Here is a 45,834-nt window from a genome sequence, read left to right on the forward strand (position 1 = left end):
GCGCTGTACTACTAGCCGACGAACCGTTGAATAAAGGGGCCGCGAGGCCCCTTTTTTTGCCCGCCCCCCGTTTTGAGTTGACAGCTTCTGTCAGGGGGGTATATTATAATAGATAAGGCGCTTTACGCGCCCGGAGGGAAGATGGCGGCGCCCGATACAATAAAAAAACTCGTCGACGACTTCGAACGCCTGAAGGGAGGGCCCGCGCCGGATAGCTTCGACGAGGCCCAGCTCGGCACGACGTACGTCGAGCCCTTCTGGGAAGCGCTCGGGTGGGCGGTTCGCGACCCGCGCGAGGTCGTGAAGGAAAAACGCGTACACCTCCGCGCCTCGACCAGGAGCGCCGACTACTGCTTTCAACTCGCGCGCAAGCCGCAGTTCATCGTCGAGGCCAAAGACTACCGCAAACGCCTCGACGACGCAGATTTCATTTTCCAAACCAAACGTTACGGTTATAACTTGCCGGTGGATTTCGGCGTCCTCACCAACTTCGCCGGGTTCCGCCTCTTCGACACCGGCCTGGAGCCCGTATACGAGAACCGGGCCCGCGGCCTGTTTAAAAAGTTCGACCTACCGTATACCGAATACGAGGAACGGTGGGACGAGCTCGCCGCGGTGTTCTCGCGGGAGGCCGTCGCCGCCGGCGCCCTGCGCGAGCTACTCCCCAAGGCCCGCCGCACCCGCAATAAGGAAGCCCTCGACCGGAAGTTCTTCGAACGGCTTAACGAGTGGCGCGCGGAGCTCGCCCGCAACGTCGCCCTCCGCAATAAGGACCTCGGCGTTCACGACATCAACGAGGCCGTTCAGCGCATCCTCGACCGCGCGATCTTCATGCGCGTAATCGAGGACCGCGGCATCGAGGCCACCGAGCTCCTCCTCGACGCGTTGAACCGGTGGAAGGTGGAAAAAGAAAAAGACCTCTACCGCTACGTCGTAGACAAGTTCCGGTACCTCGAGCCGCAGTACAACGGCGAGTTGTTCTACAAGCATTTCTCCGAGGACTTAATGGTAGACGACAAGCAGCTTCGCGATTTCATAGAATCCCTCTACTACCCCAAGTGCCCGTACCAGTTCAACGTCGTCGGCGTCGAGATGCTGGGGACGGTCTACGAGCGGTTCCTCGGCTCCGAGATAAGACTTACGCCTTCGCACCGTGCGGTCGTTGAACCCAAGCCGGAGGTCCGCAAGGCCGGCGGCGTCTACTACACCCCCAGGTACATAGTCGACTACATCGTCGAGAACACCGTCGGCGAGTTGCTCAAGAAGTGCAAGACGCCGGCGGCGGCCGCGAAGCTCAAGATACTGGACCCGGCCTGCGGCTCCGGCTCGTTCCTGCTGGGCGCCTTCCGGCGCCTCATCGACTGGCACGAGGATTACTTCACCGCGAACCCGGAAAAAATCGGCAAGGGTTTGGCGGCGGCGTGTTGGCGCGACGCCGACGAGGAGAAATATCGCCTTACGGCCAGGTTCAAGGGGCAAATCCTCGTCAACAACATCTTCGGCGTGGACATAGACGACCAGGCGTGCGAGGTCACGCGGATGTCGCTGTACCTCAAGTTATTGGAGGACGTCGACGCCCAGTTCCTGATGAAGACGGCGCTCCTGCCGCCGCTCGACGCCAACGTCAAGTGCGGCAACTCGCTGATAGGGTCCGACTATTTCGACGTGGGACAGACATTCCTGTCTGTCGACGAGGACGAGCGCCGCTGCGTCAACCCGTTCGACTGGGAAGTGGAGTTCGAGGAGATAATGAAGGCCGGCGGTTTCGACGCGGTGATCGGGAACCCGCCGTATTTGAATTTAACCGTTGGTACGTGTAGACACGACATATTGACTTACTACGATAAAAACTACGGGAGTTACCGCGCGGCCCAATCGAAAAATTTATTCGGGCTATTTATAGAAAGGATGCTTGGTTTACTTAATAGAAGTGGTTTATTTTCGTTTATTGTACCAGAAGGCTTAGCGAGAACACGTAGTTATAAAAAAGTAAGGGAGATTATTCATTCCGAAGGGTCGCTTAAAAACATATTAATATTCGATAAGTTCGTATTCGAAGAAGCCTATATAGGTAGTTTGGTTTTCGTTGTTACGAAAAACGATAAAAAAGAAACTTATATCGTAGAAAGATTAAATAGCGATTTCGAAATAGATAAATCTTTTAGGATGGACTATTCATATTTAAAAGCGTCCCCGGACCTTATGTGGAATACGGAACCTGAAACCGGAGGTTCGTTACTAGTAAAAAGAATTGGGGGTGTTTTTCCCCCCGCCGAAAACCTATTTAATTTTTACAAGGGTATGGTTGTTAAAGACCGCCGGAACCACCTCCGCAAAGTACCTAAAGAAAGAGACCTCCCTTTTTTACTCGGGAATTCGTTAAAGAGATACTATTTAGAATATAAGGATTATACGTCGTACGACGAGTTAACTATCGTAGGCGGTACTAAGGTTTTATCCAAGCACATGGAGTGTCCTAGGCTACTGGTTAGGAGAACGGGCGATTTTTTATGCGTAAGCTATACGGAAGACCCACAATTAGTAGAAAGTACGATATATATTGTTGCGGGGCCGAAGCGAAGGGAATTGCTTTATTATCTAGGGCTTTTTAATTCGAGGCTCCTTACCTTCGTAGTAAGGCAAAGGATGATCACGAACCCCCAAGCTTTCCCCCAAATACTGATGACGGATTTAAAGGAATTGCCGTTCAAGGTGATAAACCCTTCCGTCCCCGCCGACGTCGCGCGGCACGACAAGATGGTGGCGTTGGTGGAGGAGATGCTCGAGCTGCACAAGCGCCTCGCCGCCGCCAAATCGGACGCCGACAAGCAGCGCCTCCAGCGCGCCATCGCCGCCACCGACCGCAAGATCGACGCGCTGGTCTACGTGCTGTACGGCCTGACGGAGGAAGAGATAAGGGTCGTTGAAACCGGCAAGTAATCACGTGAACATATCGGAGGTTAATTATGATCGGTAAAATAGAGAGGGTTCCCCTCCGCGAAATTTGGCGGCGAGAAGCGAAGGATTTCACTTCTTGGCTTAGGAATAATATTGACGTTTTAAACGAAGTAGTAGATATTACGCTAACCAGCTTAGAAACCGAAAAATCGGCGGGTGCTTTCAGCGTCGACCTTGTCGCCGAGGATGAAGAAAAAAATACGGTTATCATCGAAAACCAATTAGGGAAAAGCGACCACGACCACCTGGGGAAGCTCGTAACTTATTTAACGGCGCTAGAAGCTAGTTACGGTATCTGGATCGTTGCCGACCCTCGGCCGGAACATATAACGGCCGTTACTTGGCTTAACGAATCGACGTCCGCCTCGTTTTATTTAATAAAGATTGAAGCCGTCCGCATAGGTGATTCTGAGCCGGCGCCTTTATTAACAATAATCGTTGGGCCGAGCGAAGAAAGCCGCGAGATAGGGGAGATTAAAAAAGAAAAAGCCGAGAGGTACAAAATAAGGAAGCGCTTTTGGACAGGGCTGTTAGAGAAAGCTAAAGCAAAGACTCAATTACACGCTAACATAGCACCAAGTGAATATAGTTGGGTTGGAACCGGGGCAGGGAAAACCGGTTTGGGTTTCAATTATACTATAAAAAAGAACGAAGGTAACGTTGAACTATATATCGATAGAGGTAGAGACGCCGAAGAAGAAAATAAAAAGATTTTCGATGAGCTTTACCGAAATAAGGAAAAAATTGAAGAAGATTTCGGTCCCCCGTTAGATTGGGAACGCCTCGACGATAGACGCGCGAGTAGGATTAAAAAAGGGGTAAAAACCGGCGGTTATGCTAACGAGGATAAATGGCCAGAAATCCAGGAAACGCTAATCGATTATATGGTCAGGTTCGAAAAAGCGTTAAGGCCTTATATTAATAGATTGAGTATATAATTAAAACGCGTTCAAAAATCCCCTCGACGGCGTCATCGCCGCCACCGACCGCAAGATCGACGCGCTGGTCTACGAGCTGTACGGCCTGACGGCCGAGGAGATAAAGATCGTGGAGGGAGGTTAGACAGTGGGCTTAAGCCCACTGTCTCAACCACGCCGCCGACGCAGCGCGGCACGACAAGATGGTGGCGTTGGTGGAGGAGATGCTCGAGCTGCACAAGCGCCTCGCCGCCGCCAAATCGGACGCCGACAAGCAGCGCCTCCAGCGCGCCATCGCCGCCACGGATAAAAAGATCGACGCCCTGGTCTGCGAATTGTACGGCCTGACGGACGAGGAGATAAAGATAGTGGAAGAACCACTTTAGAAGGGACACTAGCTGCTATTTAAGGAGGGAGACAGGAGGAATAGATGGCGTTCAGAGCCGGCGACGTAAGCCCCGAGGCCGGCGTATACCGCTGCAAAAACTGCGGCGCCGAGGTCAAACTCACCACCGGCGAGACCTTCCCACCCTGCGACTGCGGCCAGGCCGACTGGTCTCTCGTTTGGCGGAACTCGCCCGGTGCGCCGCGGCGTTAAAGCGGGGTAGCTAAGCTTGGGGGGTACGAACCACGCGAAGGGTAGTCCCTTTGCGTACGGGGCGGTTTATACCGCGGGCGGGCGAGGTATAACGTTCCTCTCGAGCCGGCGTCGTCCGGGTCGGCGTTTCTCGCTCGAGTATTAATATGTTCGGGGGTTTTTGGGTAAATAACCCTTGACTTCGCTTCGTAAAATTGTTATATTTATGCCTCTCGCGGCGCGAGCCGCGAGCGCTTAATAATTATGGAGCTACGAGCGGTGAACGAGCGAACCTATATCCCGAAGGAAGACGACATCGAGCGGCGCTGGTTCGTCGTCGACGCCGACGGCAAGGTCCTGGGGCGGTTGGCGACGCGCATCGCGCAGATAGTACGCGGCAAGGAGAAGGTGTACTTCACGCCCCACCTCGACGCCGGCGACTTCGTCGTGGTCGTGAACGCCGAGAAGGTCCGCGTAACGGGCAACAAGCTGCGCGACAAGATCTACTACCGGCACTCGGGCTACGTAGGCAACCTCAAGGAAGAGCCGCTCGCCCGTTTGATGGCGCGTAAGCCGGAGTGGGTAATCATGCACGCGGTGCGCGGTATGCTCCCCAAGAACCGGCTGGGCCGCAAGCTGCTGAAGAAGGTCAAGGTCTACCGCGGCCCGAGTCACCCCCACGCCGCCCAGAAGCCGCTGCCGCTCGAGGTTTAGGCCAGGTTGGAGGATTTCGGTTGGAAGTGAAGAAACATTACGCCACGGGCCGACGCAAGTCGTCGGTAGCGCGCGTCTGGCTTTGGCCCGGCGAGGGCAACCTGGTCGTCAACCGCAAGCCGCTCGAGCAGTACTTCACGCTCGAGAGCTGGCGGGCGGACATTGCGAAGCCGTTCGAGGTCACGGCCACCACAGGCAAATTCGACGTCTTCTCGACGGTGAAGGGCGGCGGCATCACCGGCCAGCGCGGCGCGCTGCGGCACGGCATCGCCCGGGCGCTGGAGCAGGTGGACGGCTCCTACCGCTCGGCGCTCAAGAAGGCGGGCCTGCTTACCCGCGACCCGCGGGTGAAGGAACGCAAGAAGTACGGCCAGCCGGGCGCTCGCAAGCGGTTCCAATTCTCGAAGCGCTAACGTAAACGCCGCAACCGCGGAGGACGCGTTTTAGAGACCAATAAAATCCAGGGCTATCGCTCCAAAGGGGCGGCGACCGACGCGCCCCTTGCCTAAAAGCGAACCGGGTAACGGAGGTTTAGATAGTCATGTTCGACGTTTCGATGAAGCAACTGCTGGAGGCCGGCGTACACTTCGGCCACCAAACGCGCCGTTGGAACCCGAAGATGCGTAAGTACATCTTCGCGGAGCGCAACGGCATTTATATTATAGATTTACAGAAGACGCTGCGTCTGTTGGAGGAAGCGTACGAATTCGCCAGCGATACGGCGCGCGGCGGCGGCCGGGCGCTGTTCGTGGGGACGAAGAAGCAGGCTCAGGCCGCGGTAGAGGAGGAGGCGACGCGCGCCGGCGCCTTCTACGTAACCACTCGCTGGCTCGGCGGTACGCTCACCAATTTCGAGACCATAAAGATGAACATCGAACGCCTCAAGACGATCGAGGCCATGGGCGAGGACGGTTCGCTGGCGAAGTACAATAAAAAGGAGCGCCTCGGGTTCCAGAAGGAGAAGGACCGCCTTACCAGGTTGTACGAAGGCATCCGCGACATGCGACGCCTGCCGCAGATAGTTTTCCTGATCGACCCCCGGCGGGAAGCCATAGCGTTGCGGGAGGCCAACCGCCTCGGCATACCGGTGGTGGCGCTGGTGGATACCAACTGCGACCCGGACCCGGTGGACCACGTCATCCCCGGCAACGACGACGCCATACGTTCTATCCGCATCATGGCCTCCACCATCGCGACCGGCGTCGTCGACGGCCGCGCCGAGGCCACCGAGGGCGCGGAGGGCGCCGAGGGCGGGGGAGTCGTGGCGGAAGAAGCGCCCGGCGCCGGGGCGTACGTAAGCCCCGAGAAGTAGACGAGAGGATACCCTATGGCGATCGATGCGAACGAGGTAAAGAAACTCCGCGACCGGACCGGCGCCGGCATGATGGACTGCAAACGCGCCCTGCAGGAGTGCGGCGGCGACCACGACCGGGCGACGGAGTACCTCCGCGTCAAGGGCCTGGCCGCGGCCAAGAAGAAGGCCGGCCGGGTCACCGGCGAGGGTGTCGTCGTCTCCTACGTCCACCCCGGCGACAAGCTGGGCGTGCTGGTGGAGGTCAACTGCGAGACCGACTTCGTGGCGCGCAACGACGAGTTCCGCGCCTTCGTCAAGGATATCGCGATGCACATCGCCGCCTCCGACCCTATGGGCGTGACGTCGGACGACGTGCCCGCGGAGACATTGGGAGAGGAACGAAAGATAGCCGCCGAGCAGGCCCGCGAGCAGGGCAAGCCGGATAACATAGTCGAGAAGATCGTCGAAGGCCGCTTAAAGAAGTTCATAACCGAGAACACGCTTCTCGAGCAGCCGTTCGTCAAGGACCCCGACAAGACGGTGCGGGAGTTCGTCGAGGAGGCCGTCGCGAAGTTCGGCGAAAACGTCGTCATCGCGAGGTTCTCCCGCTTCAAGTTGGGCGAGTGAGCGTCGTGGGCGCGGCCCCGAAATATAAGCGGGTTGTGTTGAAGCTGTCGGGCGGCGCGTTCGCCGGCGAGGGGGGCGGGGGGCTCGAGCCGTCGCGGGTGTCCTTCGTCGCGGCCGAGGTGGCCGACGCCCGGGCCGCGGGCGCCCAGGTGGCCGTGGTGGTGGGCGGCGGCAACGTCGTGCGGGGGCGCGAGGCCGCGGCGCTGGGGTGGCCCCGGGCGGCCGTGGACTACATGGGCATGCTCGCCACCGGCGTTAATGCGCTGGCGCTCAAAGAGGGCCTGACGCAGCTCGGCGTGCCGGCGGCGGTGCTGAGCGCCTTCGACGTCGGCGAATGCTGCGAGCGCTACCGGCGCGAACGCGCGCTCGAGCTGCTGGAAGAGGGCGCGACGGTCATATTCGCCGGCGGGACCGGCCGGCCGTTCTTCACGACGGACACCGCCGCGGCGCTGCGTGCCTGCGAGCTGGGCGCCGACGCGGTGCTGAAGGCCACCGACGTGGCCGGCGTCTACGACCGCGACCCGAAGGACCGCGGCGACGCGAGCTTGCTAACGTCGCTCACGTACGACGAGGTGATAGCGCGAAATATGGCGGTGATGGACGCCGCGGCCGCGGCGCTGTGCCGGGACCACGGCATCCCCCTCGTCGTTTTCTATTTGTATGACGCCGGCAATATTGGTAAAATAATAAAAGGAGAAAAACTCGGTACCCGCGTGGGGTGAGGAACCGTGGTAGCGGACGAGATACTTAAGAAAACGGAAAGCAAGATGGAGAGCTCGGCGGCCGCGACCGGCCGCGAGCTCGGGTCCATCCGGACCGGCCGCGCGTCGGTCGCCTTGCTCGACCGCATCTACGTCGATTCGTACGGCCAGCGCATGCCCCTCAAGCAGGTGGCCACGGTCTCGGTACCGGACGCCCGCACCATCGTCGTCCAACCGTGGGACAAGTCCATAATCAAGGACGTGGAGCGGGCGATATACCAGTCCGGCCTCGGCCTCACTCCCACCAACGACGGCAACATAATCCGGATACACATCCCGCCGTTGACGGAGGAGCGCCGCCAGGAACTAGTGAAACTCGTGAAGAAGCTGGCCGAGGAGGGCAAGGTCTCCGTCCGGCGGGTACGCGGCGACGCCAACAAGAACATCAAGGCCGCCGAGAAAGAAGGCGAAATTTCCGAAGACGACGCGCAGCGTCTTATGGATAAGATACAGGAGTTAACGGATAGTTATATCGAGCGGGTTGACGCCCTCTTTGAAGCGAAGGAAGAAGAGATCCTGGAGATATAGTTATGGCCTGACTCTTCTCCAACTGAATAGCTTCTTGCGAGGGACCCGCCGTTCAGTTTGGGGTAGGCGAGAGTCCCTTTTTAAATTTGCGCGAACCGGGGCGGCTTGGGGCGGGAAGGCCGAGAAGTGGTTAATACGCACGCCCATGGAAATAATTAACCCGTTGGAGGAGCTCGACGAGGAGGAGCTCCGCGCCCGCTTGGAGGGCGCCGCGCTGCCCGCCCACGTCGCCGTCATTATGGACGGCAACGGCCGCTGGGCGAGGGGCCGCGGCCTGGCTCGCATCCGCGGCCACCAGGCCGGCGTGAAGGCGGTGCGGGAGGCCGTGACCGCGTGCCGCGAGGCGGGAGTCAAGTACCTCACGCTGTACGCCTTCTCCAGCGAGAACTGGGAGCGGCCGGAGCTCGAGGTCCGCGCGCTGATGCGCCTTCTCAAGAACTACCTGGTCGGCGAACGCGAAGAGCTTACCGAGAAGCATATCCGGCTCGAGGCCATGGGTCGATTGGACCGTTTACCGGAGGACGTCCGCGCGGAGTTGGATAAGACGATGGCCTTGACGGCGCCGTACGACGAGCTGACGCTCACGCTCGCGCTCTCCTACGGCGGCCGGGCCGAGCTGGCGGACGCCGTGCGCGCGTTGGTCACCGCCGGCGAAAACGACGTCGACGAGGCGACGATTAGCCGGTACCTTTACGCGCCGGGCCACCCCGACCCGGACTTGCTGGTGCGGACGAGCGGCGAGTTGCGCGTTTCCAACTTCATGCTGTGGGAGATAGCGTACGCCGAGATCTACGTCACCAACGTTCTGTGGCCCGACTTCCGCGCCCGGCACATGTACGCGGCCTTGCTCGATTACGCGAGCCGCGAGCGACGGTACGGCCGGGTATCGGCGGCCGGGGGGGGCGGCGGCTAATGTTGGCGGTCCGCATCTTGACGGCGGCGCTGTGGGTACCGGTGCACCTGGTGATCTTGATATGGGGTCGGCCTTACCACTTCTTGATTTATCTGGAGGCTATAGCGCTGGTAGCGCTTGTCGAGACGTTTCAGCTACTGGAGGCCGGGGGCCGGCGGCCCCACCGCCTAGCCGCGGTCGCGGCCGGCGTCGCGTTCCTGGCGGCCGTAGCGTACCGGCCGGCGATATCGCTCTGGGCCGCGGCGGCGCTGGTGGTGGCGGTGCTTTTGGTCCCGGTGTTCCGGCGCGGCACCGCGGGCGCGCTGGCCGACGCCGGCGCCACGCTCTTCGCCTTCGCGTACGTGCCGGCGCTGCTCGCGTTTTTGATGCTGGTGCGGGTCCTTCCCGCCGGCGTGGAGCTGTTGTTGATTTTCTTTATAACGATATGGGCGGTAGACGTCGCGGCGTACTTCGTAGGCCGGGCGGTGGGGCGCCGTCGCCTCGCGCCCAACATAAGCCCGGGCAAGACCGTGGCCGGGGCCGTGGGCGGCGCCGTCGTGGGCTTGGTGATGCCGCTCGCGCTGGCCAAGCTCTTCTTCGCCGGCGCGGGCCTGGGTTGGCTCGGCGCGCTGGCGGCGGGCGCGGCCCTCGCGGCCGGCGACCTCGTCGGCGACCTGGCCGAGTCGGCGCTCAAGCGTGACGCCGGCGTCAAGGACAGCGGCGGCGTCCTGCCGGGGCACGGCGGCGTGCTGGACCGCTTCGACGCCGTGTTATTCTGCGCGCCGCTCTTCTTCGGCGTCCTGGTGCTGGTGGGGCGGGTCGGTTAAGACGATATGGTTAAACGCGTAGCCATACTGGGGTCCACCGGTTCCATAGGGCGGAACGCGCTCGACGTCGTCGCCTCGCTGGGCGACGAGGTCGAGGTGGTGGGGCTCGCCGCGGGGCACAACGCCGAGCTGTTGGCCCGCCAGGCGCGCTCCTTTCACGTCGCCGCCGTGGGGATGAACGACGAGCGGCAGGCGCGCGTGCTCGAGCCGCTGGCCGCGGAGGGCGTGGAGGTGTTCGCGGGCGACGGCGCCGCGGCCAACGTCGCGACGACGCCGACGGCGGACCTGGTCCTGGTCTCGGTCGCCGGGTTCGCCGGCCTCGCTCCCACCCTCGCCGCGTTGAACGCGGGCAAGGACGTGGCGCTCGCCAACAAGGAGTCGCTGGTCGCGGGCGGAAAGCTGGTGCGGGAGGCGCAGCGGGCCGCCGGCGTGCGCATCTTCCCGGTGGACAGCGAGCACGCGGCCCTGGCCCAGTGCCTCGAGATCTGCCGCCCCGACGCCGTCCGGCGGTTGATACTCACGGCCTCCGGCGGCCCGTTCCTGGGGAAGAGCCGGGAAGAAGTGGCGAACGCGACGCCGGAGCAGGCCGTGGCGCACCCGGTGTGGGATATGGGCGCCAAGATTTCGGTGGACTCCGCGACGCTTATGAACAAGGGTTTAGAGGTCATCGAGGCGTACTGGCTCTTCGACATGCCGTGGGACCGCATCGACGTCTTGATACATCCGCAGTCGGTGGTCCACTCGCTGGTCGAGCTGGCGGACGGCTCGTTCGTGGCGCAGTTCGCCACCGCGGACATGCGTCTGCCCATCCAGTACGCGCTTACGTACCCGGAGCGGCGCGCGGCGCGTTTCCCCACCGTGGCGCTCGAGCTCGCGACCATAGGCCGGCTCGACTTCGCCCGGCCGGACCCGGCGCGGTTTCCGTGCTTCGGCCTGGCCCTCGCCGCGGGGCGCGCCGGCGGCCTGAAACCCGCGGTAATGAACGCCGCCGACGAGGTGGCGGTCGAGAAATTCCTGGCGGGCGAAATCCCCTTCGGCGCGCTGCCGGAGATCATCGAGACCACGCTGGCCGGCGCCCCGGACGGCGACGTAGGCGGCTACGATGACGTCGCCCGGGCGGACCGGTGGGCGCGGCGCCGGGCGGAGGAGGTCGCCGCGGCGGTCGTGGGTCGTACTTAGGCGTGAGGTAAGGTCGATGTTTGCGAATAAAATTTTTCGGGCGAGGTACTTCTTAGCGGCGGCGGCTTTCGCGGCCGCGGCGTACGGCGACGTTATCGAGGACATCGAAGCCGACATCGCCGCCGACCCGGATAACGCCGACCTGTACGTCGAGCTCGCGATGGAATATGAGTACGCGAACGATTGGCGGGAGGCCGTGGACGCGTACCTGATGGCGCTGGCGCTCGTGCCCAACGACGCCGACGTACACTTCCGGCTGGCGGAGGTATACTTCGCCGTCGACAAGCTCGAGCCGGCGATAGACGAGTACCGTAAGGCCGTCGCCCTCGACGAAGGCCTCAAGAAGGCCTACTATCAGATGGGGCGCGCGTACCTCGGCTCGAGAAGGTACGACGAGGCCGTAACCGCGCTCGAGAAATACGTGGAGGTTTCTCCCTACGATTTCAACGGCCTGTGGTTTCTGGGACGCGCGTTGGAGAAGGTGGGGCGAAAAAAGGACGCGCTGGAGCGATACGAGGAGATATTGGACTACAGCACGGGTGCGTACGCCGCCGTGGGCAAGATAGGCGTCTTCGGAACCAGCGACGACCTCGCCGCGTACGTGCGCAAACTGGAGAAGGAAGTCTACGGAGAATAAGAATGCCGACGGAAAAACCGGCGCGAATGGTGGCTTTGATATACCCGCACGGCGGCGGCTTCATGGCCCGCATCTTCCCGGCGGGGATAGTCTGCTTCAGCGAGAGCATCGCCGGCCTGAAGGAAGAAATCGAGGCCGCGCTGGCCGACTACCGGGCCGACGCCGAGGAGTTCTCGGACGCGCTCGAGGATTTCGCCCTGTCGTTATCGCAGGCGGAGTGGGACTGGGCCGAGGGCTCGTCCACCCTCTTCTACGTCGAGCTCGAGGAGGATTACACCCAATAGGCGGGGACGCGTGACTACGATATTGGCATTCATAGTCGTTCTTGGGATTCTGGTCTTCGTGCACGAGGCCGGCCACTTCGCCGCGGCCAAGCTCGCGCGCATCCGCGTTCTGCGATTTTCGTTCGGCTTCGGCAAGGTCCTCCTAAGCTTCACGTGGCGCGGCACCGAGTACGCCCTATCGCTCTTGCCGCTGGGCGGCTACGTCAAAATGGCGGGCGGCGACGAGCGCGAGCGCGAGGGCACGCCCGACGAGTTCCTGTCCAAGCCGCCGTGGGCGCGGATGCTGGTGGCCTTCGCCGGCCCGGCGATGAACTTCGTCCTGGCGATAGTACTCTTCGCGGTGGTGGCCAAGGCCGGGTACACGCTCTACACTTTCCCGAACCGGGTCGGCGGCATACTGGAAACCGTGGCCGTCGACGGCGAACGGGTGCCGGCGCCGGCCAATCTGGCGGGCTTCGAAGAAGGCGACGTAATCGTGGCGGTGGACGGCCGGCCCACGACCTGTTGGTTCGACCTCCAGCGCGTCGTGAGCGCGAACGCCGGCCGCAAGCTTACGTTCGACGTCCTACGCGGCGGCCGTAAGTTGACGCTCGAGGCCGCGCCGGCGCTGGAGCCCGAGACCGGCCGCGGCCTGGTGGGGTTGATGCCCTACCAGACGAACGACGTCTACGGTGTAGCCGAGGGGACGTCCGCCGCCGCGGCGGGCGTGACGAAGGGCGACCGCGTCGTATCGATGGACGGCCGACCGGTGGCCACGTTCAACGACTTGTTGGCGCTGACCGTGGACCTGCCGGCGGGCGGCCACGACGTCACCTTTGAAACGGCCGCCGGGCCGGTAACGGCGACCGTCGATTACAAAGGGGAAGGCGCCGAGGAATTCGTCGAGAAGCTCGGCGTGGTGTGCGGCCTGCTCGAGGTCCGAAGGTCCGAGGACTGGCTCGGCGCCGTTCCCGCCGGTTGGGACCGGACGTGGGAGATAATGGCCGGCACCGCCCGCGGCATGGCGCTGGTGTTCAAGGGCCGCGTCAAGGTTACCAAAGCGCTGGGCGGCCCCATCACCATCGCGCGCTTCGCCGGCGAAACGGCGCGCGCGGGCTTCGTGCCCTACGTGGAGTACATAGGTTTTCTCTCGGTAATGTTGGCGATGCTCAACCTCTTGCCGGTGCCGGTGTTGGACGGCGGCCACATTGTGATCGGCCTTTTCGAGACGGTGCGGCGCAAGAACCTGTCGGCTCGCGCCCGGGAGCTGGTCAACGTCGTCGGCTTCGCCTTGATGGTCGGCATCGTCGCGCTGGCGCTTATCGCCGACTTCACGAGGGTCTTTCAGGGTTAAATTAAAAAAGCGATGTTTACGCGAGACGAAACGAAGAAAGTCATGGTGGGCGGCGTCGCGGTAGGCGGCGGCGAGCCGGTGCGCGTCGAGTCCATGACCAAGACCGACACCCGGGACGTGGCGGCGACGCTGGCGCAGCTCGAGCGGCTGGCCGCCGCGGGGTGCGAGCTGGCGCGCGCGGCGGTTCCCGACGTCGACGCCGCGGCGGCTTTCGGCGAATTGGCGCGCCGGTCGCCGGTGCCGCTTATGGCGGATATACACTTCGACCGCCGCCTGGCTTTGGCCTGTCTCGACGCCGGCGCCGCGGCCGTTCGTCTCAACCCGGGCAATATAACGCGGCGCGAGGAATGGCTCGAGCTCGGCCGCGAGATGGCGGCGCGCGGCGCGGCGGCCCGCGTAGGCGTGAACGCCGGCTCGCTCGCGCGGGACGTGGTCGCCCGACACGGCGGCCGCACCGCCGCGGCCATGGCGGCGAGCGCCGTCGAGGGCGTGCGGCGGCTGGAGGACGCGGGCGTCGAAGACGTCATCGTCTCGGCCAAGGCTACATCGCCGGCGGTTACGCTCCAGGCCAACCGCCTCATAGCCGAGGAGCTCCCGTACCCGCTCCACGTCGGCGTCACCGAGGCCGGCCTGGGCGACGCGGGCGTCGTGCGCTCGGCGGCGGGGCTGGCCCTTATCCTAGCCGCGGGTTTGGGCAATACCCTCAGGGTATCGCTCACCGACGCGCCGGAGCGCGAGGTGGCCGTCGGCTACGAGGTCTTGCGGGCGCTCGAGCTGAGGCGGCGGGGCCCCACGCTCATCTCCTGTCCCGGTTGCGGCCGCGCCCAGGTGGACGTGGCGGCTCTGGCCCGCCGCGTGGCGCAGAGCCTGAACGGCGACGCGCGCGACGTCGTGGTGGCCGTTATGGGGTGCGCCGTTAACGGCCCGGGCGAGGCGAGCGAGGCCGACGTCGGCGTGGCCGGCGGCAAAGGCCGCGGCGTCGTCTACCGCAAGGGCGAGATCGTGCGGTCGACGGACGAGGGCGAGCTCGTGGCCGCGCTGCTCGAGGAACTGGATAGGTTGGGGTCGTAGCTTTATGTTGCTGGAAGACGCGCGGGAGAAAGTAGCCGAACTCGCGGCCGCGGTGGCCGCGGCGCGGGGCGTCGACGTGTGGGACGTCTCGCTCAAACGCGGCCCCAAGGGTTGGGTGGTGAAGGTTATCCTCGACCGGGCCGAAGAGTTCGTAAGCGTGGAGGATTGCGCCGACGTGAACGTTAGGCTGCGTGCCCGGCTCGAAATTGAGAACGCACTGGCCGGCGCGTTCGACCTCGAAGTGTCGTCGCCCGGGTTGGACCGGTCGCTGCGGGGCCGGCGCGATTTCGAGCGCTTCCGCGGCATGCTGGCCCGTTTGAAGGTCAAGCGCGGTACGCGGCCGGAGACGGTCGTGGGACGCATCGTGAAGGTCGACGCCGACGGCCTCGAGCTCGATATCGACGAGGGCCGCCGGACTTTCGAATTCGGCTCGGTGGCGGAAGCCAGGCTCGAGCCGGAACTACCGGGCTTCGGGAAGAGCGAGCCCTCGGGTAAGAAGGGTCGCGGTAGGACGTGGCCTCGGCGCTAGGAGAGAGATTGACCATGGCGGACGAGATTCAATTGAAAGAAATGGTGGACCAGCTGGCGCGCGCCAAGGACATCGAGCGCGAGGTCGTCATCGAGGCTTTGGAGGCGGCGCTGAATTCGGCGTCGCGGCGCAGCCACCTCAACATCCCGGAGATGGACATACACCTCCTGGAGGAGGACGACGACGTAATCATCGTGTCGCGCCGCACCGTCGTAGACGAGGTGACCAAGCCGGGGATGGAGATAAGCCTAGAGGAGGCGCGTGCGATGGACCCGGAGGCCGAACTGGGCGACGAGCTGGACGTCGAAATTTCTCCCTCCATCTTCGGCCGCAACGCCGCCCAGATCGCCAAGCAGGTCGTAATCCAAAGGCTGCGCGAGGCGGAACGGGTCGTCATCCTCGACGAGTATCAGAAGCGCGTCGGCGAGGTGGTGAGCGGCGTCGTCAAACGCGAGTCTAAAGGGACCGTCGTCGTCGACCTTGGCCGTACCGAGGCCGTCATGCCGTACCGGGAACGGCTCCCCGGCGAGGAGTACCGCGTCGGCGACCGCGTCCGGGCGTACCTCATCGAGGTCCGCGAGACTACTAAGGGTGCGCAGATTATCATTTCGCGCGCCCACCCCGACTTCTTGACGAAATTGTTCGAGCTCGAAGTCCCTGAAGTATACGAGGGGTTGGTGAAAATACAGGCCGTCGCCCGCGAACCGGGTTCGCGCTCCAAGATCGCGGTCTCGAGCCGGGATAAGAACATCGACCCGGTAGGCACCTGCGTCGGCATGCGCGGTTATCGCGTGCAAGCGGTCGTCCGTGAGTTGTCGGGCGAGAAGATCGACATCGTGCGGTTCGCGCCGTCGGTGGAGGAGTTTACCCGCAACGCCCTGGCGCCGGCGCAGATTACGGCCATCGACGTTGACGAGGGAGCCTACCACGTCGTCGTGGTGGTGCCCGAGAACCAGCTCTCGCTGGCCATAGGCCGCGGCGGCCAGAACGTCCGGTTGGCCGCGAAGTTGATCGGGTGGCACCTAGACATTATAAGCGAACGCGAGCGCGAGGAGTTGGCCGTTCGCGAGGAAGCCGAGGCCGCGGCCTCTTTCGACTTTCTTACTACTCTCCCCGGCGTCGGCGAGAAGACTGCCCTGACGTTGTACGAACAAGGTTTCGGGGCGGCCGACGAAATACTGGCCGCGACGCCGGAGGAGCTGGCGACGGTACCGGGTATCGGGCCCAAGACCGCGGTCGAGCTTCAGGAAAAAGTTGCGGCGCGCCTAGCGGAATTAGCCGAGCAGGGCCTCGAACCCCCTAAGCCCGAGGATTACATCGAGCCCGAACTCGTTGCCGCTTCCGCGGAGGAAAAGCCCGACGAGGAAGGCGCCGCACCCGAAGGTGACGCGCCGCCCGCGGCCGAGGAAGCCGCCGCGGCTGTCGAAGCAGACGAGGAAGCGGGGGCCGTGGCCGGGGGAGTTGATGAAACTCCCGAAGCCGCGCCGGCGGAAGAAGAACCGGCGGCGGCCGAGGAAGAGGCCGTCGAGCGCGGCGCCCCGGGCGAGGAGACGCGACCGGGTGAGGAGGGCGAAGCCCCTGAGCAGGACTGATTTCCCACTAGCACGGGATTTGCGTCCGCTAGTGCGACTAAGCGAGGTGTTAAACTTTGGCCGCCAAAAGAAGGGTCCACGAAATAGCCAAATCGTTGGACCGGACCAGTAAAGAGCTGATCGAAGTACTGCGGCAGATCGGCGTCGAAGTTAAAGCCGCCAACAGCGTAGTCCCGCCGGAAGACGAGGCTAAGTTGCGCGCGTACTTATTCGGCATAAAGGACCGTGATCCCGAGGAACAACCGCTCGTTATTCCCGAAATGGCGAAACCCGCGTCGGGGAAAGTGCGCCTCCGTAAAAAAGCGCCGCGTAAGAAGGAAGAAGAACCGGTGGCCGTAGAAGCCCAGGCGGAGGCGGTCGGAGTCGTGGAGGCGCCGGAGGCCGGGGTAGCCGAAGTTGCCGCGGAAGAACCGGTTGAAAAGGAAGTTAAGGCTGCAGCGGCGGTCGAAGAGCCATCGGCCCAAGGCCCCGCGGAGGAGAAACCGGCGGCCACAGCCGTCGCGGAGGGCGAGGCCGGCGTCGACGAAAAGGCTAAGGCCGCCAAGGTTAAGAAAGCTCCCCGTCCGGAGAAAGCCGACGCCGTGGTAAAAGTCCAGGAGGAGATATTGGATGACCGCGGCGCGGCGGTGTCGCCGGAAGCGTTGCGGCGGCTCGCGAAGGCGGAACGGATGGTGCGCCCCCCCGCGCGCCGGGGCCCCCGCGGCCGTACCGACAGGGGAGGCCGGGTGAAGAGAGGCGTGCCGGAACGCTCGCGCGCGTACGGCCGTAGGGGTACGGCCGCATCGAAGGCGGCGCCTAAAGTCGCTCCTAAAAAGAAGGTGTGCCTACGAGAAGAAAAGACGCTGGGCGAGCTGGCGTTCGCGCTCGACGTCTCCACGGAGAAGGTCGGAGAGTCCTTCCGCGCTAAAGGCCGCCGTGACCTTAACCCGTTGAGTATTTTGAGCGTCGACGAACAAGCGGAGGTCGCGCGCGAATCGGGGTTCGACGTCGACGCCCAGGCCGTGGAGCCGAAGCTCGTGCCGCGCCGGCCCGTCGTGGCCGTATTGGGCCACGTCGACCACGGCAAGACGACGCTCCTAGACGCCATCCGGAAGACCAACGTAGTAGCCACGGAGTCGGGCGGCATCACTCAGCACGTCGGCGCTTCCATAGTGGACAGCCGCTTCGGCGACGTCGTCTTCATAGATACCCCGGGCCACGAAATATTCACCCAGATGCGTGCGCGCGGCGCCCGGGTTACGGACGTCGCCGTCTTGGTGGTCGCAGCCGACGACGGCGTCATGCCCCAGACGCTGGAGTCTATAAGCCACGCCAAGGCCGCCCACGTCCCCGTCGTCGTTGCCATTACCAAGATGGACAAGGCGGAGGCGGACCCGCTTCGCGTTAAACGCGGCCTGGCCGACCATGGCGTCACAACGGAGGACTGGGGGGGAGAAGTGCTCTCGGTCGAGGTCTCCTCGCTTCGGGGCGAGGGTTTGGAAAAGCTGTTGGAAGCCATTTCGCTTCAATCGGAGATCATGGAGCTTAAGGGCGACCTCAACGCCCGGACGAGGGGTGTAGTCATCGAGTCGACGCTCGACCGGGGCCGCGGCGTCGTCATTACCGTCCTGGTCCAGCAGGGAATCCTCAAGGTGGGCGACGCGTTCGTCGTGGGCCGTTGGGCGGGCCGCGTGCGGGCGATGTTCGACGCCGTCGGCAAGAAGGTCAAGGAGACCGGCCCCTCCACGCCGGTTTCGATACTCGGCGCGGAGGGCGTTCCGGAAGCCGGGGACGTACTGGTCGGCATGCCGGACGACAAGGTAGCGCGCAGCCTGGCCGCGCTCCTGGCCGCCGAGGCCGAGCCCGAAGTAGCGCCCGAGCCGGCGTTCTCTTTAGATGAATGGTATCGCCAGCTCGAAGGCGGCGGCAAGTCGGAGTTGAACCTGGTCGTTAAGGCGGACGTGGCCGGCTCGGCGGAGGCGCTGGTGGAGCACCTGAGCGGGTTGGGGAACGAAGAAGTAAGCCCCAAAATCCTGCACTCCGGCGTGGGGGCCGTGAACGAAACCGACGTGTTGTTGGCGAGTACTTCGCAAGCGGTGTTGGTGGCGTACCGCGTCGGCGTGGAGGCGAAGGCGAGAAAACTAGCCCAACGCGAGGGCGTCGAGGTCCGCCGTTACGACGTCATCTACGAGACCATCGAGGACGTGCGGGCGGCGCTGGAGGGTTTGCTCGAGCCCGATATTGTTACCGAGGTCGTGGGCAACGCGGAGGTACGTCAGGTGTTCGACGTCTCGAGCTCGGTACGCGTCGCCGGCAGCATGGTAACCAGTGGCCGCGTCTTCCGCGGCGCCCGGGCCCGCGTATTACGCGAGGGCGAAGTCGTGCACGAGGGGACCGTCTTGTCGTTGCGTCGTTTCCGCGACGACACTAAAGAGGTTCAGCAAGGTTTGGAGTGCGGCATCGTAGTGAGCGGTTTTGCGGAGGTGGCCGAGGGCGACATCATCGAGGTACTGGAGGAGCGTAAGATAACGCGTCGCCTCGACGCCAAATGACAAAAGAGAAGCGGCCTTATCTGGCGTTGTTGACCGTTACCGTCCGCCTGGAAGGTACTAGGAGCTTGAAGGAAAAGCGGATGGTAGTCCGTAGCCTGAAGGACGTCATGCGTGCGCGCTTCGGTGCCGCCGTGGCCGAAGTAGACGGCCTGGACGATAAGACGCGGGCCGTCGTCGCGTTGGCCGGCCTGGCGACGGCGCGCCGCCGGGCGGACGCCTTGCTCGCCAAATTCGAGAACCACCTTGAGCGCCGGTTCGGCGACCTTGACCTGACGCTCGAGGGGCGAGTAGTGGAGCTTTAGCGCGGCCCCGGAACCGCCGTCGGAGCAGTGGTTTGAATGCAAGAAGGATTCCGCATAGCCCGGGTGGAGCGTTTGGTCAAGAAAGAGGTCGCCGACGTTCTGGCCTCCCAGGTCGTGGAACCCGCGGCGCGAGACGTGACCGTGCTCTGGGCCAAGGTTTCGAGAGACCTGCAATTCGCCGACGTTTACGTCAGCGTCTACGGCGACGAGGAACAGGTGTCGCGAGGTCTGGAAGCGCTGGCGCGGTGTCGCGCGTTCGTGCAGAAGCAGATCGGCGGCCGCGTCCGGTTGCGGCGCACCCCCCACATCCGCTTCCGACTCGATGAAGAGTATCGGGCGGCGGCGCGCGTCTTCGAGATCCTCAAGGAATTGGAAGCCGATGAATTTCCCGGCGGCGGCGAAGATAGCGGCGGCGGTTAAGGCCGCGCCGCGGCTCGTGCTCGCCACCCACGCCGAGCCCGACGGCGACGCCGTGGCCAGCGTATTGGCGTTCGCCCACACGCTGCGTTCCCTCGGCGGCGACGCGACCCCCTGGCCTTTGGAGGCCGTTCCCCGCCGCTACGCCTTTCTCCCCGGATTCGACGAGCTGACATCGACCGCGCCGCCCGTCTGGCGCGACGGCGACGTAGTCGTCGCGCTCGACAGCGCCGACGTAACCCGCCTGCCGGAACCGGTGGCGGCGTTCGGCCGCGACGGCGGCGTCGTTATCAATATCGACCATCACGCTTCCAACCCTGGCTTCGGCGCGGTGAACTGGGTCGAGCCCGCGGCCCCCGCGGCCGCGGCGCAGGTGTGGGTCGTCCTCCGCGAGCTGACGGCGGAGCTCCCCGACGCCGCGGCGCTGTGTCTGTACGTCGGCCTCGTCACCGACACCGGCAACTTCACCTATACCAACACCAACGCCTGGGCGTTCGACATGGCGGCGGACCTCGTAGCCCGCGGCGTCTCGCCCGCCGACGTAGAGGGCGAGCTCTATCGGCGGTACCCGGCGGCCTATATGAACCTCCTGGGCGCGGCGCTGGCCGGAATGAAGCGCCGGAACGGCATCGTGTACGTAACGGTAACGCGCGAGGCGCTGGCCCGCGCCGGCGCGAAGGTCGAGAACACCGAGGGGATAGTCGACTATACCCGCCGCGTCGACGGCAGCCGGGTGGGCATCCTCTTCCGCGAAGAGGAGGGCGGCGTAAGGATATCGTTCCGCGCCGCGGAGGAGATAGACGTCAGCGGCCTTGCTCTCGCCCGGGGCGGCGGCGGCCACGCCGCCGCGGCCGGCTGCTTCGTCGAAGGTTCGATGGCCGAAGTTCAAGAGGCCGTGCTGGCGGAGGTGGAAGAGTGGCTGCGCCGACAATAGGCGGCCTCGTAAACGTGAACAAAAACCGCGGGCCGACGTCCCACGACGTCGTCGACGTGGCGCGGCGCGCGCTCGGCACCAGGCGCGTGGGCCACGCCGGAACGCTCGACCCGGCGGCGCACGGCGTTCTCCTTATCCTGTTCGGCCGCGTTACGCGGCTTGCGCGTTTCTTCGGCGGTTATAAAAAACAGTACCGCGCCATCGTAAAGCTAGGCGCGGAGACGTCGACCGGCGACGACGAGGGCGAGGTACTATATAAGAGGGGAGTCCCCGCCGACGCGTACGACGCGCTGGCCGCGGTGGCACGTTCGTTCGTGGGCGAAATCGCGCAGGAAGTGCCGGCGTTCTCGGCGGTCAAGCGCGGCGGCGAACCGCTCTACCGAAAGGCGCGCCGCGGCGAGGACGTGGTCGCGCCCACGCGAGCGGTTACCGTGTACCGCCTCGACGTCGAGAGCGTGGAGCCGCCGACTTTCACCGCCTTCGTCGAGTGCGGCGGCGGCACGTACGTACGCGCGCTCGCCCGGGATATAGGCCGCAAGTTGGGCGTAGGCGGTTACCTCGTCGACCTGACGCGCCTCGCCGTGGGGTCGTTCGCCCTCGCGGACGCGCTTCCCCAGGACCGCCTCGCGAGCGCGGCCCCGGACGAAATATTCGCGGCGCCGCATTTCACGGCCGCCGCGGAGTTGTTGCCGGAGTTGGCGGCGGCGGGGCTTTCCTCGGCCCAGGTGGCGGACGTAGTGCACGGTCGCTTCGTACCGGCGCCGGGGAACGTACGCCCGGGCGACGCGGTTCGCCTGCTGGCTCCGGACGGCGGCCTTGTCGGCATCGGCGTCGCCGCGGAAGGAGGCCGCGTCAAACCGGACGCGGTTCTGGTAAAACCCGACGAGTTGGGTGGAGGTTAAATGCGACCGAAGCGACTCGTAGATTTACACCTCCACAGCTCGTTCTCCAGCGACGGCCAATATACGCCGGCGGAGCTGGTCCGCATGGCCGCGGAGAAGGGGTTGGCCGCTGTCGCCCTTACGGACCACGACGACGTCGGCGGCCTGCCGGAGTTTATGGCCGCCGGCGCCGCGAGCGCGGTGGAAACCATCCCGGGCGTAGAGCTGACCTGCGACCTGGGCCGGCGTTGGGTGCACATCCTCGGGTATTTCATCGATTGGGAAGCGGACGCTATAACCGGGGCCATAGCCGCGTTGACCGCCGCCAGGCGGCGGCAGGCCGCGGGCCGGCTGGCGATTTTAAGGAAGCTGGGCATAGTCGTCGACGACGAGAAGCTCGCGCGGGAGGCGCGGGGCCAACCGCCGGTAGGGCCGGTCATAGGCCGCGTGGTGTTGAACGACCGGGGTAACGACGGCCACCCGCAGCTCGAGCCGCTGCGCCGGCCCCCCAAGGCTGCGGCCCCCTACTTCCACTTCGATCGCGACCTCTTGTCCCACGGCAAGCCGGCCTACTTCCCGGTGGCGCGGATGTCGCCGGCCGAGGCGGTCGAGGTTATTCGGGCGTCGGGCGGCGCCGCCGTCTTCGCGCACCCGGGCGACAAGTTCCGCCTGCCGGAGGACGAACCGGTCTTCGCGGAATTGGCCGCGGCCGGGATGGCCGGTATCGAGGCCTATTGTTCGTATCACGACGACGAGCAGGGGCGGGCGTTCGCGGCGCTGGCGCGTCGTCTGGGGCTCGTTGCCACCGCCGGCTCGGACTTCCACGGCCCGCTGGTCAAACCCCACGTCGAGATGGGAGACGTGAGCCATAACGACTACGCCGTCGTCGACGCCCTCCGGAGCCGCCGCCCGGCGGAAGCGGTCCGATGAGGCGCCTCGCGGGAGCGTTGCTGGTTATGGCGGCCGCGGCCGGTGCGGCGAACGGCCCGCTGGTGGCCGCGGCCGCGGACCCGTCGGCCTTGCAGTTTAACCAAAAGGTCGACCTGTATTACCTGGGCCGCGTGGGCCGGGTGCACCTGTTCTGCGGCGCGGCGGCCGGGGCGGTGGGCGACACGGTGCTGCCGCTCGCGGCCGGCCGCTTCTACTACCGCGTCGAGGGCACCCCGGCGGAGGCGCTCGCGCCGTTCGGCGAGGTCTTGCTCGAGGACGGCGGCGAAATCCTGTTGGGCCGGCAATACGGCTTCGTTTACGACAAGCCGATGAAGTCGCTTAACGCGCCGTGGCGACTCCTCGTTCCGACGCACGTAGCGGAACCCGCAGCCCGGCCGGCGCCGCCGCTGCCCGCAGCCGACGGTCGCATTCAATACCTGCTTAGCCGCATAAGAACCGAAGACATCAAAGAGGAGCTCGGCGCGTTGACGGCGTTCCCCACGCGGTATTCCTTTTCGCCATACATGGAGAAGGCCGCGGCTTTCCTCCACGACCGCCTTTCCTCCTACGGCCTGGCGCCGCGCTACGACGTCTTCATTACGGCCCACGACCTCGACTCATGCTTCTTCCTCCCCGGCACGAAGCGGGGGTGGGTGGTCGGGGCTTCGGGGCTCATCTTGCGCACCGACGACGGCGGCTCGAGCTGGGTCATACAGAAGAGCGGTACCGAAGAGGAACTGGTCGACGTCTTCTTCGTCGACCAAACGTACGGGTGGATAGTAGGCGCGAACGGGACCGTCCTCAAGACCGCGGACGGCGGCTCGAGCTGGCGCCGCATGCCCAAGCCGACCGACCGCCACCTCACCGGCGTCCACTTCGTAAGCCGGCTCGAGGGCTGGGCCTGTGGCACGGGGGGCGTTATCCTGCACACCGACGACGGCGGCTCAAGCTGGGAGCGGCAGCCGAGCGGCATCAGCGATACCCTCTTCGAGATCCAGTTTCTCGACGACCGGTGCGGTTACGCCGTGGGGTGGCACGGCGAGGTCCGGCGGACCGACGACGGCGGCGCGACGTGGGTACGGCGCCGGACGCCCTTCTCGGACCCGCAGTCGCCGGCGGAGGTCGTCGAGCTGACGGGCCTAAGCTTCATATCGCGGGACGAAGGTTGGGTGGTCGGCAACCATTACGACGTCATCCTGCACACCGACGACGGCGGCTCGAGCTGGGAGGTGCAGCGGTACGACGTCGCGAACGGCACGTATCTGGGCGCGGTCCATTTCTTCGACGACATGACGGGCGTGGCGGTAGGCGGCGGCGAGAAGGGCGCGGCGTTCCGGACGACGGACGGCGGCGCGAGCTGGCGCAAGGTCGACATACCCGCCGACTTCCCCCTTACCGGGATATCCTTCGCCTCGACGAGCGAGGGTTGGGCGTGCGGCTACGGCTCGTGCGTCGACTACACCGCGGACGGGGGCTCGAGCTGGCTCAACTTACGCGACAACTTGCCCGAGGAACTCGGTTGGAAGAACGTCGTGTGCGACGTCCCGGGCCGTCGGGAACCGGACGAGCAGTACCTCGTTGTCGCTCACTACGACAGCATCTCGGACGAGCCGCAACGTCTGGCCCCCGGCGCGGACGACAACGGCTCGGGAACGGTAGCGGCGCTCGCGGTGGCGCGGGCGCTGGCGACCTCCCGCCTAGAGCGCACGGTTCGGATTATACTTTTCGCCGGCGAAGAGCAGGGCCTGGTGGGCAGCCGCGATTACGCGCGGCGCGTCAAAAGCCGGGGCGACGACGTCCGCGCGGTGTGGAACATGGACATGGTGGGGTACGTCGGCGACGGCCCCCGCGACGCGCGGTTGTATTACAAAGACGACTCGAGGTGGATGTATGAGGCCGGGGCGCGCGCGAGCCGGCTGTACGTGCCGGAGCTGATGCTCGCCGGCGAGAACAACCCGTTCAAAGCCAACAGCGACCACTACTCCTTCTGGCAGCAGGGCTACGCCGCCGCGTACCTCAACGAGGACTCGAGCGGCGGCGGGTATCCCCACTACCACAAGACTACCGATACGATGGACCACCTGGACCTGCCGTTCGTCGCCGCGAACGCGCGGCTGGCCGCCGCGACCGTGGCGGGATGGGCGGGCTTGATGGACGAAGGGCCGGCGCTGTCGCTGGACGCGGTCCGCGTTTACCCCAACCCCTACAAACCGTCGGCGTCGTCGGCGCGGGGCGTCACGTTCGACAACGTACCCTCGGAGGCCGCGATAAGCGTCTACAACCTCGCCGGCGACCGCGTGGCCGAGGGAAGGCCCGACTCGGGCGGCGTATGGGCGTGGGGCGCGGACGTGGCATCGGGGGTTTACCTATACGTTATGGAGCGCGACGGGGAGAAGCGTGTGGGGAAGGTCGCGATTGTTAAATAAGGACAGGCGGGACGCTATAGCGGTATTCGACGTCGGCACCAACACGGTCCTGTACTTACTTATGTCCCGCGGCGCCGACGGCGAGTTGGCCGTCGAAGACGAGGGGTTCGCGCCTACGCGCTTAGGCCAGGGCCTGGCTTCGGGCGAACCGTCGGCGGCCGCCGTAGAGCGGACCGTGGGGGCGTTGGCGTCCTTCGTGCAGCGGGCCGAAGGAAAGGGTCCGAACGAGCTTCGGGTCGTGGGCACGGAAGTGCTTCGGCGGGAGCGGTGGCGTAACGCTTTCGCGCGAGCGCTCCAAGCGCACCTCGGGTTGCCTATCGACGTGCTCACGCCGCGCGAGGAGGGAGAGTTGACGCTGTTGGCGGCGCGGCGCAGTTTGATGCTAAACGATGGGCCGGTGACGGTGGTGGACGTAGGGGGCGGTAGCGCCCAACTGGCGCGCGAGGCCGGCGGCGGCCCCCCGGCGGTAGCGAGTTACGCCGTGGGCTGCGTTCTGGTTACGGAAAGGTTCTTCGGCGGGGCGCGAACGCCCGAGGCGTGGGAAGCGGCGCGGAACTACGTACGGGGTACGTTGGTCGACGTAAAGGCCTCGGCGGGCGACGTCGTTTTAACCGGCGGCACGGCGACGACCGCGGCTACGCTTAAGTTGGCGCTGCCGGCGTACGACGGGGCGCGGGTTCACGGTTACGCCTTATCGGCCGCTACCCTCGCGGCCATCGGCAAGGGGGTTTTCTTTATGCCGCTGTCGAAGCGGCGCCGGTTGGCCGGCATGCCCGCGGGTCGGGCCGACGTCTTCCCGGCGGGCGTACTGGCCGCTGCGGAGTTCTTGGATAAGCTCGGCGCCGACAATGCCGTCGTCTCCGCGCAGGGGGTCCGCTACGGCGTGGCTTACCGTTATTTCGAGGACGAGGAACGGTAGGCGGTGTTCGCGGCGGGTTAAGGAAGCGGTAGCGGGAGGGTATTTAAGTTAATCGGCTTTCGGCGGCGCCGCGGCCTTCCGGCCGCGGAATTTTTCTCTCAATACGTAGGAGACGAAACGCGAGTCGACGAAGAGGTAGCGGCGCCAAAGCCGGCGGGGTTCTTGCGAAAGTCGGAAGAACCACTCCAGGCCGGCGCGTTGCATCCAACGCGGCGCGCGTTTTACGGTCCCGGCGGCGAAGTCGAAGGCGGCGCCCACGCCGATGGCGGCCGGGACGCCGAGCCGGTCGCGCACGGCGTCGAGCCACAGCTCCTGCTTGGGCGCGCCGAACGCGACGAAGAGTACGTCCGGCTTCGCCTCGCGGATGCGCCGCAACGTCTCTTCGTCATCGGCCAACTCCTTCCACGGCATTACCCGCGGCGAGTACGTACCGACGACGTTGAGGCCGGGGTAACGTTCCGTTAGGACGCCGGCGGCCTTCTCCGCCACCCCCGGCGCGGCCCCCAGGTAGAAGCATCGGTATCCCGTGGTTGCCGCGCGTTCCGCCAGCGCCCCGAACAGGTCCGCGCCGGCGACGCGCTCCTTCACCGGCGTCCCCAAAAAGGCCAAAGCCCACTTCACCGGCACGCTGTCGCACGTCACGAGGTCGGCGCGCCGGTACGCTTCCCGGAACGCGGCGTCCTTGCGTAAGAGCATAAGGTGGTCGACGTTGGCCGTGACGATCACGCGGGGCGAGCCGTCCGCGACGAAGCCGTCGACGATGTCCAACGTCTCGGCCACGGAGACGTTGTGGATCGCCGTATCCATGATGGGGAAGCGCTCGAGCTCCAACGCAGCTGTCACGGTTTTACTATCGCTCCAACCTCTCGGCCAGGTCCGCGACGACGACGCGGAAGAAGCGGTACGTGTCCACCAGCACGTTTATCTTGCTCCTCTCGTCGCCGTAGATGGTGGACACGGGGACGTGGCCTATCCTGGCGCCGGCGCGGGCAGCCTTGAGCAGCATCTCGGACTCCAGGTCGAACCCGCGGCGTACGAGCGGGAGCCCCTCGAGCGCGGCCAGTCGGAGCGCCCGGTAGCCGGTCTGGCTGTCTCGCACCATCCGGCCTGCCAACATCGAAATCACCGCGGAGGTGAAGGTGTTGGAGAATACCCGCTGCGGTGGCATGCCGCGCACGTCTTTCATACGGGTTCCAATGACGACGTCGGCGCCCCGCGCGAGCGCCGCCAGCATAGCCGGTATGGCTGCGGCGTCGTGTTGGCCGTCGGCGTCGAGCGTTACCGCGGCGTCGAAGCCGCGCCGCCGCGCTTCCGCCAGGCCCGCGAGCAGCGCCGCGCCTTTGCCTCGGTTGGGCTCGAGCCTGACGACCGTCGCGCCGGCTCGAGCCGCTTCCGCGCCCGTACCGTCCGGCGAACCGTCGTCGACGACGAGAACGTCCGCCAGGTAATTTCTCACGCCGGCGACAACTTTGCCCACCCGGCCCTCCTCGCGGTAGGCCGGGATAACCGCTATGGCCTTCACCCCTCTGATTTCACAAATATAATATAACAACCGGATAGAGCGATATCAATATAATGAGCGCCGCCGCGGTACGATGAAGCAGCGGCGCCGGTTCACGCCGACGGCGGCCTATCCCCGCGAGCGCTATCGTAATAATAACGGCTAACGCCAATATCAGCAGGCTGAGCGGCGCGAAGTGCATATTGCCGTTTACGAACAGCGTCGCCAGGACCGCCGCCGCTCCCAGCGCCCCCGTCCAGGGGCGCAGCGCGTTTTGCCCTCCGGGCCGCCACAGCTCGCCGGTTACCGCGCCTACCAGGACCGCCGCGGGCAGCGCGGCCAGAAGCCACCGCGTCGGCTCGAGCGCCATCGGCGCGTAGCCGCGCAGCGATGTCGGCGTAAAGTTAAACGCCGCCAGCGTGAAGACGAGCAGGCCGGCGTAGAAGAGCGCGCCGCTCGAGCGTCGCTTAATAAAATAAATCGCCGCCGCGAGCGCGACGACGACGGCGAAGCCGAAGCCCGGCGAGTCCCAGCAGAGCATGGCCGCGGCGCCGGCGACGAGCCTTTTTATCAGCAGCGCCGTCTCCGGGTAGAATTGCGACGGCGTCGCCGGCGTTCCTCGCAGGTGGGCGAAGAGCTGCCCGACGCGGAGGTACTCCAGGGTCGCGGCCGCGGCGACCACCGGCGCGAAACCGGCCAACCACGCGAATGCCCGGGGGCCGGCGCCGTTTCTGCGGAACGCTCGGTATATGGAGAATAAAGAGTAGAACGCGACGAGCGCGAGCGCGCTGGAGCTAAAGGCCGCGGCCACGCCCACCAACGCTCCCGCCCACAGCAGGTCCGAGACGTACCCGCGGCGGCCCGCGCCTTCGGCGAAGAAGTACAGCGAGAACGCCGCGGCGCCGGCGGCGTACGTTACCGGCGGATAAAATACCGCGGCGACGATGGAGGCGGGCAACACGGCCCAGACAAAAGCCGCGGCCCCGCCGGCGAGCGGCCCGGCCAAGCGGAGGCCGAGCGCCGCCAGCGCGAACGTCGTGACGGCGCCGGAGACGACGGAAGGCCACGGTATCGGCGCTCCCAGGCGCCAGGCGTACGCCAGCCGCAGCGCCAAAGCGAGGACCGCGACGGCCCAGGCGGCGGCTGCGAAAGTAAACGTAGCGCGGTTGTCGGGGGGATTTTCGATGGCTTCAGGGGGCGGCTAATCTTGGGCGCCGGCGCCGCAGCATTTTTTATATTTCTTGCCGGAGCCGCACGGACACGGGTCGTTGCGGCCTATCTTCGGGCCCTTGCGCACTATCGTTTGCGCCTGCGGCCCTTCCGGCGCGTTGGCGTAGGCTTCGCGCGGTTTGCGGGCGCGCGCCGCCAGCGCCTCCATTTCGGGGTGGAGGGTGCGGACTTGCGCCGGCTGCGGCGTCGGCGCCTCCCGGCCTATGTGCACGCGGAAGATCTTGGAGACCGTCTCCTCGTCGACGCGCCCCAGCAGCCCCTCGAACATGTCGTACGCTTCGCGTTTGTACTCCACCAACGGGTCGAGCTGGCCGTAGGAACGGAGCGTGATGCCCTCGCGCAGCTCGTCCATCTCGGTGAGGTGGTCCTGCCAGTTCTCGTCGAGGGTGGTGAGCATGACGAAGCGCTCGAGTTGGCGCAGCAGCTCCGCGCCGTACGCCTCCTCGCGGCGGTCGTACGCCTCGGCCACGGCCTCCATCACATACTCTACTATGGCGTCCGGCTCGCCCAACGCCGCCATTTTATCGACGGTTACCTCGGCCGGGAAGCGCGCCCGCACCCACGACGCGATCGTGCCGTAGTCCCAGTTCTCGGCCGTCAAGTCCGCGGGCGCGGTCTCGGCGACTACGTCCTCGAGCTGGTAGCGTATGAGCTCGAATATGTCGTCGCGTAGGTTCTCGTTGTAGAGGATCTGGTTGCGCAGCTGGTACACGATCTGGCGCTGGCGGTTCATGACGTTGTCGTACTCCAGGACGCGCTTGCGAATGGAGAAGTTCTGCTCCTCGACGCGCTTCTGCGCGCGCTCGATATTCTTGGTGATCATCGGGTGCTCGATGGGCTCGCCTTCCTCCAGGCCCAGCCGCGTCAGGATGCCGGCGATGCGGTCCGAGCCGAAGAGGCGCATGAGGTCGTCCTCCAGCGAGAGGAAGAACCGGCTCGAGCCCGGGTCGCCCTGGCGGCCGGCGCGGCCCCGCAGCTGGCGGTCGATGCGCCGCGCCTCGTGGCGCTCGGTACCGACGATGTGCAGGCCGCAGGGGACGTCGTCGCGGCAGGTCTTGGCCCACTCCGGGTGGTCCGGTTGGTAGTCGCCCGGGCCGTACAAGAGCGCGCAATTTTCGCACTGGACGATTTCCCGGGCGAGCTTGATGTCGGTGCCGCGGCCCGCCATGTTGGTGGCGATGGTGGCGGCGCCCGCCTGGCCCGCGCCCATAACGATTTCGGCCTCGCGCTGGTGATGCTTGGCGTTGAGGACGTTGTGCGGGACGTTGCGGCGCTTGAGCAGGCGCGAGATGGTCTCGGAGACGTCCACCGAGACCGTACCCACCAGCACCGGCCGGCCGGCCTCGTGCATCCGCATGATCTCTTCGATGATGGCGTTATACTTCTCGCGCTTGGTGCGGAAGATGACGTCCTCGTAGTCGATGCGGCGCACCGGCTCGTTGGTGGGGATGACCATGACGTCGAGCTTGTAGATGTCGAAGAACTCCTGGGCCTCGGTCTCCGCGGTGCCGGTCATGCCGGCGAGTTTCTTGTACATGCGGAAGTAGTTCTGGATGGTGATGGTGGCGAGCGTCATGGTCTCGCGCTCGATCTCTACTTCCTCTTTGGCCTCCAGCGCCTGGTGCAGGCCGTCGGAGTAGCGCCGCGAGGGCATAAGGCGGCCGGTGAACTGGTCGACGATGACGACGCGGTTTTCCTTGACGACGTACTCCACGTCCTTCTCGAATAGTAAATACGCCCGCAGGAGTTGGCTTATGTTGTGGAGTTTTTCGTTCTTCTCCTCGTACTCGACGCGCAGCTCCTCGCGCAGCGCCTCCTTCTCCTCCTCGGAGGTGTCCTCGTCGCCCTCTATCTCGGAGAGGCGGGTCTCGATGTCGGGCAGCTCGAACAGCGCCGGGTCCGACGGCGAGAGGAACTCGCGGCCTTGCTCGGACAGCTCGACGGCGTGGCCCTTCTCGTCCAGCGAGAAGTAGAGCTCCTCGGCGAGCTCGGGCATCTTCTTATCGCGCATTATTTCCATCTCGACGCGCTGGACCTCTTTCTTGAGCTTCGGGTCCTCGAAGAGCTTGAGCACGCGCCGGTTCTTGGGGTTGGACTTCCTGACCTTGAGGAGGTCGTAGTACGCGTCGCCGTCGTCGCCCTCCTCCAGCGCCGCCTCGGCCTCGTCCATCAGCTCCGCCGACAGCGCGAGCTGCTTGCGCACCAGCCGCTCCACCAGCGGCTTGAACTCGTTGTACTTGTGGGCGTAGTCCTTGCGCGAAGGCCCCGAGATGATGAGCGGCGTGCGGGCCTCGTCGATGAGGACGCTGTCCACCTCGTCGACGATGGCGAAGGCGTGGCCTCGCTGGACCTGCTCCTCGGCGCGCAGCGCCACGCCGTTGTCGCGCAGGTAGTCGAAGCCGAACTCGGAGTTGGTGCCGTAGGTGACGTCCTTGTCGTACTGCTCGCGCCGGTCCTTGGGGTACATGCCGGACTGGATGCAACCCATGGTGACGCCGAGGTATTCGAGCAGGTGGCCCACCCACTCCGCGTCGCGGCGCGCGAGGTAGTCGTTGACGGTGATGAGGTGGCAGCCGTCGCCGGCCAGTGCGTTGAGGTACAGCGGCAGCGTCGCGACCAGCGTCTTGCCCTCGCCGGTGGCCATCTCGGCGATGCGGCCGTGGTGCAGCGCTATGCCGCCGACGAGCTGGACGTCGAAGTGGACCATGTCCCACGTCGTCTCGTGGCCCGAGACCTCCCACTTCTGGCCCAGGAGCCGGCGCGCGCCCTCCTTCACGGTGGCGAACGCCTCGGCCAGCAGTTCCTCCAGCTTCTCGTCGCGCCGCGCCCAGGCGTCCTTGCCGAATTGCTCGGCCTTGACGCGCCGGTCCTCCGGCGCCATCTCCCGCGGCAGGTGGCGCTCCAGCATGTCCTCCCACAGCGGCACCGGGGCGGCCAGGTACTCGTCGACGTGCGCCTCGGCCTCCTCCTCGCCCAGATAACTCGGCAGGCTTTTGCGCAGGAAGTCCTCGCGGTCGGCGCGGAAATCCTCGCGGAAGCGGTCCGTCCGCGCGAGGAACTCCTCCTCCGGTACGTCCCGCAGCGATTCGTAGACGGCGTTTATCTCGTCGACGCGCGGCATCATCTTCTTGATGTCGCGCGCGTACTTGGTCCCGAATATTTTGGAGAGGATGCCCATTTTATTCTTTCAGGAATATTAACGGAATACCGTGTTCTTCGAATATCTCTCGGGTAAGGCGTTCGGCCGCTTCCCCGGAGCCGAGGCGCGCGGTAAATTCGCGGTATATTTCTTCGAATTTATCTTTTAAATACTTTTCGTGGTCGACCACGGCGTTGTGGACTTTGACGGCGTCGTTCGGTATTTTTAGCGTATAAACGTCCGGTTGGAACGAGTAAACGACGAAACGCGCCTCTTCCTCGGAGGCCGCGCGTACTATTAACCGACCTGCATTGTCTAGAACCTCGCGGCCACCCAAGAAATAAGCGCCCAATTTGAAAGGCCCGTTCCCTAACGATTGCATCCTGAACTCGTCGCTACGGCCGTACGTCACGTACGCGTCCGGGAAGGGTTTGAAACCCTGCGGTAGAACGGCCCGCACAACGTCGTCTTTAACCCGGGCTATATCCTTCGTGAAGCTTTCTCTTTTTATCTTTTTACGTTGCCCTGCTAAGGAGAGCCGCTCCTGGACGAGTTCCGTAACCGCAGCATACAAAGGACCGAGGTACTTATCGACGTCTAGCTCTAGCGCTTCCAGTATCGCCGTATCTAAAGCCCGCCGGTCGGGTTCTTCGAATTCCGTGGGTACCGGTTTAACAGGACGGATCGTTAATTTGTCGAAGGCATCCGTAATAGCTTTTTGTTTTTCGTTATGAATCGTAGTTAAGTCGGGTATCTCTAAGTAATTATCGTAATCGGAAACCATTATATCTAGAACACCTTCGCCAAGCATAACCCTTCCTATTAATTCTTTGAATAAGTAATTTAAAACGGAATTTAAGGTAGCGGCTAATAATTTCTCGTTAACCCCGTTTTTAGGTCTAACGTAATAAATACGGCAATCGCACGCGATAGGTTCTTTAGAGAAATAACCGGATAATTTGGCGTCGTAACCCTTCGCGAAAAATATCGGCGCCGGTTCGAATTCGCGTACCGCCCACCAACCGGGCTTATTGTCTTTAACGGAGGGTACTTCCGAGTATAAAACGCCGGCGGCGTTGCGGCGAACTTCGCCTTCCTCTATATATTTAAGTGCGCCCATCCGGCTTTTCTTTTTGAGTACCTCCTTAGCCTCGCGGCATTTAAACAGTAATACTTTCAAGTCTTCCGGTTCTATTAAGATATTATCGCTATGACGCGGCGATTTGAATACGGGCGCAAGGTATTCTTTTTCTATGCTCCTTTCTTCAGCCTGCTCGGGCGTCATATAGAAAAAATCGTTAATGCCCGTCGTTAACCCGCGGTCTATTTGGGCGAATTCTTTGAGCGGCTTTAGTTTTTCGCCCAAAGTTTCTTTAACCTCGAAATAGATCTCGGGCGCCCGTAGATATTGGCTCCACTTTACGGTTCGGCCCGCCGCCACGAGCTCTTCCCGAAGTTCGCGTTGGTTCTTCATGCGTATGCGGAAATCGCCGTTTTGAACGGACTTCAACCCCTGAAGCGTGCTTACTATTTTTTCCCCTTCTTGCTTGTATAAGTCGTTACCGGCGTTCTCTATTACGCGCGCCCGCCCTTCAATCGATTGCCAACGCTCACGCTGCTTCAGCTTTGGGTCGTGAGGGAACATATCTTTTAAGGGGCGCCGGACTTTGACGAACTTTACGTTATGGTTTTCCCTTTCGTCCGCATTATCGCATCGTTCTAGGACCGTGAATACCGTATTGACCGCGGCCTGCTCGAACCAGGGTTCGCACCGCGACTCGATAACGGCGACAAGTTTAAACTTATCCAAGAAGAACTTTTGAAGTTCGTAGCCGTACGCGGCGTCGAGCCACGCGTTGGAGGTTACGAAGCCGAGACGGCCGCCGGTTTTCAAAAAAACTGCGGCGTGGAAGAACATAGATGCGTAAACGTCCGGCTGGCCCGAAAGCCTTTGCGCGTAACCCGGCCAATCGCGTTGTAGTACGCCTTCGATTTTTCCTTTGTTTGGGATAAGTTTTTGCTTTATGTACGGGAAGTTGCCAACGGCCGCGTCGAATTCGGGCATCGGGACGTCTATGACCTTTACGGCTTCGGTCGGCCCGGTGGGCGGTGGGAACGGGAAGACGTCCCCCGGATTGATATCGAAGAAGTCTTTCGGGATAATACGGGGGAAGTTTGCCGTATCGCCGAGGTCTTGGCCGAAGAGGTTGATCGTCGCCAAGGCCGCTGGGAAGTGGGCTATATCGTTGCCCCAAAGTTGGGCCAGACGCTTTCGGTGGCTCAGATTACCGAGGAAGCCGAGGCGGTCGTAACCCCTAATAAGGAAAGTACCCGTGCCGCATGTCGGATCGAAAATAGCGTCGTTCGCTGTTTGTACGCAAAAAGCGAGAATAAAATCTACAAGGTTTTCGGGCGTGAAATATTGGCCGAGGCCATGGCGTTCTTCGTGCGGGATCAAACCTTCGAAAACTTTACCTATTACGTCTTGCGGAACCGAGTGGAAGGAATAGTTTTCCAAACTTCCCAAAAGTCCGGAGATTTCGGGCACCGCCAAGTCCGGCCAAGGCAATTCGTCTATTAAGTCATCTTCAAATACCGCGAACCAATCTATATTTTTAGCTTCGGCGAAGCGTTCGCGAAGTACCTGCTGGGCGGTCCGTGCGTCAACGTCCATAAGAGCCAGGGGTTTTAGGTTATAGCGGCCGCGCAATGTCTCATAAAAAATTATCTTGCATAATAAACGGTAGACCGCTTGGTTGCTTACGGTATCAATTTGGGCGAGCGGGTTTTTAACGCCTTGTTTTTTACCCCACGCGTCGAAAGCTGCCCGAAGCTTTTTATCCTCCCCCAAGTTGGCTTTTATCGTCTGGGCGAAGAGCGGGAATAGCTTATCGGCCGTTTCGCGGAGGCGGCCTACGAAGAAACGGGCGTCGAGGGGGATTCGGGTTATATGCTCGTGTTGGGAAAGCCACGCTAAGTCGTCCAGTAATTCTTTACATAAGGTTTCCAACGCCCGGCGTTTATAGTCTACCGTCCAGTCGTCGGCCTTTTGGATCATATCCAGCGTGGGGTAACGTTTGGGTAGCGCCGCGTGCCCCCGACCCTCGTCTTTGACCTCCCATATGACGAGTTCTTGCATATTCCAGGTTACGAAGTATTTAACGTGAAGGGCGTTCGCTTTAACGCGGGCGTTTTCCAGTAGGGCGGAATCGTGTACAGCCGTTTCCGGCGTTTTTAGTTCGAATAAACAAAAAGCTAACTTCGCTTCGCGGTTGAGCCATAAGACGACGTCGATAAATAAATGCGTATCTTCGACCGCGATCGATACGTCATTTGTTGCGTTTTCGAATGGGTAATTACCCGCTTGGAAATACCCGTTAAGCCATGACGTTAATTGGCTTCGGAATTCGTTTTCGGTGGCGCTAATATCGGCCATTCTAAATCACACCACTACCTCGTAGTCGCAATACAGGCACCGGTAGCGCTTGCCCTCGCCCAGCTCGCCGAAGAGCGACTCGGTTTTATCCAGTATCGGCGTGTAGGAGTTTTTTAAATATTTTTCCGAGGCCGTGATGCAGCGCGGGTTGGGGCAGGGGAGCTCGAGCTCCTCGCCGCGGACCTCTTTGTAGGGTATATCTTTATCCACCAGGCCCAGCAGGACCGCGATGAGCGCCATCCGCGCCGGCACGCCGTAGCGCATCTGCTCGAAGTACCGCGCCCGGGCGTCGTCGTCCACCGCCGGCGGAATCTCGTCCACCCGCGGCAGCGGGTGCAGCACCAGCGAGCCCTCGGGCATCCGCTCGACGACCCGCTTGTCCACCACGTACGAGCCCTTGACCTTGAGGTAGTCGTCCGAGGAGAAGAAGCGCTCCTGCTGGATGCGCGTCACGTAGAGGACGTCGGCGCCTCGAGCGGCGGCCGCCAGGTCGTCCGTCTCCTCCACCGCCGTCCCCAGCTCCGCCCGGAGCCGCCGCGCGACGTGGGGCGGGAGCTCGAGCCCCTCCGGCGCGACGCACACCAGCTGCGGCTTGAACGGCGCCAGCGCCAGCGCTAGCGAGCTCGCCGTCCGGCCGTAGCGCAGGTCGCCCGCCAGCACCACGCTCAGGTTCTCCAGCCGGCCCAGCTCGCGCCTTATCGTCAACAGGTCGAGCAGCGTCTGCGTGGGGTGGAGGTGGCCGCCGTCGCCGGCGTTTATAACGGGGACTTCCGAGTAGAACGAGCAGGCCAGCGCCGCCCCCTCCGCCGGGTGGCGGAGGGCGATGACGTCGGCGTACTTGTCGACCGTTCGGATGGTGTCGGCCAGCGACTCCCCCTTGGCGACGGAGGAGGCCGCGGCGTCGGCGAACCCCAGCGCCCGGCCGCCCAGCCGCTGCATCGCGGACTCGAGCGAAAGGCGCGTCCGCGTCGACGGCTCGTAGAAAAGGGTGGCCAGGATCTTACCGGCGGCGATGTCCGTTCCGTCGCGCGCGAGCGGTACCATCTCGTCGGCCACGTCCAGCAGCGCCGTCAGGCTCTGCTTGGAAAGCCGCGATATATCGACGAAATGCTTCATATCGACTTAGGCGGTCTCGGCCGTCTCCGCCAGGCGGCCGTCCCGCACGACGGGCCGGCCGTCCACCAGCACCGTATCCACCCGGCCCCGCACGGCCCACCCTTCGAACGGCGTGTTCTTCCCTTTGGAGTAAAACGACGCCGCGCGTATCGTGTCTTGTGCTTCCGGGTCGAAGACGGTGACGTCGCCTCGGGCCCCCGGCGCCAGCGTCCCGCGGCCCTCCAGCTCGAGCCGCCGCGCCGGGTTGCCCGACATCAATTCTACCATACGCTCGAGCGAAATTACACCCGGAAGGACCAGGTAGGTGTATATCAAACGGAGCGCCGTCTCCAGGCCCACGACGCCGAAGGGCGCCCGGGCGAATTCCTTGTCCTTCTCCGCGGCGGTGTGGGGCGCGTGGTCGGTGGCGACGCAGTCCACGGTTCCGTCGGCGACGGCGGCCAGTATCGCCCGGCGGTCCTCTTCGTCCCGCAGCGGCGGGTTCATCTTGGCGTTGGCGTCGAACGACTCGGCCGCGTCGGCGGTCAGCAACAGATAGTGCGGCGTGGTCTCGCAGGTTACGTCCAGTCCCCGGGCCTTGGCGCCGCGGATGTGCGCCAACGAGGCGGCGGCGCTCACGTGCGCCACGTGGAGCTTGCCGCCCGCCTGCCGCAGCAGCGCGAGGTCGCGGGCGACCATCACCTCCTCGGCCTCCGGGGGGATGCCCGGCAGACCCGTCCGACTCGAGACCGGTCCCTCCGTCACGGCGCCGCCCGCCGACAGGGCGTAGTCCTCCGAGTGGGCGATGAGGGGCAGGCCGAAGTCGGTGGCGTAGCGCAAGGCCGCGACCATGACGTCGCTCGATACCACCGGTACGCCGTCGTCGGAGAGCGCGACGACGCCGGCCTCCTTCAGTCTGCCGATCTCCGACAATCTGCCGTAGCCCCGCAGGCCCTCGGTGACCGAGCCGACGGGGAAGACGTGGGCGAAGGCCGCGGCCTCGGCGCGCGAGTGCACGAACTCCACCACCGTCGGGTTGTCCATCACCAGGAAGGTGTTGGCCTTGGCGCACACCGACGTGAAGCCGCCCATGACCGCGGCCCGCGTGCCGGAGGCGATGGTCTCCTTGTCCTCGCGGCCGGGCTCGCGGAGGTGGACGTGCATGTCGATGAGGCCCGGGAAGACGTACTTGCCCGCGGCGTCGACGACGACCGCCCCGGGCGGTGTTTTGAGGGCCGCGCCCCGGGCGGCGACGCGGCCGTCCTCGATTAATATATCCTCGTCGGCGGTGCCGCCCGCCGGGTCGACGACGCGGCCGCCGGCGATTAAAACGGCTCGTTGCTCAGGAGGCGTGGCCATTTCGTTGATTATACATTAATAGGCCGAACATTTCAAACGGCCGACCCGTCGTGGGTCGTTGGGCGTCAAAGGCGTAAGGTTAAAACTCGTACGGCTTCGCGACGTACGCTCGTATCTTGAGGTCGAAGAATTTGTTCGACGGGACGGCGCGAACGACCGCGGCGGTGTCGGCGCCGCGGCCTGTCCCCGCGACGCACAGTACGTCTTCGGGCGGAACCAGGCTGGCGTCGGCCGCCATCATCGCTATCTCGGCGCACACCTTCGTCCCCTCGCCCAGGACGCGCAGCGCCGACGCCACCAGCGTCTCCTGGTCGCCGCCCGTCTTATCGCGGATGGCGCGGCCCAGGCTGCGGAATACCATCGTGCCGGTGAGGACGCGCGTCCCCCCGGCCTCCAGTTCGGCGCGGAGCTCGGCGGGGAACTTCTGCTCGCCCTCCTCGCCGAAGCCGGTGTTGTGCGTTACGACGACGAGTTGGACGTCGCCGCCCTTGACGGCGGCGTGGGCCGCGCGGGCGGTGGTGCCGGTGGTCGAGGCCACGACGAGGCGTTTGATTTTACGCTCGCGGCAGGCGTCGACCGCGGCCTTGACCGTAACCTCGGTGAACTCCGGGCCGGTGCCGTGGTGCAGTATCATTCCGTACTCCTTTCGGCGGCGTCGCGCTCCGGCTCGAGCTCAAGCACGCGGATGACGCCGGTCTTTTCGAATTCGCGGTAGTCGCACAATAAGTAGGGGCGCGGCATGAAGAGCGCGGCGAAGGCGGCGTTGCGCGGGCCGCGGTCGCGGGCGTATATGATGCGGTTCTTCAGCGCGGCGTCGTTGGGGGGCGGGCCGCCGCACCGTTCCTCCGGCGCGACGAAGATTATAGCCTCTTTTACGTTCCACTCCTCAAGCGCCCACTCGAGCCGGCGCGAGGCCCAGGGGCGCTTGCCCTCCGGGAAGGCCCACGCGCCGCCGTACGCGGCCTCGAGCGCGACGACGTACGGGACCGTCGCGACGGCGACGGCGAGCAGCGCGGCCGCCGCGGCCGTGCCGCGCGCGAAACCCCATTTACTCTGCAACCACGAGGGGAGCAGCGTCAGGCCCAGGCCGCCGCCCAGCAGCGCCGCCGGGAGCGCGCCGTAGTAGAACCGCGCGCCGTAATTTATACCGTCCGCGTACGGCAAGATATAGAGGAGTAACGTCGCCGCGGCCACCGCGTACGCCAAACGCGCGGGGCGCGGTAGTTTTTTCAGGAAGAGGGGGACCAGCGCCGGCGCGAGCGATATCAACGGCCACCCCATGACGTCCGTCGCGAGGACCCACAGCCGCCGCGTCGTGAAGTACGCCAGGTACGGCGAGAGGAACGGCAGCGAGATGCCGAAGCGCGTATGCAGCGCGTGCGAACGCGGGAACGTGAACGCCGCGCCGCTCGTCGCGTAGTTGTAATACAAGAGCGGCCCCGCGGCCAGGGCGACGCCCAGTACGAAATAGGAGAGCGCGTACCCGCTCGTCTTCTTGCGCGCCACGTCGTAGAACAGCAGCGCTACCGCGGGCAAAGCGGCGAAGGCCGCGTAGTCGCGGACGGCGAAGGCGACGACCAGCAGCGCGCCGGCGACCGCCATAAGCGACGGCTTTTCCGGCTCGCGGCCCGCGTCGAAGGCCCACAGGAAGAGCACCAGGAACAGCAGGAACGCGGGCTCGGCGAAGAGCGACGCGTTGTTGAAGGTCGCGAACGGCGAGACGGTGTACAGCAACACGCCCGCCAGCGCGGCGTCGGCGCCGACGATGCGCCGGCCGTAGCCGTAGAGCGCGAGGGCGGTGAAGAACGCTATGAAGGGGTTGACGAGCCACGGCCTCCCGAGCGCGGTCCCGGCGGCCAGCAGCAGCGGCCAGGCTGGTACGAATATCGTGAACCACTTGCCGTCGCGCACCCCTTCGTTGGGCCCCACCAGGAAGTTGCCCGAGCGGTTCTCGTCGGCGACGTACGCGTCGGTGGCCGGCGCCGTCGCGGTGAGGCGGCCGGCGGCGAAGATGCGGGCCTGAAACCCGTACTCGCGCTCCTCCCAGGTGTGGCCCTCGCCCCCCAGCGAGAAGTACGCGAAGCAGGCCGCGGCCACCGCCGCCGCCACGCCCAACGTTCCCGCCACCCACCAGTCGCCCAGCTCGCGGCGGCAGTACGCGGCGAACCGCAGCGCCGAGCGGCCCAGCGGCGCGGCCGCCGGAGCGAAGCACAGCGCCCCGGCCAGCAGCCACGCGTATCGGAATACCCACGACGGCGGCGCCGGCGTCTGCCCGGGCGCGCCCAGTATGAAGCCCGCGCCCCGTCCCCCGTCGAATACGGTGAAGACGTCGGAGAGGAACGCCGTGTGGCTGAGCGCGAAGACGGCGACGAAGGCCGCGCCCCATAAGTACAATTTTAAATATTTCCGGCTCACTTGCGTAACGGCTATCGGTTAGTCGAAGCGGTCGCCCGTGGCCAGCCGCCGGCCGAGGGCGAAGGCGTGCGCCGTCATCTCGCCGCGGCCCGCCGGTTTCACCCGCGTGAGTTTGAGGGCGCCTTCGCCGCAGGCCGCGACGACGCCGGCCTCGTCCACCGCCGTAATCGTCCCCGGCGCCGCGTCGGCCGGGCCTTCGGCCGGCTCCGCCCCCAGGATTTGCACCAGCTCGCCGGCCAGCGACGCCCGCGCCGGCGCGTCGGGGTAAAGGCCTTGCACCAGGCGCTCGAGCTTGGCCGCCGGCTCCGACCAATCGACCGCGCGAACGTCGGCGGTTATCTTCGGCCGGTACAGGATGTTCGCTTCGTTCGGGTCCTGCGGCCTGGCCCGTATGTCGCCTCGAGCCAAACCGCGCAACGTATCTACGACGACGCGCGCGCCGAGCCGCGCCAGCTTCTCGGCCAGCGAGCCGGCCGTTTCGCCGGGTGCTATGGCGAGCCGTTCCTGCAGCAGGACGTCGCCGGCGTCCAACTCTTCGGCGAGGCGGATGGTCGTAACGCCCGTCTCGGCGTACCCCTCGATGATGGCCCAGTTGACGGGCGCCGGGCCGCGGAGCTCGGGCAATAATGACGGGTGGAGGTTTACCGCGCCGTATTTTACGAGGCCGTCGGGTTGCGGCTCGCGCAGCCACGCCGGGACGAAGAAGGCCGACGCCACGACGACGACGGCGTCCACGCTTACGTCCACCTCGCTCGAGGCCGCGTCGTAGGCGCGCGCGAGCTTCTCCAATTGTACCACCGGCAGCCCTTTATCCCGCGCCCACTCGTACACCGGCGGGTATATGGGCTTAAGGCCCCGGCCGCCGGGGTGCTCGGCCTTGGTTATGACCTGCGCTATTTCGACGTCCGGCGCCTCGTGGAGCGCGTCGAAGGTGGGCAGCGCGAACGCCGGCGTCCCTACGGCGATGACGCGCATCAGTGGCCGCCCCCCTTGCCGAAGAGGATGGGTATGGTCTTGCGGAATATCCGCGCGTCCATCGCCGGCGTTTGGTTGGCGATGTAGTAGAAGTCGAACTCCAGGCTCTCGCGGATGGCGCGGTCGGCGCGGCCCGCTATCTGCCACAGGCCGGTGATGCCGGGCTTGACGCTCAGGCGGAGGTTCTGCCAGGGCTCGTACTCCGCGGCCTCGCGCGCCATCTCCGGCCGCGGGCCGACGAGGCTCATCTGGCCCTTGACGACGTTTATGAGCTGCGCCGTCTCGTCCAGGCCGAGTTTACGCAGCAAGCGTCCCACGCGCGTAACGCGGATGTCGTCGCCGCCGGGGGGCGACTGCTGGTACTTGGGTACGGAGGCGAACATAGTGCGGAACTTGTACATGTTGAACTCGCGGCGGCCTCGCGTGACGCGCTTCTGGCGGAATATTATGGGCCCGCGCGAGTCGAGCTTGACGGCGACGAACATCGGCAGCCAGACGGGCGTTAGGATTACGATGAACGCCGCGGCCACGAGCTTATCCATAAGCCACTTCGTCAGGCCGCGCACCAGGCCCCGCCGGACGCCGGGGAACGGCACGAACTCCCGCCCGGCTATCGCCACGGTGCTGGCGACCGGCGCGAGCTCGGCCAGGATATCCGCGGCGACGTACGCCGGCGCGCCCGCCTCCCACGCCGCGGCCACCGCCTCCAGCGCCCCGTCCTTGGAGGGCGCTTCGGCCACCACGACGGCGACGTCTTCTTGGCGCGGCAGCAGCTCGCGCAACCCCCGGGCGTCGGCGGCGAAGTCGAGCAAGGAGAGCGGCGGCGCGGCGCCCTTCTCCACGTCGCGGGCCAGGCGGCGGGCCTCCTCGCCCGTACCGATAATTATTACGGATTCGTTCACGCTCAAACGCGGCGAATTAACGCCCTGGGCCTTTCGCCGGATTATAAGCGCCCCGGCGGCGCGGCGCAAGGGTAATGTCGGCCGGGCCGGTATTTCCCTTGTCTGCGGCGGACGCTTACCCTATTATGAATACGCAGAGGTCGGCAAGGGCGATAGTTTTCCGACAGGAGAGTGCGGCGTGGAGTACTTGGCGGCGACGCTGGCGGTAACGCTGACGACCGTAGCGAGCTTGATACTGATATGGTTCCTGGACCGGTTCGAGAAGGACCCGGTGTGGCTTTTAGGGCTGGTCTTTTTGTGGGGCGCCGTGCCGGCGGTGATAATCTCGTTGGTGGTCGAGCTCATCTTCCGCCTGCCGCTCCCGTATCTGTTGGACGCCTGGGCCGCTGACGTCTTCATGAGTTCCGTCGTGGCGCCGATAGTGGAGGAGTCCGCGAAGGCTATCGCGCTGCTCCTCGTCTTCGTCGCGCTGCGCCACCACCTCGACGACATCCTGGACGGCATCATCTACGGCGCGCTGGTGGGCGTGGGCTTCGCCTGGATCGAGGATATATTTCGCCTCTTCGGCGCCGCGTCGGAGGGGGGCGTCGAGGCCATGGGGTTCGTCTTCATCCTGCGGGTCTTCGTCTTCGGCCTCAACCACGCCTTCTTCACCGCCCTCACCGGCCTGGGCTTCGGCATCGCCAAGGTGGTCCGAAGTTGCTGGCTGGGCGGCCTGGCGGTGCTCTTCTTCTTCAGCGCCGCGGTGGGGGCGCATTTTCTGCACAACGCGCTGGTGAGCGTGGGCGGCGACGCCGGCGTCCTGGTGTCGTTCCTGGTGCACTGGGGGGCCTTGTTCGCCTTGCTGCTGGTCGTAATAGTCGTGTGGTTCACGGAGTGGCACTGGATAAAAAAAGAGTTGCGCGCGGAGGTCGTTTCGGGGGCCATCGGCGAGCGCGACTATCGCCAGGTCTCGAAGTGGTTCGGCCGGCTGGGGTGGGAGCTCCGGTTCCTGGTCGCCTTCGACCTGGGCGGATTCCTGCACGTCCGGCGGATGTACAACCGCCTCGTCAAGCTGGCCTTCCTGAAACGCAGTTACGCCCGCCGGCCCAAAGAGAGCACCGAGCGCCGCATCGCCGAGCTGCGGGAGCGCATCGCCCGCGACCGGCGTTAGCCGCGGCGAGAATTTAACTAAGGTAAAATTTCAACGAGAGGAGCGACGCGTATGCCGACGATAACTGTTGAGGGGCCGCCCATACCGGTCGAAAAGAAACGCGACCTCGCGGAAGGGCTTACCAAAGCGGCCGCGGCCGCGTACGAGGATATACCGACGGAAGCTATTATCGTTTTAATCCGGGAGAACGAGGCCGAGAACGTGGGCGTGGGAGGCGAGTTGCTTTGCGACCGTCGGGCCAAGGGCGCGGGCCAGAAGGGCGCCGGTCAAAGCGGCGCAGGCCAGAGCGGCGCGGGTCAGAAGGGCGCAGGCGAGAAAAGTGGCTAGGCACGGCGGCGGCCGACCTTAGCGTCGGCCCGACCCCCCTTGGTGTCGGCCGTTACTGTACAACGGCCTCCCGACCCCGCCGGTTTCTTGGGCCGTTATTGTTCACGCCTGTTATAGGAAGGGAATACCGTGAAAAAAGTACTATTGTCCGGCGTTATCCTGGCCGTGACGGCCGGCGCGGCGTTCGCCGATTTGGGCGACGTCGTCGCCTCTTTCACCGCGCCTTATCGCGCCCCGATCGCGTTGGCCCACGCCAACAACGCCACGCAAATGTGGCTGTTCTGCAACCAAAATACGAGCGGCTGGCGGATCTTCCTGGTCCACCATACCACGGGCTCCATATATAGTTCGTTCGTCTCTCCTTGCGCCGAGTATACGCGGGGATTAACGTACGAGGACCCGGGCTACCTGTGGACCGGCAACTTCAACAACCGGCGCGTATACCGATGCCGGTCCGTCAACGGGAGCGTGCTGTATTCCTGGGCCGCGAACCACGCCGTCTCGGGTCTGGCGCTGAAGGCGCGCGGCGACGGCGGCGTGAATCATGACGGCCTATTCGTGAACGCTGGCACGACGACCTGGCGCCACCGGCCGAGCGACGGCAGCATCATATCCTCCTTTTCCTATACCCCCGCCTTCTACGGGGACAACGCCTGGGACTGGCGGAACGAACTCGTATGGGGAGGGGACGCGAACGTCAACTACGTATACGGGTGCACGACCGCGGGTACGGTTGCGGCGTCCTTCGCTTCCCCGGCCACCAATCCGCAGGGCATGTGCTACTACGGCGAATACTTGTGGGTCGGGGTGAACTCCACTCCGGATTACGTGTACGAGGTCCATTGCCCGAATAACTTGGGGGTTGCGCCCGCGTCGCTGGGCCGCGTGAAGGCGTTGTTCCGTTAAAATGCGAAATACAAGATATGAACGGGTCGCCGCCAAGGGGGCCCGTTTTAATCGCGGGCCTCGGCTAAGTTATGGCCTTTTGTTATGAGAATATAACTGATATTGTCAAGTATATATATTTTCCTTGACTATGTTACGGCTTTGTTCAATAATGGTTCACGAAGAGTTCGAAGCGCTCGGCGACGAACCGATGTGCGATGTTGGCGGGGAGCCGGTATGCCGCACGTTGGGAAACGAGGGGAACGATATCGCGCGACCGCCGACGGGGCCGTAGTTCCGGGATAGTAAACAACACCCGAGTCGGGCCTCGTGCGCCACTCGGGTATTTCATTATTATATTTAATGCCCTGAGTTTAGGGCGGAAGGAGAGCGAAATGAAGAGGGCGGTAATTTTCGCGGCCGTCACGGCGCTCGTCGCGGCCAGCGCGGCCTACGGCGTCTGGGTCTACGAGGGCAAGTGGGGCGAGTTCGGCACCGGCGAAGGCCAATTCTACGGCGCCTGTGACGTCGCCGTCGCGCCCAACGGCCGCGTCTACGTGGTCGATAACGGAAACGACCGAATTCAGTATTTCTCTCCGACGGGTTCGTACCGCGGCAAGTTCGGCAAATACGGCTCGGGCAACGGGGAGTTCAGGCAACCTGGTGGCGTAGCGGTCGCCCCCAACGCCAACGTCTACGTCGCCGACACGTGTAACGACCGCATCCAATACTTCACCGCGAGCGGGTCCTTCCTCGGCAAGTGGGGCTCGTCGGGCTCGGGCAACGGCCAATTCCATTGGCCGTTAGACGTCGCTTTCGCGCCTGGCGGCAACGTCTACGTCGCCGATATCGGTAACTGCCGCATCCAATACCTCACGCCTGCGGGTTCGTTCCTCGGCAAGTGGGGCAAGGTCGGGTCCGGCGACGGCGAATTCCAGCGCATCGCCGGCGTCGCCATTCACCCCAACGGTCACGTCTACGTCGTCGATGTCTATAGCAACCGTATTCAATACTTCACGCGGACCGGTTCCTTTCTGGGGAAGTTCGGTTCGCGCGGCTCGGGCGACGGGCAATTCTTACAGCCTTGCGGAATTGGCGTAGGGGATAACGGCACGGTTTACGTTGCGGACACGACCAATTGCCGCATCCAATATTTCACCCCGAGTGGTTCCTTCCTGGGCAAGTGGGGTTCGATGGGTAGCGGTAGCGGCTACTTCAATAGACCCGTCGCCGTTGATAAAAACTCGGCGACCAATAGGGTTTACGTCGCCGAAGTCGAGAACTGCCGCGTCCAATATTTCCGCTGGTCCCCCCCGGCGGTAGCGCCCGCCTCCCTCGGCCGCGTGAAGGCGCTGTT

Annotated in this window: 42 protein-coding genes; 31 read left to right on the top strand and 11 right to left on the bottom strand. The window is 64.3% G+C overall.

All coding sequences use genetic code 11. The features are described from left to right. Positions 1-141: 141 nt before the first annotated feature. From VMX79_06925 to VMX79_07055, 27 genes are all read left to right on the top strand, one after another. Complete coding sequence (locus VMX79_06925) at positions 142-2,940, top strand: N-6 DNA methylase (protein HUV86829.1); 2,799 nt, start codon at positions 142-144, stop codon at positions 2,938-2,940. 26 nt (positions 2,941-2,966) lie between these two features. Next, positions 2,967-3,896, top strand: a complete 930-nt coding sequence (locus VMX79_06930) for a DUF4268 domain-containing protein (GenBank protein HUV86830.1) — start codon at positions 2,967-2,969, stop codon at positions 3,894-3,896. A 182-nt stretch (positions 3,897-4,078) separates the two neighbouring features. Continuing rightward, entirely contained in the window at positions 4,079-4,261 is a 183-nt protein-coding gene (locus tag VMX79_06935; protein ID HUV86831.1) for a hypothetical protein, read from the top strand. Positions 4,262-4,305: 44 nt separating this feature from the next. Next, a complete protein-coding gene (locus VMX79_06940) occupies positions 4,306-4,473 on the top strand; it encodes a hypothetical protein (GenBank protein ID HUV86832.1) in 168 nt (55 codons plus the stop codon). Positions 4,474-4,716: 243 nt separating this feature from the next. After that, complete coding sequence (rplM, locus tag VMX79_06945; GenBank protein ID HUV86833.1) at positions 4,717-5,166, top strand: 50S ribosomal protein L13; 450 nt, start codon at positions 4,717-4,719, stop codon at positions 5,164-5,166. A gap of 20 nt (positions 5,167-5,186) precedes the next feature. After that, positions 5,187-5,579, top strand: a complete 393-nt coding sequence (rpsI, locus tag VMX79_06950; GenBank protein HUV86834.1) for a 30S ribosomal protein S9 — start codon at positions 5,187-5,189, stop codon at positions 5,577-5,579. A gap of 128 nt (positions 5,580-5,707) precedes the next feature. Beyond that, the gene (gene rpsB, locus VMX79_06955) at positions 5,708-6,478 is read left to right on the top strand and encodes a 30S ribosomal protein S2 (GenBank protein HUV86835.1); all 771 of its coding nucleotides are present in this window, start codon (positions 5,708-5,710) and stop codon (positions 6,476-6,478) included. Between the two features lie 15 nt (positions 6,479-6,493). Beyond that, positions 6,494-7,087: a translation elongation factor Ts gene (tsf, locus tag VMX79_06960; protein ID HUV86836.1), complete on the top strand. Its 594-nt coding sequence runs from the start codon at positions 6,494-6,496 to the stop codon at positions 7,085-7,087. A gap of 5 nt (positions 7,088-7,092) precedes the next feature. Further along, complete coding sequence (gene pyrH / locus VMX79_06965; protein ID HUV86837.1) at positions 7,093-7,809, top strand: UMP kinase; 717 nt, start codon at positions 7,093-7,095, stop codon at positions 7,807-7,809. Between the two features lie 45 nt (positions 7,810-7,854). Next, positions 7,855-8,376: a ribosome recycling factor gene (gene frr / locus VMX79_06970; protein ID HUV86838.1), complete on the top strand. Its 522-nt coding sequence runs from the start codon at positions 7,855-7,857 to the stop codon at positions 8,374-8,376. Between the two features lie 145 nt (positions 8,377-8,521). After that, complete coding sequence (gene uppS / locus VMX79_06975; GenBank protein HUV86839.1) at positions 8,522-9,289, top strand: polyprenyl diphosphate synthase; 768 nt, start codon at positions 8,522-8,524, stop codon at positions 9,287-9,289. Beyond that, complete coding sequence (locus VMX79_06980) at positions 9,289-10,095, top strand: phosphatidate cytidylyltransferase (GenBank protein HUV86840.1); 807 nt, start codon at positions 9,289-9,291, stop codon at positions 10,093-10,095. The genes uppS and VMX79_06980 overlap by 1 nt, the downstream gene beginning before the upstream one ends. A gap of 6 nt (positions 10,096-10,101) precedes the next feature. Further along, positions 10,102-11,274 (top strand): 1-deoxy-D-xylulose-5-phosphate reductoisomerase, encoded by a 1,173-nt coding sequence (gene dxr, locus VMX79_06985; protein ID HUV86841.1) that lies wholly within the window; start codon positions 10,102-10,104, stop codon positions 11,272-11,274. Between the two features lie 16 nt (positions 11,275-11,290). Continuing rightward, on the top strand, positions 11,291-11,911 hold the full coding sequence (locus VMX79_06990) for a tetratricopeptide repeat protein (protein ID HUV86842.1): 621 nt from the start codon (positions 11,291-11,293) through the stop codon (positions 11,909-11,911). Between the two features lie 2 nt (positions 11,912-11,913). Next, positions 11,914-12,195: a hypothetical protein gene (locus VMX79_06995; protein ID HUV86843.1), complete on the top strand. Its 282-nt coding sequence runs from the start codon at positions 11,914-11,916 to the stop codon at positions 12,193-12,195. A 10-nt stretch (positions 12,196-12,205) separates the two neighbouring features. Continuing rightward, on the top strand, positions 12,206-13,528 hold the full coding sequence (rseP, locus tag VMX79_07000) for an RIP metalloprotease RseP (GenBank protein ID HUV86844.1): 1,323 nt from the start codon (positions 12,206-12,208) through the stop codon (positions 13,526-13,528). Positions 13,529-13,540: 12 nt separating this feature from the next. After that, entirely contained in the window at positions 13,541-14,599 is a 1,059-nt protein-coding gene (gene ispG, locus VMX79_07005; GenBank protein HUV86845.1) for a flavodoxin-dependent (E)-4-hydroxy-3-methylbut-2-enyl-diphosphate synthase, read from the top strand. A 4-nt stretch (positions 14,600-14,603) separates the two neighbouring features. Beyond that, complete coding sequence (locus VMX79_07010; GenBank protein ID HUV86846.1) at positions 14,604-15,128, top strand: ribosome maturation factor; 525 nt, start codon at positions 14,604-14,606, stop codon at positions 15,126-15,128. 14 nt (positions 15,129-15,142) lie between these two features. Continuing rightward, positions 15,143-16,720: a transcription termination factor NusA gene (gene nusA / locus VMX79_07015; protein ID HUV86847.1), complete on the top strand. Its 1,578-nt coding sequence runs from the start codon at positions 15,143-15,145 to the stop codon at positions 16,718-16,720. A gap of 56 nt (positions 16,721-16,776) precedes the next feature. Continuing rightward, on the top strand, positions 16,777-19,251 hold the full coding sequence (infB, locus tag VMX79_07020; protein ID HUV86848.1) for a translation initiation factor IF-2: 2,475 nt from the start codon (positions 16,777-16,779) through the stop codon (positions 19,249-19,251). Continuing rightward, positions 19,248-19,553, top strand: a complete 306-nt coding sequence (locus tag VMX79_07025; protein ID HUV86849.1) for a DUF503 domain-containing protein — start codon at positions 19,248-19,250, stop codon at positions 19,551-19,553. Before infB ends, VMX79_07025 begins: the two co-directional genes overlap by 4 nt. A 36-nt stretch (positions 19,554-19,589) precedes the next feature. Continuing rightward, positions 19,590-19,973 (top strand): 30S ribosome-binding factor RbfA, encoded by a 384-nt coding sequence (rbfA, locus tag VMX79_07030; GenBank protein ID HUV86850.1) that lies wholly within the window; start codon positions 19,590-19,592, stop codon positions 19,971-19,973. Further along, positions 19,933-20,904 (top strand): DHH family phosphoesterase, encoded by a 972-nt coding sequence (locus VMX79_07035; GenBank protein HUV86851.1) that lies wholly within the window; start codon positions 19,933-19,935, stop codon positions 20,902-20,904. Before rbfA ends, VMX79_07035 begins: the two co-directional genes overlap by 41 nt. Continuing rightward, the gene (gene truB, locus VMX79_07040) at positions 20,886-21,806 is read left to right on the top strand and encodes a tRNA pseudouridine(55) synthase TruB (protein HUV86852.1); all 921 of its coding nucleotides are present in this window, start codon (positions 20,886-20,888) and stop codon (positions 21,804-21,806) included. Before VMX79_07035 ends, truB begins: the two co-directional genes overlap by 19 nt. Continuing rightward, complete coding sequence (locus tag VMX79_07045) at positions 21,807-22,715, top strand: PHP domain-containing protein (GenBank protein HUV86853.1); 909 nt, start codon at positions 21,807-21,809, stop codon at positions 22,713-22,715. It abuts the gene before it with no gap. Further along, complete coding sequence (locus tag VMX79_07050) at positions 22,712-25,141, top strand: M20/M25/M40 family metallo-hydrolase (protein ID HUV86854.1); 2,430 nt, start codon at positions 22,712-22,714, stop codon at positions 25,139-25,141. Before VMX79_07045 ends, VMX79_07050 begins: the two co-directional genes overlap by 4 nt. Beyond that, positions 25,131-26,060, top strand: a complete 930-nt coding sequence (locus tag VMX79_07055) for a hypothetical protein (GenBank protein ID HUV86855.1) — start codon at positions 25,131-25,133, stop codon at positions 26,058-26,060. The genes VMX79_07050 and VMX79_07055 overlap by 11 nt, the downstream gene beginning before the upstream one ends. 48 nt (positions 26,061-26,108) lie before the next feature. Here the strand turns inward: VMX79_07055 and VMX79_07060 are convergent, their stop codons facing one another. From VMX79_07060 to VMX79_07110, 11 genes are all read right to left on the bottom strand, one after another. Beyond that, positions 26,109-26,903 carry a WecB/TagA/CpsF family glycosyltransferase gene (locus VMX79_07060; protein HUV86856.1) on the bottom strand — a complete coding sequence of 265 codons (795 nt, stop codon included), beginning with the start codon at positions 26,901-26,903 and terminating at the stop codon, positions 26,109-26,111. Positions 26,904-26,910: 7 nt separating this feature from the next. Then, positions 26,911-27,582: a glycosyltransferase family 2 protein gene (locus VMX79_07065; protein ID HUV86857.1), complete on the bottom strand. Its 672-nt coding sequence runs from the start codon at positions 27,580-27,582 to the stop codon at positions 26,911-26,913. A gap of 10 nt (positions 27,583-27,592) precedes the next feature. Further along, positions 27,593-28,675 (bottom strand): hypothetical protein, encoded by a 1,083-nt coding sequence (locus VMX79_07070; protein HUV86858.1) that lies wholly within the window; start codon positions 28,673-28,675, stop codon positions 27,593-27,595. Positions 28,676-28,762: 87 nt separating this feature from the next. Further along, positions 28,763-31,969, bottom strand: a complete 3,207-nt coding sequence (secA, locus tag VMX79_07075; GenBank protein HUV86859.1) for a preprotein translocase subunit SecA — start codon at positions 31,967-31,969, stop codon at positions 28,763-28,765. A 1-nt stretch (position 31,970) separates the two neighbouring features. Then, on the bottom strand, positions 31,971-35,366 hold the full coding sequence (locus tag VMX79_07080) for an N-6 DNA methylase (protein ID HUV86860.1): 3,396 nt from the start codon (positions 35,364-35,366) through the stop codon (positions 31,971-31,973). Between the two features lie 6 nt (positions 35,367-35,372). After that, positions 35,373-36,482 carry an aspartate carbamoyltransferase gene (pyrB, locus tag VMX79_07085; protein HUV86861.1) on the bottom strand — a complete coding sequence of 370 codons (1,110 nt, stop codon included), beginning with the start codon at positions 36,480-36,482 and terminating at the stop codon, positions 35,373-35,375. 6 nt (positions 36,483-36,488) lie between these two features. Next, the gene (locus VMX79_07090) at positions 36,489-37,820 is read right to left on the bottom strand and encodes a dihydroorotase (protein HUV86862.1); all 1,332 of its coding nucleotides are present in this window, start codon (positions 37,818-37,820) and stop codon (positions 36,489-36,491) included. Between the two features lie 79 nt (positions 37,821-37,899). Beyond that, positions 37,900-38,454, bottom strand: coding sequence for a hypothetical protein (locus VMX79_07095; GenBank protein HUV86863.1), 555 nt, complete (start codon positions 38,452-38,454; stop codon positions 37,900-37,902). Next, positions 38,451-40,235, bottom strand: coding sequence for a glycosyltransferase family 39 protein (locus VMX79_07100; GenBank protein ID HUV86864.1), 1,785 nt, complete (start codon positions 40,233-40,235; stop codon positions 38,451-38,453). The genes VMX79_07095 and VMX79_07100 overlap by 4 nt, the downstream gene beginning before the upstream one ends. Positions 40,236-40,253: 18 nt before the next feature. Further along, positions 40,254-41,210 carry a methionyl-tRNA formyltransferase gene (gene fmt / locus VMX79_07105; protein HUV86865.1) on the bottom strand — a complete coding sequence of 319 codons (957 nt, stop codon included), beginning with the start codon at positions 41,208-41,210 and terminating at the stop codon, positions 40,254-40,256. Next, positions 41,210-42,112: a sugar transferase gene (locus tag VMX79_07110; protein HUV86866.1), complete on the bottom strand. Its 903-nt coding sequence runs from the start codon at positions 42,110-42,112 to the stop codon at positions 41,210-41,212. Before VMX79_07110 ends, fmt begins: the two co-directional genes overlap by 1 nt. 178 nt (positions 42,113-42,290) lie before the next feature. On the opposite strand from VMX79_07110, the gene VMX79_07115 reads away from it, so the two are divergent. The 4 genes from VMX79_07115 to VMX79_07130 form a co-directional block, all read left to right on the top strand. After that, positions 42,291-43,265 carry a PrsW family intramembrane metalloprotease gene (locus VMX79_07115; protein HUV86867.1) on the top strand — a complete coding sequence of 325 codons (975 nt, stop codon included), beginning with the start codon at positions 42,291-42,293 and terminating at the stop codon, positions 43,263-43,265. 51 nt (positions 43,266-43,316) lie between these two features. Then, the gene (dmpI, locus tag VMX79_07120) at positions 43,317-43,592 is read left to right on the top strand and encodes a 4-oxalocrotonate tautomerase DmpI (GenBank protein ID HUV86868.1); all 276 of its coding nucleotides are present in this window, start codon (positions 43,317-43,319) and stop codon (positions 43,590-43,592) included. Positions 43,593-43,721: 129 nt separating this feature from the next. Further along, a complete protein-coding gene (locus VMX79_07125; protein HUV86869.1) occupies positions 43,722-44,498 on the top strand; it encodes a hypothetical protein in 777 nt (258 codons plus the stop codon). A gap of 374 nt (positions 44,499-44,872) precedes the next feature. Beyond that, positions 44,873-45,834, top strand: a 962-nt coding sequence (locus VMX79_07130) for a 6-bladed beta-propeller (protein ID HUV86870.1), incomplete at its 3' end; no start/stop codon positions are given.

The sequence above is a fragment of the bacterium genome (assembly GCA_035529855.1).
GTDB lineage: Bacteria > RBG-13-66-14 > B26-G2 > WVWN01 > WVWN01 > WVWN01.

Excerpts from the sequence above, each read along its gene's own strand:
- VMX79_06925 (HUV86829.1), top strand. The coding sequence starts at position 142 with ATGGCGGCGCCCGATACAATAAAAAAACTCGTCGACGACTTCGAACGC.
- VMX79_06930 (HUV86830.1), top strand. The coding sequence starts at position 2,967 with ATGATCGGTAAAATAGAGAGGGTTCCCCTCCGCGAAATTTGGCGGCGA.
- VMX79_06935 (HUV86831.1), top strand. The coding sequence starts at position 4,079 with ATGGTGGCGTTGGTGGAGGAGATGCTCGAGCTGCACAAGCGCCTCGCC.
- VMX79_06940 (HUV86832.1), top strand. The coding sequence starts at position 4,306 with ATGGCGTTCAGAGCCGGCGACGTAAGCCCCGAGGCCGGCGTATACCGC.
- rplM (HUV86833.1), top strand. The coding sequence starts at position 4,717 with ATGGAGCTACGAGCGGTGAACGAGCGAACCTATATCCCGAAGGAAGAC.
- rpsB (HUV86835.1), top strand. The coding sequence starts at position 5,708 with ATGTTCGACGTTTCGATGAAGCAACTGCTGGAGGCCGGCGTACACTTC.
- tsf (HUV86836.1), top strand. The coding sequence starts at position 6,494 with ATGGCGATCGATGCGAACGAGGTAAAGAAACTCCGCGACCGGACCGGC.
- frr (HUV86838.1), top strand. The coding sequence starts at position 7,855 with ATGGAGAGCTCGGCGGCCGCGACCGGCCGCGAGCTCGGGTCCATCCGG.
- uppS (HUV86839.1), top strand. The coding sequence starts at position 8,522 with ATGGAAATAATTAACCCGTTGGAGGAGCTCGACGAGGAGGAGCTCCGC.
- VMX79_06980 (HUV86840.1), top strand. The coding sequence starts at position 9,289 with ATGTTGGCGGTCCGCATCTTGACGGCGGCGCTGTGGGTACCGGTGCAC.
- dxr (HUV86841.1), top strand. The coding sequence starts at position 10,102 with ATGGTTAAACGCGTAGCCATACTGGGGTCCACCGGTTCCATAGGGCGG.
- VMX79_06990 (HUV86842.1), top strand. The coding sequence starts at position 11,291 with ATGTTTGCGAATAAAATTTTTCGGGCGAGGTACTTCTTAGCGGCGGCG.
- VMX79_06995 (HUV86843.1), top strand. The coding sequence starts at position 11,914 with ATGCCGACGGAAAAACCGGCGCGAATGGTGGCTTTGATATACCCGCAC.
- ispG (HUV86845.1), top strand. The coding sequence starts at position 13,541 with ATGTTTACGCGAGACGAAACGAAGAAAGTCATGGTGGGCGGCGTCGCG.
- VMX79_07010 (HUV86846.1), top strand. The coding sequence starts at position 14,604 with ATGTTGCTGGAAGACGCGCGGGAGAAAGTAGCCGAACTCGCGGCCGCG.
- nusA (HUV86847.1), top strand. The coding sequence starts at position 15,143 with ATGGCGGACGAGATTCAATTGAAAGAAATGGTGGACCAGCTGGCGCGC.
- VMX79_07025 (HUV86849.1), top strand. The coding sequence starts at position 19,248 with ATGACAAAAGAGAAGCGGCCTTATCTGGCGTTGTTGACCGTTACCGTC.
- rbfA (HUV86850.1), top strand. The coding sequence starts at position 19,590 with ATGCAAGAAGGATTCCGCATAGCCCGGGTGGAGCGTTTGGTCAAGAAA.
- VMX79_07035 (HUV86851.1), top strand. The coding sequence starts at position 19,933 with ATGAATTTCCCGGCGGCGGCGAAGATAGCGGCGGCGGTTAAGGCCGCG.
- VMX79_07045 (HUV86853.1), top strand. The coding sequence starts at position 21,807 with ATGCGACCGAAGCGACTCGTAGATTTACACCTCCACAGCTCGTTCTCC.
- VMX79_07050 (HUV86854.1), top strand. The coding sequence starts at position 22,712 with ATGAGGCGCCTCGCGGGAGCGTTGCTGGTTATGGCGGCCGCGGCCGGT.
- secA (HUV86859.1), bottom strand. The coding sequence starts at position 31,969 with ATGGGCATCCTCTCCAAAATATTCGGGACCAAGTACGCGCGCGACATC.
- VMX79_07080 (HUV86860.1), bottom strand. The coding sequence starts at position 35,366 with ATGGCCGATATTAGCGCCACCGAAAACGAATTCCGAAGCCAATTAACG.
- pyrB (HUV86861.1), bottom strand. The coding sequence starts at position 36,482 with ATGAAGCATTTCGTCGATATATCGCGGCTTTCCAAGCAGAGCCTGACG.
- VMX79_07090 (HUV86862.1), bottom strand. The coding sequence starts at position 37,820 with ATGGCCACGCCTCCTGAGCAACGAGCCGTTTTAATCGCCGGCGGCCGC.
- VMX79_07095 (HUV86863.1), bottom strand. The coding sequence starts at position 38,454 with ATGATACTGCACCACGGCACCGGCCCGGAGTTCACCGAGGTTACGGTC.
- fmt (HUV86865.1), bottom strand. The coding sequence starts at position 41,210 with ATGCGCGTCATCGCCGTAGGGACGCCGGCGTTCGCGCTGCCCACCTTC.
- dmpI (HUV86868.1), top strand. The coding sequence starts at position 43,317 with ATGCCGACGATAACTGTTGAGGGGCCGCCCATACCGGTCGAAAAGAAA.